Source organism: Streptomyces rugosispiralis, from assembly GCF_024505145.1.
Taxonomy (GTDB): Bacteria; Actinomycetota; Actinomycetes; order Streptomycetales; family Streptomycetaceae; genus Streptomyces; species Streptomyces rugosispiralis.
This window is the reverse complement of the sequence record NZ_JANIAA010000057.1, coordinates 1-49,680: the sequence shown is the minus strand read 5'-3', so window position 1 is coordinate 49,680 and position 49,680 is coordinate 1. Positions and strand designations below refer to the sequence as shown.

Genomic DNA, 49,680 nt, shown 5'->3' with positions numbered 1-49,680 from the left:
ACCCAGCACAACCCCACACACCACAAGGAGACCAGCCGATGACCGACCTCTACAACCACGGCACCGGCGACATCCTCACCGAACGCCACGACAACGGCGTCCTCCAGATCACGATCAATCGACCCGACCGGTACAACTCGCTCACCCTGCCGATGTTCGAGGAGATGAACCAGATCTGGGCCGACGTCGAGCGCGACGACCAGACCCGGGTCGTCGTCATCACCGGGGCCGGCAAAGCCTTCTGTACCGGGATGGATGTCGCTCAGCCCGATCCCACGCCCGAGGATGCGCTCGCGATGCTGGAGACCGAACGCAAGCGGGTCGCGACGATGTTGCGCATCGAGAAGCCGATCATCTCCGCGATCAACGGCCCCGCGGTCGGCTACGGGCTGTCGACCGCGCTTCTCGCCGACATCAGCGTCGCCGCGGACGACGCGGTGCTGATCGAAGGCCATACCAAGGTCGGTGTGACCGCCGGCGACCACGCCGCGCTCATCTGGCCGTTGCTTGTCGGCATGGCCAAGACCAAGTACTACGTGCTCACCTCCGAGAAGCTGACGGGCGCCGAGGCCGAGCGGATCGGGCTCGTGAGCCTGTCCGTTCCCCGCGAGCAGGTGCTGCCCCGCGCGCTCGAGGTCGCGTCCCAGCTGGCCCGCGGTTCCCAGCAGGCGCTCCGTTTCACCAAGCGTGCGCTCAACGCCTGGCTCACCAACGCGGTGCCCCAGCACGAGCTGTCCTCGGCGCTCGAGATCCTCGACTTCGCCGGTGCCGACTACGCCGAAGCACGCCAGGCCTTCCGGGAGAAGCGCCCCGTGGACTTCCCCTCCGCTCGCACCGCCGGCGGACCGGCGAATTGAGGGAAGGCGAGCATGAGCATTGCCTCGCACAACACAGCGCCCAGCGCTGTGCACGCGTCCGACGAAGTGGACGGCGTGGTTGTACTCACCCTGAACCACCCACCGGCGAACGCGCTCAGCAACTCGCTCGTCAGCGAGCTGACAACGACGCTGGAAACCCTCGCCGACGGCCCCGGCACCCCCGCGGTGGTCTTGACGGGAGCTGGTGAGCGCTTCTTCTGCGCGGGTGGCGACATCAAGGAAGCCATCGGCTTCGGAGCCGATTCGATGGTCGAGCGGATGGCGTCGTTTCACGCGCTGCTCTGCGCTCTGGAGGACTTTGCCCGGCCGCTGGTGTGTGCGGTCAACGGCTGGTGCGTCGGTGGCGGCATCGAAATGGCCCTGTTCGCCGACAAGGTGTACGCATCGGCTGAGGCGCGTTTCGTCTTCCCCGAGGTCAACCACGGAATGCTGCCGGCCGTGAAGGGGATCACTCGAGTGCGCGGGGTCCTGGGCGACCGTGCGGCCCGGCGCCTCCTGCTGGGCGGAGAGCCCGTCGACGCGTTCGACGCGGAGCGGATGGGCATCGTCGACCAGGTGGTCGAGCAGGGCGACCTGCTCGCGATCGCGATGGCGGACGCGCGGGCGGCAGCGGCGAAACCACCTGCCGTGTTCGCGGCGCTGAAACGGGCCCTGCACTCAGGAACTTCCAGTTGGCCGGTCGAAGAGCAGCTCCGGGTCACGGTTGCCGACGCGCGGACGGTCTTCAACGACCCTGCCGCCCGAGCCGCCCGCGAGGGATATCGTGGTTGATCGATTTCAAGGGCTGGACCCGGCCGCCTTCCGCTCGGCGTTGGCCCGCTTTCCTTCAGGCGTGACGATCGTGACGACGCGAAGCGCGTCAGGCACGCCGCACGGGTTCACCGCGAGTTCCTTCGCGGCGCTGTCGCTCGATCCGCCGCTCGTTCTGGTGTGCCTGGACCAAGGAGCGGACTGCGCTCCCGTCTTCATGGCGGCCGAGCGGTTCATCGTCAACATCGTGACACCCGCACACGCCGAGTTGGCGATCAAGTTCGCGACAAAAGGTGAAAACAAGTTCGCGTACGGAGACTTCGAATTCGACGAGAGGGGTCACCCGCTACTGCCCGACGCGGCGGCAGTCATCCGTTGCGAACTGGAGCAAGCCGTACCCGGCGGAGATCACGTGATCCTCATCGGCCGTGTACACGACGCGCGGACAGGTAGCGGCAAGCCGGTGACGTGGTACCGAGGTGACTTCCTGCACCTCGGGCAGAGTGCCGCATGAATCCCATCGGGCCCGGACTTGTCGGCTCTGGAAGAGAGGCCGTGTCATGGATCTGACCAATTTCGAGCCAACCCGGACGCTACCGGGGCTGCTGCTCGATCGCACGAACAGGGAACCCGACGCCGTCGCGCTGCGGTACTGGCGTGATGGGGTCATGCAGGCGATCACGTGGCGGACGTACCGGGATCGCGTGCAAGATCTCGCGCTCGGCCTTGTCGCGCAAGGTGTGCGGCACGGCGATCGCGTCGCGATGATGAGCGGCGCACGCCCGGAGTGGGTGTTCGCCGCGCTGGCCGTGCAGAGTGTCGGCGGCGTCGTGATCGGCGTCTATCCGACCAACTCACCTGCCGAGATCGAGCAACTCCTCGTACACAGCGAGGCCGTCGCCTTCATCGGCGAGACGACGACGGAGCTCAGCAAGGTGGCGAAGGTCGCCGCACACACACCGAAGCTGCGGCTCGTGGTCGGAATCGACGCCGCTCCGCCGGAGCTACCCGAGGTGATCAAAGGGACAACATGGGAAGCGCTGTGCGAAGAAGGAACACAGCACGCCGACGACGGCGCCGATCCGCTGTCCGAGTTGGTCGCCGGCGGCTCCCTCGACGATGCCGCCGTGCTGTTCTACACGTCGGGATCCACGGGAGCCCCGAAAGGCGTCACCCACTCGCACCGCACGCTTCAGCACTCGGTTCAGACCTTCGTCGGCCTCTACCCGCAGATCCTCCGCCACGAGCACGATGCCGTGGGCTTCCTGCCGTTGGCCCACGTGGCGCCGGCGTTGGTGTCGGTGTTCGCGCCGCTGCTCTCACGGCTGGTGGTCACATACTGCCGCATTGGTGACTACGAAGACGTGTTGCGTTCGGTGCGGCCCACGGCAGTGCTCTGGCCGCCGCGGTTCTACGAGAAGATCGCCGGCGAACTGATCGCACAGACGGAGGTCTGGCCGCGACTTCGTCGCTACGCCTATGGCGCCGCCATGTGGGCCGGCCGCAGAGTAGCCGAACGCCGTTGGTCCCATCGCCGGCCCTCGGTACCGCTGCGGATCGCGTACGCTGCCGCACTTCGTTGGATGTTCTTGCCACTGCGGGCAACCGTCGGAATGGATCGCATCCGGGTTGCCTACACCGCGTCTGCCGCGATGCCCGAAAGCGTCATCGCGATTTGGCAGATCTGGGGGCTCGATCTTCGCGAGAACTACGGTCTCACCGAGACCGCCGGGTGTCCCATCGCTCATTTCAACCATCCGTTCCCCCGTCCGGGCTTCATCGGCAGGGAATTCCCGGACCCACGGTTCCAGGTGAAGGTCGCGGACGACGGCGAAATGCTGCTCCGCGCACCGCTGCTCTTCGACGGATACTGGCGCAACCCGGCGGAGACCGAGGCGGCTTACCAGGATGGTTGGTTCCGCACCGGTGACCTGATGGAGCGCACACCCCGCGGCGACATCCGGCTCATCGGCCGGAAGAAGGACGTGATCATCACCCGAGGCGGGAAAACGATCAACCCTCAGCCCATCGAAACCCGGTTGAAGGAGAGCTCGCTGATCAACGAGGCGATCGTCGTCGGCGACGCCCGTAAGTACCTCACCGTCCTGCTCGAGCCGAGCACAACCGCGGACGCCCGGTCGGCAGAGATGCTGGCCGAACGCCTGCGAGCGGAGGTCGCTCGGGTCAACGCGGACCTCGCGCGGGTGGAGCAGTTGAAGGACTTCCGCGTTCTGCCGCGGCCCCTGGAAGTCGAGCACGGCGAGCGGACCGCGAACGGCAAGATCAAGCGCAATGCCGTCGTGAGCTCGTTCGCGGCGCTGATCGACGACATGTACGGCGCAAACGACGACGCGGCGATCGCGAACCACGTGCGCTCAAAGTCGAACTAGGTGGTTGATCGCGTGCAGATGGCGTGAACTGAGGTCGGTCCGCAGGCGTGGGAGGAGGGCGTTCAAAGCTGATGTGTGAACGAAGAACCGAACACCCTTCTGGTGACACTCCACGTGTCGATCAACGATCAGGTGGTCGTATCCCGTGCCTGCCGTGGCCGTCAGCCGCCGTCGTCCGCCATTCCTGCGCCCTGCGGCATGTCGCGGGGTGAAGCCCATGCCGATCCCTGACCTGACGCTGCAGCAGCTTCGCGCGGTCCGGACACTCGCCGCATCCGGCAGTTTCACGAAAGCGGCCGCGGTGGAGCATATCTCTCAGTCAGTCCTCAGCAGAAGGATCAAGGAAGTCGAGCGTCTCCTGCGGGTGCGGTTGTTCGACCGCACCACTCGGCAGCTCGACATCACGGCCGCGGGGCAGGCCTTTCTGCTCATGACGGGCGCCGTCCTCGACGACATGGACATGCGACTGAGCCGCTTCATGTCGTACGTAGCGGCTCAGTCCGGAACCATCGCCGTAGCCGCGCTTCCGTCGGTCGCGGCGGCTGTGCTGCCGGACATGATGCGCGGCTTCATGCTGGATCACCCCGAGGTGGAGTTCGAGATCATCGACGGGGCCGCGGACGAAGTTGTCGAACGCCTCGAAAGTGGGACTGCCGAACTCGGCTTGACCGCCCGAGGTGACCTGCCGGACGGCTTCTGCTTCGAACCACTGCTGCAGGAACAGCTCTACGGCGTCGCGCACCACAGCCATCCTTGGTCGGCGCGGAGTTCCATCTCGTGGCCGGACTTCACTGGTGAGACCGTGGTCGCAACGCGGCCCGGAACCAGCATCCGAGCCATCACCGACGCGGCGTTCAGCAAGTACTCGATCTCGGTGAGCCACCACTTCCATGCCTGCAGCGCGGCGACGATCCGCGGGCTGCTACGGGCCGGCGTGGGCGTGGCAGCTTTGCCGGCCTTGGAGTTGCGGGGTTTCGGCCTGGATGACCTCGTGGCGGTACCCGTGGATGCTCCGGGAGCAACCAGGGTCATCGGCGTGATGTACCACTGCTCTCGGAACCTCTCCCCCGTCGCGGCTCGTTTTTTGGATTTCATGCACGCGACCGAGATCGATCCCCCGCGAGGAGTCTCCCGCGTCCACGAGGGCCACACCGGCGAACCAGACACATCGAGCAACGCGGGGGCGCAGCTCGCGGAATGAGGTCGGCGGTCGCCGGTGGCACCCAGCACCCGGATCCGTCGGCCCGCATGCGCGATGACGGCGCCTCGACCGTCTGGAAAATCCTCGAGGAATCCGGCGTCGTCTACAGCGAGACCTTCCGTTCGTCGGCCTTGAGACCGCGCAGCGTCCAAAGTCCGTACAGAGCCAGCAGCGGTTTGACGAGCGTCCACTCGCCGGGGCGGTAGTCATCCGCGCGCACCAGCCTCTCCGCAAGATCGGGGCGCTGCCGCCGCAAGTACGCACGGGCCTTGAGCGCATGAGCTGGTTGGGAGGCGATCTTGATGCGGTCCACGTCCTCGAGCAGTGGGATCACGTTCGTGATGTTCTCCCATGTCGTCGCGCTTTGGTCTTCGAGGAGCACCGTGCCCTCGAACTCAAGCACGGACTGCGCGTAGTCAGCCATCAGCCGGGCCTCCGCGGCGCCGCCGCCAACCGCACCGCCGCTGAAGATCACACGGGTCCCATGCGCACCGTCGGCGGCGATGGAGCGAATTCCAGCGCGGACTCGCCATCGGTTGATCAAGTTCGCCGTCGCTTGGGGGTTCCGGTACCCCAACACCACCACGGCCTCGGAAGCGCCCCCGGCGTTCGCCACGAGAACTCGAGACCAGCGCCAGTTCAACCACTCGCCCCAAGCCAGGGCCGCAACCCCAGCCATGGCCAATCCTGCCCTTCGCCGCATGCGGCGACTCTAGGGCCTGTCTGGGGCACTTGGCACACTGGTCGGCCCCGCGCCGGCGGGCGAGTTCAGCGAAGGCCGAACCGGTCCTCCCGGTCCAAGGCGACCGGATACAGTGCGCGAGACGGCAGCCCGGTCAGGGAGGGGAAGCGTGACCGACACCAGCAACACCCGGCCCGCCGAGGGCGAGGCGCAAGCGCTGCGGCAGAGCCGACTGCGCCGCCTGATGCGCTACATCCCCCTGACCGCCCCCGTCCTGCTGTGGGCCGTGCCCTGCTGGGTGCTCCTGCACACCGGCCAGCACTGGCCGCTGCCCGTCACGCTGGTCGGCACCGCCCTGTTCGCCCTCGGTCTCATCGGTATGCCGCTCGCGATGGTGCGCGGCCACGGCCGGCGCCAGCAGGACCGGGCGGCGATCATCGGCGACACGCTGCTGGGCACCATCTGGACTCTGTTCACCTGGTCCATTCTGCTCGGCGTCCTCTTGCGGCTCGCCCTGACCGTGGCCGGCGTCGGCGAGAGCCAGGACCGGGCCCGAATCGTCACCTGGGCCGTCCTCGGCACAACCGCCGTACTGCTCGGCTGGGGGTACGCCGAGGCCCGCCGCGTGCCACGGGTGCGCCGACTCGACGTCCAACTCCCTCGGCTGGGTGCCGGGTTGGACGGCCTCCGCGTCGCCCTCATCACCGACACCCACTACGGCCCGCTCGATCGCACCCGCTGGTCGACGCGGGTATGCGAGACGGTGAACACTCTGGAAGCCGACCTGGTCTGCCACACCGGCGACATCGCGGACGGCACGGCCGAACGCCGCCGCGCCCAGGCCGCCCCACTCGGCACCGTGCGGGCCACCCGGGCCCGGGTATACGTCACCGGCAACCACGAGTACCACAGCGAGGCCCAGGGCTGGGTCGACCTGATGGACCAGTTGGGCTGGGAGCCGCTGCGCAACCGCCATCTGCTGCTCGAACGCGGAGGCGACACCCTCGTCGTCGCCGGGGTGGACGACGTCACCGCCGAGTCCTCCGGCCTGGCAGGCCACCGCGCCCACCTCGCCGGAGCCCTGAACGGCGCCGACCCCGACCTGCCCATCCTCCTCCTGGCACACCAGCCCAAGTTCATCGACCGGGCAGCGGCCGCCGGCATCGACCTCCAGCTCTCCGGCCATACCCACGGCGGCCAGATCTGGCCCTTCCACCACCTCGTCCGCATCGACCAGCCCGCCCTCGCCGGCCTCAGCCACCACGGCCCCCGCACCCTCCTCTACACCAGCCGCGGCACCGGCTTCTGGGGCCCACCCTTCCGCGTCTTCGCCCCCAGCGAGATCACCCTCCTCGTACTCCGCTCCCCGCACTCGCCCACCTCGGCGTAGCCCTCGACGGGCCGGCACATCCGCTTGGCCGGTGCGGTCGCGGAGAAGCGCGTCATTTCTCGGCCGGGGCGGGTGCTCGGGGGAGGCGTAGCTGGAAGCATGCTCCGAGGGTCCGGGGGGCGAGGGTGAGGGTGCCCCGGTGGCGGTGGGCCAGGTCGCGGGCGATGGCGAGGCCCAGGCCGGTGCCGCCGTGGTCGCGGGAGCGGGCGTCGTCGAGCCGGACGAAGCGTTCGAAGATGCGCTCGGCGTCCTCGGTGGGCACGCCCGGTCCGTCGTCGTGCACCGTGAGGACGACCCAGGCGTCCTGGTTCCGGACGGTGATCTGGATGCGGTGTGCGGCGTGGCGGGCGGCGTTGTCGATGAGGTTGCGCAGCAGCCGTTCGTATTCGTCGGGGTCTCCGTGTGCGTGTGCGGGGGCGGTGCTGTCGCAGGTGAGGGTCAACGGCCGTTCGGCGAGGGGGTATTGCTCGGTCAGCCGGGAGGCGAGGGCTGTCAGGTCGACGGTGTCGGGGCCGGCTATGGGGGTGCGGGTGTCGAGGCGGGCGAGGAGCAGCAGGTCTTCGGCGAGGGCCTGGAGGCGGCGGGTCTGCCGTGCGGCGGTGGTGGCCGTGGCGGGCCAGTCGGTGCGTTCCGGGTAGGCGAGCGCGACTTCCAGGCTGGCCAGCAGTGTGGTGAGGGGGCTGCGCAGTTCGTGGGCGGCGTCCGCGACGAAGCGGCGCTGCTGGGCGGCGGCGTTGTCGAGGCGTTGGAGGGTGGTGTTGATGGTGGTGGCCAGGGCGGTGATCTCGTGCCCCGCGGCGGGGACGGTGACGCGTTCACGGGGGTCGCTCGCGGTGACCGAGGCGGTGAGGACGCGGATCGCTTCGACCGGCCGCAGCGCGATGCGGACGGTGAAGTAGGCGGCGGCGGCGATCAGTACGAGGCTGACGAGTCCGGCCCGCAGGAGCACACGGTCGGTGATCTCGGTGATCTTCTCGGCTGTGTGCGGGAGCACCACCACATACACCCGCAGCTTGGCGTCGGCGGCGACGCCAAGAGAGGCGACTTTGTCGCTGCTCAGTTGGTCGGCGCCGATATCGGCGTACATGACCATGTAGGTCCCGCCGGCCAGTCCGAGCCGGTCCTTGATGCTGTCGTGTCGGCGCTCCGGTATGTGGAAGGGACGGATCGTCAAGAGCCCGGGATCCCTCGTCTCCGACGGGGCGGGCAGCACATGGCGGGTGCCGGGATCGAGGCCCTCCATGCCTCCGCCGTAGGTGACGGCGGAGCGCCGACCGCTCGCGACGACCTCGTACGGCAGGGTGCCGCCTGCGATGTCGGGAACGGCACCCTGGCGCAACTGTGCGCCGAGCGACCAGACCTTGCTCTCGGCTTGTTCTTCGGCGATCTGCGTGCCCTGGCGGTAGACGTCGTGGTGTACCCACCAGCCGATGCCGACCAGGATGACGGCGGCGGTCGAGGCGGCGGCCAGGGCCGCGCGGGCTCGTACCGAACGCGGCCACCAGCGGCGTCGCGGCTCAGTCGCGTTCACGGTCGTCCACCAGGCGGTAGCCGGTGCCCCGTACGGTCTGCAGGGACTGCCGGTGGAACGCGGCGTCCACCTTCTTGCGGAGGGCGCTGACGCGCGCCTCCACCAGGTTGGGATCCTGGGCTTCGTCGGGCCACGCGTGATAGAGCAGATCCGTTTTGGAGACCGCCTGGCCCGCCCGGCGGGCCAGCAGTTCCAGCACGGCGAACTCCCGGGGTGTGAGTTCCACCCGGGTCCCGGCCCGGCGGCAGACCCGGCCGGCGACATCCAGCGAGAGGTCGCCCACGGCAAGGACGGGCGGGGCGACCGTGACGGCTCGTCTGGCCAGGGCCCGCAGCCGTGCGACGAGCACCATGTAGGAGAAGGGTTTGGCCAGGTAGTCATCGGCCCCCGTGTCCAGGGCCTCTGTCTGATCCCACTCCCCGTCCTTGGCGGTGAGTACCAGGATGGGGGTCGCGTTGCCCTCCCGGCGCAGTTGGGCGCAGACCTTGTAGCCGTTGAGTCCGGGCAGCATCAAGTCCAGTACGACAAGGGCGTATTCGCCGGTCCGGGCCATCCACAGCCCCTGCCGGCCGTCATATGCGAGGTCGACGCTGTAGCCCTCGGCCGTCAGACCGGTGTGCAGGGTGTGGGCAAGGTCCACCTCGTCTTCGACCACCAGGATGCGCATGTGGTGCAGCCTCGCACAGCGCCGGCCCGCCTTCCTGATCGGCCGGTCAGGTTGGGTCAGCGACCGGTCAACAAGGTCCGGGCACGCTGGCGGAGTGTCTTCGCCACTGCTGAAAGGCCCTGCCGCCGATGTCCGTTGATGAACGTCGCCCCGCCGTGGGTTCCACAAAAGTTCCGCAGGAAATACTGAACGGACGAGACGGTTTTCATGCCGGCGAATTCGCATGGGCGCGTGCACGCTGGCGCCAGCACTACGTCCCGATTTCGGCCACCGCCCTGGCCCTGCCGCTGTATGCGGTATGGGCCGCCCTCCTGGCAACAGGCGGCGGTGATCTCGCCGCGCAATTCTCATGGGCGGATTTCGTCTCCCGACACCGCGGATCCCCCTACAACCTGGGCTGGTACGGGGGCATCCATGTCGGCAACTACAGTGTAATTGCACCGCAGTTGATGGCCTTTCTTGGTGTGCGGACCGTCACCGTGGGGGCGGGCATCATTGCCTCGTGGCTCATGGGGCGTGTGTTCGTACGCAGCGGAGTAAGCCGTCCGCTGTGGCCTGCGCTCCTGGCGGTCCTGTCGCTCTGGGCGAATGTCGCATCGGGGCGCTCGACCTTCGCACTGGGCGTGACTCTGGCACTGGTGTCCTGTCTCGGCCTGGCAGGCTCCAGCCGGCGCTTGGTCCTGGCATCGGCGTTCAGCGCCCTGGCAACTCTGGCCAGTCCCGTCGCAGGGCTGTTCCTCCTGGTTCCCGGGGCGGGGTGGCTCTTGAACCGGGATGTTGGAAGAGCTGTCGCCGTTTGTGCACCGCCTGTCGCAGTGGTCGCTTTGCAAACCTTGCTCTTTCCTTTCAGCGGCGTAATGCCCATGGCACTGGACGATATTTGGAAGCCAACCCTCTTCGGAATCGTTCTGGCGCTGCTGGCACCGCGAGAGTGGAGGACTCTACGTGTCAGTTCCGCAGTCTATGCGGCGGGTGTGGTTTTGACCGGACTGATTTCTTCGCCTGTCGGTTCCAACGTCATCCGCCTCGCTGAACTGTTCGGGCCTCCAGTGCTTCTCTGCGTGCTACTCGAGCGCGGCGTTCGAATAGTGTCGAGGGTAGCTGTCGGGCTTTCTCTCGCTCTTTCCGTGCAATGGGTGACGGCGCACACTATCCATGTGCTCAATATGTCGACGCCTGTCCCGTCATGGGCGTCCCACACGCAAGGTGTACTGAAAGCACTCGACCGTTTGCACGCGGACCGCACGCGGGTGGAGGTGGTGCCTGCCATCAATCATCGCGAAACCACCGCACTCGGCCCTCACGTGAATCTGGCACGAGGGTGGAATCGTCAGCTCGATGTAGAACGTGGGGGCCTTTTCTATGAAAGCCAGTTCACGATCGGGAAATATCGCGCATGGCTCGACAAGTGGGCGATAGGTTATGTCGTCCTGCCGGGGGGTGAGCCTGACTGGGCGGCAAAAGACGAAGCCAAGCTCGTCCGCAGCAGACCAAGCTGGCTGGAGCCGGTATGGCACGACTCCCAGTGGCAGATATATCGGGTGAAGGGTGCCAGGCCAATTATCTCAGGTGCGGATGCGTCAGTAGTCAGCAGCGACAACGCGAAAATGGAAATACAAGTTCCCAAGCCCGGCATGGTCAGGTTGCGTATCCCCTACTCCCCCTGGCTACGCACCAGCGCTGGTTGTATCGAGCGTGATGGCGACTGGATCCGTTTCAAAGTTTCCACACCAGGACCGTATGAAATCGGCAGCTCCTATGCGGTGCCTTGGCAAGGGAACTGCTGACGTGAGCGGGGAGAATGACCGGCCTGCCGCTGGACCGGCTCCTGCCCGTCCCCGGCTCCCGCGTCGTGACGGTCAGCAGCACCGGTCACCGCATCCGGGCCGCCATCCACTTCGACGACCTGCGGTGAGAGCGCTCGTACAGCCGCGTCGCCGCCTACGGCCAGGTCAGACTCGCCAACCTGATGTTCACGTACGAACTGCAGCGCCGGCTCGCATCACACGACACCACGCCCCGTCCTGGTGCTCGCTCAGAACAGTGCCAGGCCCTCGCCGCTGGTGTCCGCGACGACTGGCCGGGACTGGGCAGGGAGTCCGTCCAAGCGGTCAGGACCGGCCGCGGCGGCCACGGCAGGGGCCGTCTCGGCCAACCAGACACGAAACCGCTCGGTGGCCTCGCGGTAGCGGACTCGTGTCAGGACACGGTGCTCGCCGGAGGGACAGAAATCGACTGCGACAGTGAGCAGACAGGAACGGGGCGCGTTCTGACTGCCCGTCCAGGACACGCGCAGGACACCGCAGGGCTCGCGCCCGCCGGGGGCGCGGTGGGTCGGGCGCAGCGACCGGCAGGCTATGTGGGCGGTCCACGCGGCGAGGTGCGGCAGCGGCAGGGTGGTCCGTGCGCGGCAGCCGGGGCAGCGGTGCCAGTGGCGAAGCCAGTCGTCGGCGCCGGTGTCGAAGAGGCGTGTGTAGCGGTTCGCCACGCGGATGTCGTTGCTGTACAGGTGGTCGGGGCGCTCCTGTGTGTTGCAGGACTGGCAGACAGGGGCGCGGACGTAGCCGTGTTCGTGGCAGTGGTCGAGGACGGCGGCGGGCGCGGTGCGGCAGACGGCGCACCCCCAACCGGCCACCCTGCGGGAGGTACCGGGCTTCCTGCTGAGCACCGAGTACAGCTGGCCTTCCAGCTCTCCGTCGTACGGGCGCGGTGCGGCGGTGGGACCCTCGCAGCTCGTCGTCTGCCGACCGTCGGCGGCTCGCCGACCGTCGGCGGCTCGGGCCTCCCGGGGGCGGAAGGGCTGCTCGGTGGCGGCCGCGCCTGCCTGGCGGGTCCGCGCGGCGCGCACCCACTGCTTTTCGATGTGCTCGGCCGCGTCGAGCAGCCTGACCACGGCGCGCGGCAGCCACCACGTCCGCCGCGTCCCGTCGCGGGTCCGCTCCACGAGCATTTGTCGCCAGTCGATCCCCGCCAGATGGCACGACCGGCCGACTTCACGTCGTGCCGCCCGCTCGGGGCCGCCCGGCTCCCGCAGTTCCCCCGTGATGCGCCGCCGCCAACGCAGCGACGTCTCCTCGTCGGAGTCCTGCCTGGGCGCCGCACGAAACGGACCGATGCGGACCAGGTCCCGCCGATCCATCCCCACCGCGTTCAGTTCCGCGGCCGCCCGGCGCACCTCGGCCTCCGGAACACTCCACTGACCGCCGCTCGCCCTCACCGTCGCCACCACATGGCCGCCGAGCAGGACGTACCCCATCTGGGCATGGGCAGGAGAGCAGGTCAATGCCCCAGAAGCCGTCGGCACAGCACTGTCGGCCGTCAAATCGACCCACAGAGCGTCCGCGGCACCCAGGGTGATCAGGCCGTCCGTGCGACCGGTCATGACACGCTCTGACATACCGACAGGCTAACGGCACTCTCAACTCGGCGCCGGTCGCGGACCGGTCACCGTGTACCGCTGCCCGGCCGCCCTCTCCAGCGCCCTGGGCGACGCCGTCCGACAACACCGTCTCGCCCATAACCGCGCGCGAGGCCGCCCCCGCATCTCTGCGGAAACGGCCTTCGACCCGCGAAGACGCTGGTCGGGACGGAAGGATGTGAACCTGCGACCCCTTGACCCCGGTCGCCGCGCCGACGCGCCCGCGTTCGCGTTCGCGTTCGGTGATCATGTCGAACAGCTCCCCCCGGTCCCATAGTGCCGCCGAGGGCCCCCGGGCAGCATCTCCTCGGTGGAAGCGCGACCACTGACGGCCGAGGCGTTGCTCTGACCCAGACGCTCCGTTCGGGGGCCGGCAGCGTCCCCGGGGTGGCCGGCCGATGGCGGCGCGAGGCGGATGGCAGGTGCCGTGGTGCCCCGGGCCGCCGCGGTGAGTGGGTCAGGTGGTGGGCAGTTTCTCCGACGTGGTGGAGGGCTCCTTGGCAGCCTGTCGGCGGGTGGTGAGGGCGCTGCCGACGAAGACGGCGACCAGCGCGCAGACGATCAGGCCGATGACGGCCGCGTGGCTGACATGGACCGCGCCGCCGAGGAGGAGACCGGAGACTCCGAAGTCGGCATCGGAGAAGGTGGAGTTCTGCAGCCCGACGTCGCCGAGGTAGGGCAGGACGAGCAGCGGAAGGAATGTGATCATGAGGCCGTTGACCATGGCGCCGAGCACCGCGCCGCGTCGTCCGCCCGTCGCGTTGCCGAGGACACCGGATGCGGCGCCGGTCATGAAGTGGGCGACGATGCCGGGGATGATGATCGTTCCACCGACGGCCACGAGGATTCCCATGCCGATGAGTCCACCGACGAAGCTGGACAGGAAGCCGATCAGTACGGCGTTCGGGGCGAAGGTGAAGACGATCGGGACGTCGAGGGCGGGCCGGGCGTTGGGGACCAGCTTCTCGGAGATGCCCTTGAAGGCGGGGATGATCTCGGCGAGCACCACACGGACGCCGGCCAGGATGATGAACACCCCGGCGGCGAACTTGCCGGCCTGCATGACGGCCCACAGCAGGTACCACTGGCCGCCGCTCAGCTTGTCCTCGACGTAGCCGGGCCCGGCCACCAGGGTGACGAGCAGATAGATGACGCCCATCGAGGTGGCGATGACGACAGTGGTGTCGCGCAGGAAGCCGAGCCCCTTGGGGATCTTCAGGTCTTCCGTGGACTTCTCGGGGTTGCCGAAGAGCTTGCCGACCAGACCGCTGGTGGCTATGCCGAAGTTGCCGGTGTGGCCGAGCGCGACATTGTCGTTCTTGGTCGCCTTGCGCATCCACGGCTGGACGAGCGCGGGAGAAAGCGTGGTGATCAGGCCCTGGGCGATGGCGCCCCAGAGGACGGCCTGCCAGGAGCTGAAGCCATTGGCGATGAGGATCACAGCGATCATGGCCGCCAGGTACAGGGCGACATGCCCGGACATGTAGATGAACTTGAACCGTGTGAACCGCGCCAGGAGCACGTTCACGACCATGCCGAAGAAGAAGATCAGTGCGGCCTGGGAGCCGTAGTCGGTGAGTACCTTGCCGACGATCGCCTCGTTGTTGGGCACGACGCCCTGCACACCGAAGGCGTGCTGGAACATCTCACCGAACGGAGTCAGGGCGTCGGAAACCACTCCGGCGCCCGCCGCCAGGACGAGGAAGCCGACGAACGCCTTGGTCGTCCCCTTGATGGTGTCGGAGAGTGACTTGCGTTGCAGTAGGAGGCCCAGGAGGGCGATCAAGCCGACGATGACGGAGGGTTCGCGGAAGACATCGAGAAGGTTCTGCAGAACGGTGTTCACTGACAACACCTCTCTTCGGGCACGACGAGGCCGTGACTGCGGGGATGGGTGGGTGCCGGACGGAGCGGCGAAGGGGCGCACGGCCGGACTGGCTGGTGGTACGGCCCGTTGATCGACGCGGAGGAGAGGGGGCGCCGAGTGCTGTGGACTGGAGGCGCGAGGGGCGGCGGCCGGCCGGAGCCGGGTGCGGGCGCCGCCGCCGCGCCGGGATGCGCTGTGTGCGGACGAACGAGTGGGTCCGGGTCAGAGGAGCCCGTGCCGGGTGGCGGCGGCCTTCACCGCGTCGCGCAGTTCGTCCATGTCGATGATGCTGTTCAACACGACCACGTCGCCCAGTCCCTGGGTGGCGTCCTCCAGGTCCTTCGCGACGAAGAACACGTCGGCGCTGCCCGGTCCGGCGGAGCTGATGTCGGAGTGCTCGACGGTGACGTCCGAGAGCCCCAGCTCACCGACGATGGCCTCGATGTTCATGCGCACCATGAAACTGCTGCCGAGTCCGGTGCTGCACATGGCCAGGAACTTCATTGGGACTCCTCGAACTGAGTGATCAACTTGGCGACATCGGGCGCGGAAGGGGCGTCTCGCAGAGCTTGACGCGTGGGGGCGTCCGACAGGATGCGGGCGAGGGACGCCATGGCGCTCATATGCGCCTCGGCGTCGACCGCCGCGAAGCAGAAATAGAGGTCGACCGCGTGCTCCGGTTGGTCGAGCAACGGGGCGGGCTCGCGCAGCCGGAGCATGGAGATGGCGGTGCGTACGGCCCCGTTCTCGGGCCGCGCGTGGGCCAGGGCGATGCCGTGGCCCAGATCGATGTACGTTCCGCCGGCCGCGATCGACTCCAGCATGGCCTGGACGTAGCCGGGGGTGATGTCACCCGCGTCGAGGAGCGGCCGGGCGACCTGGGTCACGGCCTCTCGCCAGGTCAGCCTGTCCTGGGAGAAACGTATCTTCTCCTCGGTCAAAAGATCACTCAGCATGTGCACCTACGTGGTTGTTCTCAAGGCCGCCGGGAACGCCTACTCGACATCGGCGACGATGTCGAAGGAGAGTTCCGCGGTCTCGGGGAGGAATTTCGACGTGCCGTGGATGACCGGTCTGCCGCCCGGCTCGAAGACACATGAGGTGGCCAGCAGCAGCGGAGACCCCTCGGCCACGCCCAGCAGGGCCGCCTCGCGCCCGTCGCAGATGTGCAGGCCCACGACGATCTCGTTGCGGGCGAGCAGCACATCATGGTGCGCACGCAGATAGGCGTAGAGCGACGTGGAGGTGAAGTCGGTGGTCAGGACATCCGGGAACCGCTCCTCCTCCACATACGACTCGGCCAGGTGGTGCACCACTCCGTTGACCCGGCGCACCCGTTCCAGCCGGATGACCGACGCGGCCCGGCTGATGTCGAGTGCGTCCGCCAGCCGCGCCCCGGCCCGCATACGCTCCTGAGCGACCACCTCGGAGGTGACGGTGTGACCCTGGCGAGCCAGTTGCGTATGGAAGCCGGTCACCTCGTTCACGAACCGCTCGCGGTGCTTCAGGTTGTAGCGCGGGTGGGTCACGAAGGTGCCACGGCCGTGCTCCCGCACGAGGTATCCGTCCTGGACCAGCTCGTCCACGGCGCGACGCAGTGTGATGCGGCTCACTTCATACTCCGCGCACAGCACACTCTCGGCGGGCAGCTGTCCACCGACGGGCAGGTCACGGACGCGGCGCAGGAGATGGTCACGCACTTGCGCGTACTTGTGCCCCGCCATCCCTGATCTCCTCATCGAGTTCATGTGTCATCGAGACGTCATGATGACTACAGGTTGCTGAACGCGTCAATAGTCGCAACCGAAGCGAAATGCGAGCACCGGTCGGCGCCCATGCTCCGGAGCACCCGCCCGTGACTCTCCGCTGAGCTGTGAGGTTCCCCTCCCGGCGGATCCCTGGCGCCTACACGGAGATATCGACTACGTTTCCGAAGTCATCATGACGTCATGATATCTCCAAGGAGTCTCCGTGACTTTCGCAACAGAGCAGACGGCCATGCCCTCCCAAGGCCGGGCCGGGCGCGTGCTCGACGAGGCGGACGAGCGGGCCATCGCCGCAGCGCGAGCCCTGGCGGTGGACGCGGTCGAGGCAGCCGGCTCCGGCCATCCGGGCACCGCGCTGGCTCTGGCCCCCGTCGCCCACCTGCTGTTCCAGCGCCACATACGGCACGATCCCGCGAACGCCTCATGGGAGGGGCGCGACCGCTTCGTGCTCTCGTGCGGGCACGCGAGCATCCTGCAGTACACGCAGCTCTGCCTCACCGGCTACGGGCTGGAACTGGACGACCTGCGGCACTTCCGACGACTCGGATCCCTCACACCGGGCCACCCCGAGTACGGGCACACCACCGGGGTGGAAACCACAACCGGGCCGCTGGGCCAGGGGGTTGCCACCGCCGTCGGTATGGCCATGGCCCTGAAACGGGACCAGGGCCGGCTGGCGGGGGCCGACGCGACCGCGGACGGCGTTCCCGCCCGCACCGTATGGGTGCTGTGCTCCGACGGCGATCTCCAGGAAGGCATCTCCTACGAGGCCGGGGCCCTGGCTGGACGCCATCGGCTGGACAACCTGGTGGTGATCTGGGACGACAACAGCATCCAGATCGAGGGTTCCACGGGCCTGACCACCCGGGAGGACACCGTCGCCCGCTTCACCGCCCAAGGCTGGTTCGTACAGACGGTGGGTCTCGGTGCCGACGGTGACATCGACACCGACGCCCTCGACACCGCGCTGACCACCGCCCGCGCGCACACCGGCCGGCCCAGCCTCATCGCCCTGAAGTCGCAGATCGCCTTCCCCGCCCCGAACGCGACCAACACAGCCGCGTCGCACGGCGCCCCCCTGGGCATGGCCGAAGTGGCCGCGCTCAAGGCCCGGTTGGGCATCGCCGACGATCCGTTCACCGTACCGGCGGAGGTGTTGCGGCACACCAGGCGCGCGGTCTCCCGAGGGGCCGAACTGCACCGCGCCTGGGACACGGCACTCGCCGAGTGGGCGGCCGCACACCCCGAGCGTGCCCGGGCACGCGCACACGCCATCCGGCCCATCGACACCGCCGGGGCCGCGGACGCCCTCCCGTCGTTTGAGCCGGGAACCCTCGTCGCACCGCGGGACGCCTCCGGCAACGTCATCCAGTCCCTGGCCGACACGCTGCCACGGCTGTGGGGTGGTTCGGCCGACCTCGGCGACAGCAACCGCACGACCATCACCTCCGGCGGTTCGTTCCTGCCGGCCGACGAGCCGGCCGACGTCCCGGCCGACGAGCCGACCGGCGAGGGCAGCGGGCAGGGTCTCCACGGCCGCAATATCCACTGGGGCGTTCGCGAGCACGCGATGGCCGCCGCGTTGAACGGCATCTCCCTCGTCGGCTACGACACCCCGTTCGCCGGCACCTTTCTGGTGTTCAGCGACTACCAGCGGCCCTCCCTGCGGCTCGCCGCCCTCATGAGCCTCCCGGTGGTCCACATCTGGACGCATGACTCCGTGGCCCTCGGCGCGGACGGCCCCACCCATCAGCCGGTGGAACACCTCGCCGCGCTGCGGGCCATGCCGGGTCTGTCGGTGGTCCGCCCAGCCGATGCCACCGAGACCGCGGCTGCCTGGCTCAGCGCGCTCGGCCGCACCGGGCCGGTCGGACTGGTACTGGCCCGTCAGGCGCTGCCCGTACTGCCGACACCGGCCGACGAGGTGCGCGAGGGAGTGACCCGCGGTGCCTATGTGGTGGCCGACACCGACGGCGCCGTGGATGTGGTGCTCCTGGCCAGCGGCAGTGAGGTGCCACTCGCCCTGGAGGCCAGGAACGCGCTCGCCCAGCGAGACGTGGCGGCGAGGGTCGTCTCCGTTCCGTGCAAGGAATGGTTCACCGAACAGGACGCCGCGTACCGTGACGCGGTGCTCCCACCGTCCGTCCGGGCCCGTGTCGTCGTCGAGGCCGCGTGTGCCTTCGGCTGGCACGACCTGCTCGGCGAGTACGGCCGCACCGTGACCGTCGACGGCTTCGGAACCTCCGCTCCCGCGGCACAGGCGATGGCCGCGGTCGGCATGACCGAAGGCGCCGTCGTAGCGGCCGCCCTGGAATCCCTCTCCGCCGCGAGCTCCTGAACACCGTCGGCGGCCAAGGCCCGAGCCGTAAGGGCGGCCCGCCCCGCGCGCGACCACGCCGGCCACGCCCAGCAGTCCGACTCCCTCCCCCAGACAAAGGAGCACCCACGATGCCCCAGCGTGTCGTCACCATCGGTTCCCGCAGCGGGCTGCACGCCCGACCCGCGACCGCGTTCGTCCAAACCGCCGCCAAGCAGCCGGTCAAGGTGACCATCGCCCGCGACGGCCGGGACCCCGTCGACGCGCGCAGTCTGCTGTCCGTACTGGCGCTGGGAGCCGCTCACGGCGACTCGGTGGTGCTGGCCGCCGAGGGGGACGGCGCGGAGGCGGCCCTGGAGGAGTTGGCCGTCCTGCTCACCCGTGACCACGACGCCCGGCAAGAGGGATGACACCCGAGTCCGCCCCACTGCCCCCGCCCTGCGGCCGCCCGCGGCGACAGCAGGGCGGGGCACCGTCGATATCCCCCGTGCGAAGCGAGGTCATCGTGAACACGCGCCCACGCCGTGCCCTGCGTGACACCCGGCTCGTCATCTTCGACTGCGACGGAGTTCTGGTGGACACCGAACGCATAGGCCCCGCGATTGTGGCGGAGATGGCCACGGAGGTCGGCTGGCCCCTCACGCCCGCGCAGGTACGGCAACGGTTCCTCGGCAGGCCCGAATCGTATCTGTACGAGCAGGTCCGCGCCCACGCCACCGTCCCGCTCGGTCCCGACTGGCTCGGCGTCTACCGAAACCGGGTCCGCGACGCATTCGCCGCCCGACCGCACACCATGCCCGGTGTCCGGGAACTGCTGGACTTCCTCGACCTGCGCCAACTCCCCTACTGCGTCGCTTCCAGCGGCAGCCACGAGCGCATCGAACACTCCCTGACGGCCACCGGACTCATCGAACGGTTCACCGGCAAGGTGTTCAGCGCCGATGATGTCCCCCGCGGCAAACCCGCCCCGGACCTCTTCCTCCACGCGGCCCACAGCCAAGGCTGCCCCCTGCCGACTGCCTCGTCGTCGAGGACAGCCCGGCCGGCGTGGACGCCGCTCTCGCGGCAGGCATGCCCGCCGTCGGCTACAGCGGCGGTCCCACCGAACCCGGCGTCCTCTCACACGCCACGCTCGGCGTCATCCCGGACCTCACGCACCTCATGGACACCACGGCCGGCTGACGAGCCACACTCCCCCGGCGCGGCGCGCCACTCCGGCTCCGGCATCGACGAGGCCCTGTGATGGGCGAACTGCTCAACCGTGCTGCTCTGAAACGGCACCGCTTCCGAGCTGCCACATTTCGTAGTTCCCGCATTCTGCCGTGATCTCGGCCGCCGCCTGAGCCGCGGTGAAGAAGTCGTCGACCAGCGGCGAGGCGTGCGATACCGCCACCGCGAGGCACACCTGGTCGGGCGCCAGGTCCGGGACGGGCACATAGCTGACGTCCGGATGTGAGTAGAACACGGTCGCCGAACGGGCCAGGAAAGAGATGCCCCGGCCGGCCGCGACATGCTCGAGCGTCTCGTCCACCCCGCGCACCAGGTACCCGGCGTTCGGGTGCGGGCGCCTGGTGGGCTGCGTGCTCGTGTCGGCATGCCAGACCAGCGGCTCGCCGGCCAGGTCGGCCTCGGTGATCTGCTCCCGGCCGGCCAGTCGGTGGCCGGCGGGCAGCACCGCCACCCGCGGCTCGGTGTACAGCGGGGCGACGCGCAGGCCGGCCTCGTCGATGGGCAGCCGCACATAGCCGACGTCGATGCGGCCGTCGAGCAGCATCGGCGCCTGGTCGTCCCATTCGATCCGCTGCACGTCCACCAGAACGTCCGGGTGCCGGTCGCCGAACCGCCGGGGCGACCGCGATGCCTGCCCGGAAGCCGACCATGAGCCGCCGGCTGCCCCGTGCGGCCACGGTCACCCGGCGGCGGACCGCGTGCGCGGAGGCCAGCAGCGGGGTGGCGTCGGTCAGCAGTTGCCTGCCGGCGTCGGTCAGCTCCACGCCGTGGCTGTCCCTTGTCAGCAGCGGAGTGCCGAGATCCTGTTCCAGCGCGCGGATCTGCCGGCTGAGCACCGGCTGCGCGATGTGCAGCTCATCGGCGGCGCGGCCGAAGTGGAGCTTGTCGGCGACGGCGACGAAGTAGCGCAATTTGCGCAGGTCCAGATCCATGGAGCCTCCCGGTCCGGCGATGCCTTCAGGGTATCGCAGCCGCTGAAAGAGGTCTTGGACACTCGCTCATGCCAATGACAACCTCAAATAGGTACCCGATGGGGCCGCGAATTCGACACAAGAATTCGGCGTCGGGATGACCGTTGGCAACGACGGGGCGGGAATGGCTTCCTATCCGGCTCCAGAAAGCAGGCACACCAATGAGCAGCATGCGCGTTTTGGTCACTGGCGGGACCGGCCATTCCGGTTCGCACATCATCCCCGAGCTCATCGCCGCCGGACACGAGGTCACCGGCCTGGCCCGGTCGGACACGGCCGCGGCGGCGGTGTCCGCGCTCGGCGCGAAGGTGCGCCGCGGCGACCTCGAGGATCTCGACGGGCTCAAGGAGGCGGCCACGGACTCCGACGGCGTCATCCACGTCGCGCACCGGCAGGACCTGCTTCCGTCCGGCGGGATGGACGCCGTGTCCGCCGCGGAGCTCCCGCTCGTGCTCGCGTACGGCGAGGCACTCGAGGGAACCGGAAAGCCGCTGGTCGTGGCGGGAAGCATAGGCTCCCCCGGGAACAGGGGGAGCCTGGGCCGGCCGGCCACCGAGGAGGACCCGGCCCTTCCCGCCGGCGATGAGCACAAGGGCACCCTGCGGGCTCGTAACGTCGTGGAAGCCACCGTGGTCGGCCTCGCCGAGCGGGGAGTGCGGTCTTCGGTCGTGCGGATTCCCCCCATCATGCACAGCACGGCCGATGCGGGCTTCCTCCCCACGCTGATCGCGGTCGCGAAGGAGAAAGGCTTCGCCGGCTACCCCGCGGACGGCGCGAACCTGTGGGGCGCCGTGCACGTCCGCGATGCCGCCTCGGTGTTCCGCCTGGCGCTGGAGAAGGGCCCGGCCGGCAGGTACTGGCACGCGGTTGAGGACGAGGGCATCCCGCTCCGCGAGATCGCCGAGGCCATTGGCAGCCGTCTGGGCCTGCCCGCCATCAGCGTTCCCGCGGACGAGCTGATGCTGCCGGGATATTTCGGGTTCCTCACGGCTGTGGTCACGCTGGACCTCCCGGCGTCCAGCCTCATCACCCGGCAATCCCTCGGCTGGGAACCCACCCGGCCCGGCCTGCTCGCCGATCTGGACAACGGCCATTACTTCCCCGCCGGCTGACGGCAGACCCCGAATCATAATGAGCCCGGCACATCACCGATATACGGACCTTCTACAGGAAGCCGAGAATATGACGACTGTGGGATTCATCGGAAGCGGATACATCGGCGGTGCCATCGCGCGACTCGCCGTCGAGGCTGGGCACAAGGTCGTGCTGAGCAACTCGCGCGGTCCCGAAACGCTCGCGGACACGGCCGCGGAGCTGGGGCCGCGGGCGTCCGCGGCGACGAGCGGGGAGGCCGCGGCGGCCGGTGACATCGTCGTGGTCACGGTGCCGGTCAAGGCCTTCCCCGATTTGCCCGCCACGCCACTGGCCGGGAAGACGGTGATCGACACGTGCAACTACGGCCCCGAGCGCGACGGGCGCGTTCCCGAGCTCGACTGCGAGTCGCTCACCTCGAGCGAGCTGCTGCTGCGGTACATCCCGGACGCCATGCTCGTGAAGGCGTTCAACAACATCTTCTACAAGCACCTGCTGTCACTCGCCCGCCCCGAGGGGGCATCCGACCGCTCCTACCTGCCGATCGCCGGGGACTCCGCATCGGCGAAGGCGGCGGTAGCCGAATTCATCGAGTCCATCGGGTACAGCGTGGTGGACGCGGGACCGCTGGCCGACAGCTGGCGGCAGGCGACAGACACGCCGGTATGGGGAACCCCCTACGGGCCGTTCTCGAACGAGAAGGGCCAGCCAGCCGACGAGGACGCCATCCGCGCGGCACTGGCCGCCGCGACGCGGTGACCGCGAGCTGACACGGGCCACGGCATGGCCCGGCCGTGTTATCGCTCCGTCCGGCAGGCGTCGGACTCCGGCAGGCGTCGGACGGAGCCGGCCATTACAGCAATCAGGCGAAGCCGCGGGCCAGAATTGCCTTCAGGAGAGCTGCACTCCTAGCCGCACTCCTCACCTTGGGATCCGAGGGCTCAGCCGGGTGCGTACGGGAACTGATGTGGGGCCGCGGCCGACTATCCAGCCATGACAAGCAAACCCAGGCGCGCTCGAACAGCCGCCGTGTCCCGGCGCGCTGTCCTCGGGACCGGCATGGCCGCTGCGGCCGCGCTGCCACTCGCCGCGAGCGCGGCGGCAGCGTCCGCGCCGCAATCCGACATCCGCACCGTGAGGTCATCCGGGAAAGAGGAAGCCGCCATGGACATCGTGATCCCGCTCTACGACGACTACGAGCCGCTCGACGTGGTCGGACCCTACGAAGTCCTCGCCTACATGCCCGGCGCCTCCGTACGGTTCGTCGGAGCCGAGAAGGGCCCGGTGAAGGATGCGCTGGGGGCCCTGCCGACGTACGTCCCGGCCACGTACTCCGAGGTGGAGCGCTGTGACGTCCTGCTGATCCCGGGCGGGCGCAGCGTCGAGGCGATGGTGGCCGATGCCGATTTCCTCGCTTGGGTGCGCCGCGTCCACGCCCGCACCCGGTTCACCACCTCGGTCTGCACCGGGTCCCTGGTGCTGGGCGCCGCGGGCCTGCTGAAGGGCCTGACCGCCACCACCCACTGGAGCGGGGCGGAAGCGCTGGCGTCGTACGGCGCCGTCTACACCCCCCAACGTACGGTCCGACAGGGCAAGGTCATCACCTCGGCCGGCGTTTCCTCCGGTATCGACATGGCCCTCACTCTGGCCGCCTCGCTGACCGACGAGGTGACCGCCCAGGCGATTCAGCTGTGGATCGAGTACGACCCGCAGCCCCCCTTCGACTCCGGCTCGCTGGCCAAGGCATCTGACGCGGTGCGGAAGCGGGTCTTCGAACTGGGGAAGGAGCCGCCCCACAACGGCTGAGAGCACACTGCCGCGGCCGGGTGCGCACACGACATCAGGAGCCGTCCTGAACGCCCCGTTCACCGGGTTGTGTCGGCGGCAGCCCCGCAAGTCGGTCACGGCGCCCGGGTGGAAACGCACAGCCACGGCGAGGTAGCTGTCCCGGGGATGACTGCCTTGATGCCGCGTTTGCGCGGGCGGGCGCGGTTGCCGCAGGACGGGTAGGCCTTGTCCCCGGCGACCGCACCCGGGCGGACGCGGGGGTGTACGACGGGCCCGCGGACCCGCGTCCTCGCCGGCACGGAGTTGCTCGCTGCGGTGCGGGCGGCGCGCTCCCGCACCCCCCGCGGTGCGCCTGAGACATCGACACCAGGATCGACGACGTCACATACTGACCCTCGTCGAAATCTGACAACGGGGCCCTCCGCGTCCGGGCCTTCCAGGAAGGCGACTTCTGCCGCAATCACGATGAGGAATCGCAGTGAACGCACCTACGTCGCCGGCCGTTTGGGTGACCGGCGAGACCGTCGACGGCCGGTACCGGGTGATCGGCGAGCTTGGCCGGGGCGGGATGGGCGTCGTGCACCGGGTACAGCATCTGGCCTGGGGCATCGACATGGCGGTGAAGAGTTCGCGGCCCGAGCTGTTCCGGAGCCCCGGCGATCAGGAGCTGTTCGTCAGGGAGGCCGAGGCGTGGGTGTCCCTCGGGCTCCATCCGAACGTCTGCGCCTGCCATTACGTGCGGGTGATCGACGGTGTCCCCCGTGTGTTCGCCGAGTACGTCGACGGCGGCAGCCTGGCCGAGTGGATCGGCGACGGGCGGCTCCACGCCGGGGACGCGCGGCAGGCCCTCGCCCGTGTTCTCGACACGGCGGTCCAAGCGGCCCGTGGGCTCGAGCACGCCCATGGCAGAGACCTGGTGCACCAGGACGTGAAACCGGCCAACATTCTGCTCGACGGCACGGGCACCGCGAAGATCACCGACTTCGGTCTCGCCCGGTCCAAGGCCACCACGGCCCCGGCAGACCTCCACGTGGCGCCGTACGCAAGCGTGTTGGTGCCGTTCGGCGGCATGACGGTCGGCTACGCGTCCCCGGAGCAGCTCGCGGGCGAGCCCGTCGGGCGGCGCAGCGACGTCTACAGTTTCGCGGTCTCGGTCCTGGAGATGTTCACCGGCGGTGTGCATTGGGCGGCTGGTTCGGTCGCCGGTCTCGCACTGGAGGATTACCTGGCCGACCCCTCGAATCCGGTCGCGGCGCCGCCGGAGGTCGCCCACCTGCTCCGGCGCTGCCTGCGGCAGCACCCGGCCCAGCGGCCGGCCTCGATGGCGGACATCGCGGATGTACTGACCGGGATCTACGAGCAGGCGACCGGCTCGGCGTATCCGCGCCCCCCGTCGCAGGCCGCCGATCTGCGGGCCGACGAGCTCAACAACCGTGGCCTGTCGCTCCTCGACCTGGACCGGGCCGCCGACGCCGAGCGCGCCTTCGACCAGGCGCTCGCGGTCGACCCGCACCACGTCGGGGCCGTGTACAACGGTGGCCTGTTCCGGTGGCGTACGGGGGCGATCACCGATGGGGAACTCGCCGCCCGGTTGGAGGCGATCCCACGTGGGTCCGGCGCGTCCTCCTGGCAGGTGCGGCTGTTTCTGGCCCGGGTCCATCTCGAACGCGGCGACCTCGCGGCGGCACACGACCTGCTCGACGCCCTCGCGCGCGAACGGCCCGACGACCCCGGCGTACGGGCGGCGCTGCGGGTGGCGGCCTCCGGAACCGTGGCCGATGCCCGCCACACCGGCACCCGCGAGTTTCGCGAGCCGTTCGCGGTGCCGACCGCGCCGGTGAAACTGCTCGCCCGGCACGAGGTGATGGGCTACCTGCCGATCCGGTTCACTCCCGACGGACGCCTCGCGCTGAGCGGCCACTGGGACGGCGTGCTCCGGCTGTGGGACACGGCGACCCGCGCACAGCGGTTGGCGGTCAGGGGCCACCGCACGCAGGTGCTCGGCGTCGACCTCACCCCCGACGGCTCGTACGCACTGTCCACGAGCCGCGACGGCACGGTGCAGTTCTGGGATCTCGGGGCAGGCGAATGTACCCGCGTCATCCGCTCCGCCGCACGCGCCACGGGGTGCCCGGTCAGGTTGAGCGCCGACGGACGCATCGGTGTGTGGCAGGGCGTGGACGGGCGCGTCCAGGTCTGGGAACCGCCCCGCAACTGCAGGAACGCCCGAGTCGACGGGGTCCGTTCGGCGACGTTGCGCAGATACGCCTCGACCAACCGCACCAGATGGTCCAGGCCGTTCCCCTCGTACTCCGGGATGTCGAACCTCTGCCCCGCGTCGACCACTGCTTCCAGGAGTCGTTCACGACTGCCGAACTGGTGATACACGATCCCCCGGCTGTACCCCGCGGCTTCCCCCACCTGAGCGAGGGTGACGCCGCGTGAGCCATTGCGAGCGATAAGGGCCACCGCGGCCTCCAGCACACGCCGCTCGGTCTCGGCACGTCGCTGTTCCTGCGTCCGTCGGCGCGGGGTGTCCGTCACTTTCGGGTCTCCTGGGGGCTCGGCCGTCGTTCTGGATGGCGGACGCAGTACCGCAGTGGCACGTGTCATGAGCACCGGGTGGTTCGATCGCCGAGGTGGCTACGGGTGGGGACCCTACTCGCCGGATCGAGTGGGACGCGCTCGGAGCACCTTCACGCAAGATAGAACATCCGGTATTGACACAGGCTCCCACCACCGGCCACACACGTTCTCGCGGCCTCCCCCGTGCGCCTGGAGCCTGTCCGGATCAAACGCCGACCAGCCGTCGCAGGCCTCATCGACGAGGAGGCACCGCGCATCACGCGGCGCCTCCCGGCGGATCCCGATCGGATCAGGCGCTGACCAGGAGCCAGCCCCCGAGGCCACTGCACATGCTCGCGTTATAGGCATCGGTGCGGAAGCCGGCCGGCGCGGCCACACCAGGGCAGATGTACTGGCCGACGCGGGCCTGTTGCTGGAACCACGAGCCGATATTGCCACAGGCATTGCTTATGTGGCCGGTGAGCACGTAACCGGAGGGGATCGGCGAGCCCGCGCAGACCCACTGGCCATCACGGGCCGTCTCCAGGAACCAGGTGTCGATGTTGCTGTTGCAGCCATTGGCCGTGTGGAGAGTGATCACATAGCCGGCAGGGATCGGCGAGGTGGCACACACCCAGATCCCGTTCTGCACGGGCTGGATGTACCAGGCACCCGCACCGTTGCACCCGTTCGCGGCGCGGAGGGTGACCACATAGCCATCCGGTATGGGCGTGCCGGGGCAGACCCATCCGGGGGACGCCTGAGTGGTGGCAGCGCCCTGCGCCGTCTGGGGCGCCGCACTGGCCGTACCGACGGCCGTGCCGGTGAGGACGGCCGCCAGCAGCGCGACCACGCCCACCGCGGCGGCGAGCCGGCTCCGGGCCGCCACCGCCAAAAGTCGTCTCAACAGTTGACCAAACTTGATCTTCACTTCACACCAGTCCAATCGACGGATCTACGAAGCGCCGCATAGGGAGGCAACCGCCGTATGGGCGAGACGCTAGCGAGAAGTGCGCGTGATCACTTCGTCTGCCGAGGCCAAGTTCGCGGTACCGCTTCGCCCATCGAGGACAGCTCAGGCTCTGCGGCAAGGTACGCGCGGGCACCGACCGCCAGCGGTACGGCCCCCACAACTCCCCGACCGCGGTGGACGCCGCGGGGCTCGCCTTGCAGGTTCGATCGCGGGACAACTACCCATGTCCGCGACGAGGTGTGCTGTTGGAAGGCAGCCGCTCGGGCGCACTGCGCTGTTGGTGTACCCAGCCGGCGAGCTGAGCGCGGGACCGGAAGCCCAGTTTCGCCAGGACACGCTCGATATGCCCTTCCGCGGTGCGTTGTGCGATGACCAGCTTGGTGGCGATCTCCCTGTTGCTCATGCCGAGGGCGGCCAACTCGGCCACCTCCCGCTCTCGCCGGGTCAGCGCTTGAGGGATGCTCCGACCGTGCCGCTCGGCTGACCGCCTGGTCGACGAAGTACCGGCCACTTGATCATCGACGACGTAGTCCAGTGCGTTCACCAGGGACAGATTCGCCGTACCCCGGAGGGCCCGTTGGAACGCCTTGGTGCCCAGCTCTCCGCGCACGTCCCGCTCGTACCGCTCGTGGGCTTCGGCCATGAAGGGCGCGGTGTGCAGGGATGCGCCAATCGATGCCCACAAGGACCGGACCACGCCGAAGAGCCCTGCCGCACGCTCCGGCATGCCGGTCTGGGCCGCGCTCCAGGCCGCGAGATCCACGCACATGGCGATATCCCACCAGTCGTTGAAGGGGCGGAGCAGCCCGACGGCGTTCCGGGCCAGTGTCCCCGCCGTCGAGAATTCGTCCCTGTGCCAGCACAGCAGCGCCCTGGTGAAGAGATTGAACCCCCTCAGCCACGACTCACCATGCTTCGAGATGACCGCTTCGCACTCATCACACAGGGCGGCGGCACGGGGAAGATCTCCGACGAACGCAAGGGCGAGTGCCAGCTTCGTCGTGCACTCGGTAGTGCCCCCGATGTCGCCGAGCTCGCGCAAAGCGGTCGCGGCTTGCTCGAACAGCGCGGCGGCCTGGGCGATGTCGCCGTTCCAGGTGGCGGCCACCGCGCGGTGGTGGCATACCCAGGCCAGAGTGGACCGGTCCCCCATGCGTGCGGCAAGGGTCTGGGCCTCATCGAGGATCCCCAGTATGTCTTCCGCGGTCCCTTGCAGAATTCCCAGATAGGCGTGGGTCGCCAGAGCCGAGGCACGGATCGCGGACGCCGCCCCGTTGGCCCTGTCGGCTTCCAGCAGGCGGGAGAGCCAGTCTCGGCCCTCGCCCAAAGAGCCACAGGAGATCCAGTAATGACGCGGAGCCACCGCCAGGGCCAGACCCGCTGTCGCCTCACCGGGAGTCTGCAGACAGAACTCCAGTGCCACGCGGAGATTGGGGTGGTCGCCACGCAGCCGCGCGAACCATGCCTCCTGCTCGGGCCCGAACCACTGGGCTTCGGCCCGCGCGGTGAGGCCGAGATAGTGGTCTCGGTGGCGGCGGCGGAAACGGGTCAAGGCGCCGGCTCCGGACAATCGCTCTTGGCCGTACTCGCGAAGGGTTTCAAGCATCCGGTAGCGGGCCCGCCCAGAGTGCTCGGAACGGCTCAGAACCGACTTCTCCACCAGGCCGTTCACCACCTCGACCAGCGTGTCCGCAGCCAGGCCCTCGCCGGCGCACACGGCTTCCGCGGCGCACAGATCGAAGTCTCCGGAGAAGACAGACGCACGCGCCCAAAGCGCCTGTTCCTGCTCCGTGCACAGCTCGTAGCTCCAGTCGACGAGGCCGCGCAACGTCCGCTGGCGTGGCAAGGCGGCGCGGCTGCCCAGCCGCAACAGACTGAAACGGTCCTCCAGGCGGGAGAGGATCTCCTGCACCGTCAGCGTGCGCATCCAGGCCGCGGCGAGTTCGATCGCCAGTGGAATCCCTTCCAGTGCGTGCACCAGACGCGTCACCGCCTCGGCGTTCTCGCGGCCCACCTGGAAGCCGGGAGCAATGGCCGCGGCACGCTGTTCGAACAGGACGACAGCCGGGTACCGCAACAGGTCGCTCGCCGAAGTGCGGCGGCCAGGGACAGGGGTGGGCAACGGCGGCACCGAGAAGGTCTGTTCCCCGGTGATCCCCAGTACCTGCCGACTGGTCACCAGGATGCGCACCGCCGGTGCGGCCCGCAGCAGCGTGTCCACCGTGGCGACACACGCATCGACAAGGTGCTCGCAGTTGTCCAGGACGAGCAGTAGCCGTTTGTCACGGAGATGGTCCACGACCATGTCGAGCGCCGCGTGTCCCGGCCTGTCGGGGAGCCTCAAACAGGCGGCAATGTTCCAGAGGACCAGCTCCCCCTCACGGACAGTCGCGAGCTCCACCACGTGCACCCCGTCGGGGAACATGTGGCCAACCTTGGCAGCGGTATCCAGAGCCAACCGGGTTTTGCCCACGCCCCCGACTCCGGTCAGGGTCACCAGGCGCGACAGTGAGAGTCGCCGTCTGACCAGAGTCGTCTCACGGCGACGACCGATCAAAGGGGTGAGATCAGCGGGCACCCCGGTCACCTCCATAACGTCGTCAACCCTGGCTGGTTCCGCAAGCCTGGCAATATATCCGAGCCCGGAACTTGCGGTGCCGGCTACGGCTTTGGGACACGTGTGGATCCCCCCTCGAATGTCACCGGCCATACGTGGGCGAGCCGAGCCCGGAGTCACCAATTCCTTGAAGGACGCGACTGGACTGCGTGCCGTCGAGGATCAGACGTCCGGCACGTCGCCGACGCCGCATGACGCGGACACGGGTAGTTGTCCCCTGATCGAGCCCGCCGTGCATGCGAAAGACTCAGCACGGCAGCGCACGCACGGGCCCGGCACACGGGCCGGCCTCAGACGAGGTCCGAGTGGTCGAAAGGGCGATATCGGTGGCGCTCAGCGATGAGGGCGACGAGGCCGGGTACGAGACCTCCCTGCCGGTGTCGGCCCGGCAACAGGCGGGGTTACGGGAACTCGCCGAGCAGATCCGCCCCCGCCTCGACTCGCTGGTGGCGCGGATGGTTCTGACATACAAGGCGCAGATCCCGCAGTACGCGGCCATCACGGATCCCTTGGTGCTGGCGGACATGAAGGCCGTATCACTCGCCGGCATACGGTGCTGGATCGAAGCACTCGATCTGTCCCGGCCCATAGACGAGGACCTGCTGCTTCCTGTACTGGAGGCGAGGAGGCGGCGGGCGCTGCAGGGCGTGGGCAGGGAGGCCATGCTGCGCGCCTACCGGATCGCCACCCACACGGTGTGGCAGGAGATCCTCGAATTGCCGGTCGATCAGGAACTGGTGGCTCCGTTGTCGAGGCGCATGCTCGAGTTCGTGGACCGGCTGACCACCGCGACCGAGGAGGCGCACACCACCGAGGCTCTCCAGGCCAGTCGGGTACCGGCGGCAGGCCGCTCCGCTCTGTTCGAAGCGATCCTGGCCGACCAGCACCGGGAACAGCACCATCACGCGGACGTGCTGGAGTCGGACCACTGTGTGGTGGTGCTCGACGTGCTGCCGAGCACCACCAGGCTGTCCCTGGACGAGCTGGCCGCAGGGCTCGTCCGGGAGGCGTGGGCGACGTACTGGACCACTCGTCACCGCAGTGTCCTGGCCGCCTGCCCGGTGCACCAGGGGGGACGACGCCAGCTTTTGCACCGGCTGGAGCGCTTCGCGCACACCCGCGCTCCTCTGGGTGTCGCAGTGGGCGGGGTCGCGAGAGGGACGACGCAGATACGCCAGAGCCATCGCGAGGCGCTCCAGGCCCTGCGCATCGGGGGGCGGCTGGACAAGGCTGCCACCCGCGTATGTGACTACCAGGAACTCGCGCCCCTGGCGGCACTGGTCGCCGACCCCGAGCAGGCACGCCGCTTCGTACAAGGCTGTATGGAATCGCTCGGTCGCCTGGCCGAGCGAGCGTGGGTACTGCCCACGCTGGCGTCCTATCTGCGGCACCGGGGCAGGCTCAAGGCGGTTGCCGCGGATCTCGGCGTGCATCACAGTACGGTCAAGTACCGGGTAAACGAACTGCGCCCGTTCCTTGAGTCTCACGTCGATGACGGCGATCAGGCGGGCGCCGTCCTGCTGGCGATCCGGGCCCACGACTACCTCACCGCGGAGCGCGACCCCGTCCTCGGCGGAGGAACCCGTACCGATGGCTCGGCTTCGGCCGACGAGGTGCACACGCGCACCGCTGGTTGAGGTCGCGCCGGTACCGCCCGCGTTCCACGTTGTGGTGATGGTCAGCCGTCTCCGGGATCCGCAGGGCGTCCACCGCCGCCCGAGCGGACGCGACCGCACCCTGCGGAAGGGCCGCGCTCATCACCGGAACCTCGGTGCCGGGCCTGTTGCGGCTGACCGGCAGGAGAGCGCCGCGGCCCTGGCCAAACTCCGCCACGTCGTCGAGCAGACCTTCGCCCCGCTCCACCAGTTCAAGCGCCTGGCCGTGCGCCGGGAGCGCCGCCTCGAACTTCACGACGCCTGCGGCTCATGGGGCGGCAGCCTCATCTGGCGACGACGATTCGAGAAGGCCGGATCGTGATCACGTTACGGCCTCATGGGATGACCGCAGTGTTCCCAGGTGATCCATAGTGTCTCCGAGTGACCGGACGGCAGCGGTCTTTCGGGTGCGCCGGAGGGAAACGACAGACGCAACGACTCCCATGGCGGTGATTCTTTGCCCTCGCGCATAGCCCTCGTCGGTGCCGGCCGAATGGGGACACCTCTGTGTGGACGCTTCGCCTCGGCGGGCCACACGGTGACCGTTTCCGATCTGCGTCCCGAACGGGAAGAGGCGGTGCGCTCGTTGGGCGCGAACTGGGCGCCCTCCGTCACGACCGCCGCAGCCGGGGCGGATGTACTGGTCACCGTGGTTCCTGGCCCCGAGGAGGCCGCGGCAGCTCTTCCGGACGCCGTGTTCGCCGCCCTGGCCCCTGGGGCGGTGTGGATCGACATGACGAGCAACGCCCCCGCGGCCGCGCGGGAACTGCGGGAACGAGCCGGTGCCCACGGCGTCGATGCCCTCGAAGCGCCCATGGGCGGCAGTCCGGACGACGCCGAACACGGGCGCCTGCGGCTGTTCGTGGGCAGTTCCGCCGAAGTCCTCGACCGGTGCGGGCCGCTGTTGGAGGCGGTGGCGACATCGGACCGGATCCGCCACATGGGCGGCCCGGGAACCGGCTACACGACGAAACTCCTCATCAACCTCCTCTGGTTCGGCCAGGCCACGGCAACCGCCGAGGCCCTGCTGCTCGGACGCCGAGCGGGCATCGACCTCGCCGCCCTGCACGACACGCTGGCCGACAGCGCGGCGGGGAGCGACTTCATCCGCCGGGACCTGCCGGCTCTGTTCGCCGGGGACTACCTGCGCTCCTACGGCCTCGACCGCATCCACGACCAGCTCGAGGTCATCACCGATGAGGCCCGAGACCTCGGCACCCCATACGCGATGGCCGACACGGTGTTGCGCATCCACCGGCCGGCCCTGGAGCGCTTCGGACCCATGGACGGCGAACTCCTCGCCGTAGCCCTCTTGGAGGAGGCCGCCGGTACCCTGCTGCGCCCCTGACCGGTCCGGGCCGCTCGTCGGCGGTACGGAAGGCCGTGGACGGCACCCGTCCGGGGTGCCGGGTGCCGGTGCGCACAGGGTCCTCGTGCAGGGCGAAGAGCCGGGCCGCGTTGACGGCGTGCAGACTGAGCTGGACGTCCATCATGGAGATGTCGAAGTGGTGGCCTCGGCCGGTGGAACCGCGACCCGCCAGGCCGGTGAGGGCGGCGAGCCGAAGCTCATCGATCTCCCGGTGACCGCGCGCCTGGCCGCCGTCCGCGACGGTGAGCTGGACCTGGCGCCGGTACGAGGCGCGATCGCCTCATCGGCGATGACGGTGGTGCGCGCTTGGTGGCGGTGCGTCGCTTGTCGTGGCAGTGTCCGGCCGTCGCCAGGTGATGACGGCTCCACCTGGAGGCCGGAGCGACGATCTCAGTGCCTGATCAATGTGGCGGTGGTGGCCCCCTGCTCTGGGGCGGCAAGGTGCCATGAGCCTTCGGGTGTCAGCCGCGGTGCGGGGCGCGAGGGAGCGGCTTCCGCAACCTCAGAACGGGCCGGCGGGAAGCTGAGCGGCTGCCCAGCCATAGCACCTGGGACCCTCGGCACCATCGCCGCACGAGAGCCGCCCCCGCCCCCGGCACTCCCGAGAGCGACACACTCTCCGCTCAACGCCCGCGCCTCGACCCTCGACCGCGACGATGGCGACGGCGACGGCGAGCTGTAACGGGAGTACTAGCCGCGCCTGACTGGCGCTGCTATAACCGACACACGGATTGAATCGTTTTAGCCGCTCTGTTGGCGACACCTGGCCGATGCCCCTTGCGAAAGGTCCTCAACGTGTGCGGACGCAGCAGACTCACATCTGCCCGAGGTGTGCTCGCGCCGGTTGGTGTCGCTGCGCTCCTCCTGGCCACGGCGCTGGTCACCGGCAGCCCGACTGCCGTCGCCGACAGCGGACTCCACATCGGTGGCGCCACCGTCGATGGTCGGGCCGAACCGCTCGGGGTCGACGCCGCTCGCCCTCTGCTGGGGTGGAAGCTGAACTCCGAGTCGCGCAACGCCATGCAATCGGCCTACCAGATCCTGGTCGCCACCTCCGCCGAACGGCTGGCGCACAACCAGGGCAACGTCTGGGACAGCGGCAGACAACGCTCCGACGAGTCCGTGGGGGTGCCCTACGGCGGTCAGCAGCTCAGCCCTCGCACGCGCTACCACTGGAAGGTTCGCGTCTGGGACGAGCGCGGCAGAGCGTCGGCGTGGAGTGCCCCCTCCTTCTGGGAGACGGCGCTGCGTGCGCCCGAGGACTGGGAGGGTGCGCGGTGGATCGGCCCATCCGATCCACAGGCCGGGGCTCCGCTGCTGCGCAAGGAGTTCGCCCTGGACAAGGAGGTGGCCGGCGCGCGGGCGTATGTGGCCGGTCTCGGCTTCCACGAGCTGCGCCTCAACGGCGCGAAGGTCGGCGACCGCGTCCTCGCACCCGCGAACACGCCCTACGACCGGCGGGTGCTGTACGACACGTACGACGTGACGAAGGCGCTGCGCAAGGGTGGCAACACCGTGGGACTGTGGCTGGGCCACGGCTACGGGGAGAACTTCAGCCGGTACGGCTTCCGTTGGAATGGCCGACGGCAGGCGATCGCGCTGCTCGACGTCACCTTCACCGACGGTACCCGGCGTCGCCTCACCACCGACCCGTCCTGGAAGTGGTCCATCGGGCCGATCACCGCGGACGATCTGTACGACGGTGAGTCCTACGACGCCCGGAAGGAACAGGACGGCTGGGACGAGTCCGGCTTCGACGACCGTTCCTGGGAAAGCGTGTCGATGGTCGACGCACCGCAGGGCTCACTGCGGTCCAACACCATGCCGCCGGTCCGGGTGATGGACACCCTGAAACCGCGGAAGGTGACCGAGCTCCGACCGGGCACCTACGTCTACGACTTCGGCCAGAACATCGCCGGCTGGGCGCACCTGAGTGCCAAGGGTGCGGCCGGCACGCGCATCGCCCTGCGTACGGCCGAGGAGCTCAACGCCGACGGCACGCTGGACACCGCCACCAATCGGGATGCCGCGGCGACCGACACCTTCACCCTCGCGGGGACGGGCCGTCGCGAGAACTATGAGCCGCGCTTCACCTACCACGGCTTCCGCTACCTGGAGGTCACCGGTCTCCCCGGGCCGGCAGGCCTCGGGGACGTGCGCGCACGTGTCGTCCACGCGGATGTGCCGTCGACCGGCACCTTCAGCTCCTCCAGCGAGGTTCTCAACCGCATCTGGCACAACAACCGCTGGAGCGTCCTCAACAACTCCATGAGCACGCCCACCGATACCCCGGTCCGCGACGAGCGCACTCCTCCTGCCATGGACGTCCAGGCCTACCGGGACGCCGCGACGCGCGAATTCGGCATGGGGGGCTTCTACGCGAAGTATCTGGGGGACCTGCCGCCGGGCACCGCGCTGCCCTCCGACGACGTCAAGGCGCAGTACCCCGACATGGCCGGCGGTCAGGTCTCCTTGGCCTGGACCCTGTACGAGCAATACCGCGACCGGAACGCGCTGGAGACGGCCTATCCGGACATGAAACGGTTCGTGGACCGCAATGCCGCCGAGGCCCCCGGGCTCATCTGGCCCGCGGACAAGGGCTTCGGCGACTGGTGCCCGCCCGATCACGGGCCGCAGGCCAACGACGGCATGGGCAGCCCCTCCGCCGGGGACTGCTTCAGTGAGGTCTCCCTGGTCAACACCGCCCTCTCCTACCAGCAGGCCGAGGCCACGGCGAAGGCCGCGGAAGTCCTCGGGCACCAGCAGGACGCGCGCCACTTCGCGTCCCTGGCAGGCCGCGTCAAGGACGCGTTCAACGCGTACTTCCTCAACGAAGCCGGTGATACGTACGGCAGCGGACGCCAGGTGACCAGCGTGCTCCCGCTGGCGTTCGGGCTGGTGCCCGCCGGCAAGGTCGACGACGTCGGCGACCAACTCGCCCGAACCATCGTCGAGCGCGACGGCGGCCACCTGGACACCGGCATCTTCGGCACCCGTTACCTGGTCGACGCGCTGGCCCGCACCGGGAGGATCGACCTGGCGATGACCGCGCTCCACCAACGCACCTATCCCGGCTTCGGCTTCCAGCTCACCCACGGCGCCACGACCACCTGGGAGCAGTGGCTCTACCGCTCCTCGATGGAAACCCATGACCACGCCATGTTCGCCGGTATCAACACCTCCTTCTACACCGTTCTCGCGGGGATCAGGCCCACCGAGCCCGGCTACCGCGACATCACGGTCGCGCCGCAGATCCCCGCCTCCCTGGACCAGGTGTCCGCCGCGCAGGAGACGGTGCGTGGCCGCGTCGCCAGCGGTTGGAAGAAGACACGGGACACCTTGCGGCTGACCGTCACCATCCCGGCCAACAGCCGCGCGGTGGTACGGGTACCTCTGTCCGACGGGGACCACCGCGTCCAAGCCCCCACCGAAGCCAGGAAGACACAGGTCAGCGACCAGGCGGTCGCGTACCGAGTCGGCTCCGGGACCTGGGTGTTCACTGTCCGGGCCCGTTGACGTCCCGCACACGATGTCAAAGTTCTCCCGTCCCGTCGGCCGGGCCTCACCGACGCCTACTGGCTACTGGCTGGTGGCCCGCGGCGGCCTGCCGTCGCCCTGTGTGCGCCGCGGCGAGTCCGCGGCGCACACGAGGCCGTGCCCCGGCCCGGTAGCCCGGACCGGCTACCTCCTCGGTCCCGCGACGGCGTAGGCCATGGTGCCGCCGATCGTGAGTACCAGGGCCGTCCACGTACCCGCCGCCGTGCCGGATGGCAGCATCATCCAGGACGCCACCTGCGTCGGCACACTCGTCGGAGGCGGGGCGACGAACGAGAACGAGAGCCAGGCGAACGGCAGCGTCCACGCGTACTGCCCCCCGGACACCGCCGCACCGACGGCGGCGAGCCCCATCAAGCCCGTGCTGTCCCGCACCACGAACGCGGCGGTGGCCAGGTCCTTCCCCGTCGCCCGCACCGCCAGCAGCACCACGGCGACGACCGCGCCGGCGAGCAACACGTGCACCGCCCGGCGGGGCGCCCAGCGGATCGCGGCTGTCCGGTCCAGCGCGAGGTCCTGCCCGCCGAGCCCGGTCGAGAACGCCATCGCCCCCACGGCGAGGCCGAGCGCGGGCAGCCGCGGATCACCCGGTCCCCCGCTGCCGTCCCGGGCGAGTGCCCACACCGTCACCGTGCTGATCACCACCGCGGCCAGTGACGCGGGTACCTGACGCGAGCGCGCGTACAGCGTCAGCCATCTCACCGGTACGCACCGCCGGTCAGCGCGTCGAGTGCGTCTCCCTCGCAGGAGAGCGCGGCGGCGCGCATCGCGTTGATCCGCTGGAGCTGCCTGGCCCGTGGCAGCACTTTGAGGTCCTTCCACACCGCACGGGCCTGGGTGCCGACCTCACGTCGCGGGTTCGGTGACCCCTGACCGGGCATCGACTTGAGGTCGCCGAGGACCCAGCCCACCGCGACGGTCCGCGCGATGTCCTCTCCTCCCGTGCCGCTCCAGCCGACGGGGGAGCACCCCGGCACCATGCCTTTGGCGATCAAAGCCCAGGTCAGCTCCTCGCCCTTCGCGGCGGCGATGATGTCGTCGTCGAAGTCGATGAGCACGGTGTCGCGGGACCACCGCGGCGTGGAACCCTCCGGCAGTACGGCGGTGTTCTCCCGGACCGAGACCGGCGCCTGGCTTCCCAGGGCGCCGCGCAGCAGGCGCAGCGCCTCTTTGCCGTGACTCGCGAGGCCGGTGAGTCGTGCCTGGTGCGTCTTGGTCACGCATACCGGGCCATCGCACACCGACTCCGCGGCGGCCTTGTCGAGGACATACATCCGGCGCGGGTCGGAGGGCAGGACGAGCAGGGCGACGGCCGCGCCCGCCAGGACGGGCGTCAGGGCGAGCAGCCGGGTGCGCGGGGTCGCGGCGACCAGCAGCGCGAAGCCTGTCGCGGCCAGGCCGAGCAGCCAGATCGTCTGCCCGAGGTGCACGGAGGCGGAGAGCGTGACGAGCGCGTCGCGCACCTCTTCCACCGCCGGTGACAGCAGCGAGACCCGGTTCGGCTCCGTGCTCGGGACCCCTGTCGCCGTGTCCGTCTCGGTCCGGCCCAGCGACATGTGCATGACGGCCGTGAACGCGAAGGCGCCCATGGCCAGCAGCGGCGGGGTGAGCGCGGACGGCAGGGCGCGCCCGGCCCCCATGCCCAGCACGGCTCCCGCGACCAGTGAGAGAGCCCCCACCAGCGAGATCGGCAGCCATCCGAGGTGGGTGTACTCGGCGTTGGCGAGCACCTGGACCGCGCCCACGAGGACGAGCAGCGCGAACGCCGAGGCCAGGGTGAACGCCATCGTGCCCGCCAGCGTGGCGGCGCGGTGCCAGGCGGGACGCGAGGTGGTCGTCAGCAGCTCGGATATCTTCGAGCGGTGGTCCCGCAGGCCCTGCAACGCGCCGAGCCCCACGGCCAGCGGCCACAGGTAGAACAGCAGGCTGCGGGTCCACAGGGCCAGGGACGTCCACTGGGCCGTCCACGCCGTAGTGCCCCTCCACCATGCGGCGTCCATCAGGTACAGGAACGCCAGCGCGCTCGTCAGGACCACGGCGCCGGCCCAGGGGGCGACGGAGCGCTTCAGCTCGGTTCGCAGGACACGCGTATTCACCAGGCGCCCCTTCCCCGGCCGGGGCCCAGCAGCAGTGCCGCGTAGCCGCGCTCCAGCGGGCTGTCGCCCACGTGCTCGGGGTCGCCCGCCCCGGCCAGGTCCTCCGGGGTGCCCTGGAAGACCAGCCGGCCCTCGGCGAAGAGCACCACGTCGGTGCAGGCGGCGGCCACGTCCTCCACGAGGTGGGTCGAGACGACCACACAGGTGTCCTTGCCCAATTCCTGCAGCAGTTCGCGAAAGCGCAGCCGTTGCGCCGGGTCCAGGCCGGCCGTGGGCTCGTCCAGCAGCAGGATCGACGGGTCGTTGACGATGGCCTGGGCGATGCCCACCCGCCGTACCATGCCGCCGGACAGGGTCTTCATCCGCTTGTCGGCACGGTCGGCCAGGCCCACCCGCTCCACGGCGTGCTGCACCGCCGCGGGGATGTCCGCCTTGGGCACCTCCTTCAGCCACGCCATGTACTCGACGAACTCGCGGACCGTGAAGCGCTTGTAGTAGCCGAATTCCTGCGGCAGGTAGCCGATCCGTCGGCGCAGCGCACGGTGCTCGCCTCTGCCGCCCGCGGACTCGCCGAGCAGTTCCAGGTTGCCCTCGGCGGGGCGCAGTACGGTGGCCAGAGCCCGGATGAGGGTGCTCTTGCCCGCCCCGTTGGGGCCGAGGAGGCCGTGTACGCCGGTGCCCAGCGACAGGTCGAGCCCGTCGACGGCCATGTGGTTTCTGCCGACCCTGACCTTCAGCCCGGTGGCCCGGATCTCCCAGGCGTAGGGCGTCGGTGCGATGTCGGCCGCGCTCACCGCGGGCATCATGGGGTGTTCCTTTCTCATGGTCAACGATGGGCTCCCAGCACGGAATACGCGCCCCTGCGAGCGATCACGACACCGATGCCGAGCGCGAGGATCAGCCCCCACACAGGCAGACCGTCCGTCGCCAGGGCGAAGGTCGTACGGCCGGCGGCCAGGGTCGGTGCCACGATCACAACGGCCCATCCGGCCACCAGCCAGGCGGCGGCACGGGTCACACCGACGACACCGCCGAGCGCCAGGGTCGTCGAGGTGAAGGCCAGGCAGGGCAGCAGCCATTGCGCGGCCGTCACCCCCGTCACCCATCCGCCCAGCAGCAACGCGGGGACGACCACGGCGAGCACGGACGCGGTACGCCGCAGCACCAGGTACAGTCCCGCCCTCGGCGCGGAGGCCGTCAGCTCGTACGCCGGGTCCAGACCGCGCGACCACGACGCCGCGACGCCGAGCACGGGCAGGACCGGGGAGAACAGCAGCACCAGCGACACCTCGCCGGAGCCGGTGTCGGCCAGGTCGAGCAGCAGCGCGAGCAGCGTCACCCCCACGACCATGGCCAGCCACGGCACCATCACGGGCGTCATCCACTTCGACAGCCGCGCCGACCAGCGCCGTCGACGCGGTACCGGGGCGGTGCCGACGAGTTGGGGTTCGAGGTCGGACCACACCGTGCCGACCAGCGCCGCGACGGCGGGCGCCTGCGCCGCGACGGAGGCCGACAGCCGGTCGCGGCACACCCGGCACATCTCCAGATGGGCCTCCAGGGCCCACACCTCGTCGGCGGCGAGGTCCGTGTCGCCGCGCGCGTAACCGTCGATGATCCGAATCGACGCGTGTTCCACACTCATGCCAGTGCCTTCCGCATCTCGATCCGGGCCCGGCGGGCACGGGTCTTGACCGTGCCCTCGGGCAATCCCAGCAGGACAGAGGTCTCCCGGACGGACAGCCCGTCGAGCACCATGGCCTGCAGTACCTGTCTGAGCTCCGGCGCGAGGCGCCGCAGCGCGTCCCCGACCTCACCGCCGACGGTCGCCGCGAGCGCCTCCTCCTCGGCGGCGGGCGCCATGGACCGCGGGGCGGCCGTGGGCGGCGGCTCCGCGTGGTGGGCCCTGCGCCGGAACGCGTCGACGAGCCGACGCGCCGCGATCGTCCACAGCCAGCCGACGGCGGATCCCCCAGCCGCGGCCCCGATGAACGCACCCGCCGCGCGCCACACCGCCAGATACGTCTCCTGCATGACCTCGGCGACGATCTGCTCGTCCGCACAGCGGCGGCGCAGCCGCACCGCCATCCACGGCGACGTACGCCGGTACAGCTCCTCGAACGCGGCACGGTCGCCTCTGGCCACCAGCCGGACGAGATGCTCCTCGTCCAGTTCGCCCGATGTCTTCCTGACTGATCTCACACCCGCAAGACGCCAGACACGAACGCCAGGTTTTCCCCCGGGTGTGATGCCCGTCACATACGAGGTCTCCGGAAGCCCCGCCCTGTTGGACGCTGCCGCCGCCTTGGCGGCATCCTCCACGAATACATGCATGACGCGTGACCTGCACGAATGAGGTATTCGACAAGCGCAGGGTTGATGTCGGCCGATCCGCAATACCGCTCGATCCTGGAGGGATTCGCCGAGTCGGTCTCGTCGGCCGATTTCCAGGCGGGCGATTTCCAGGCGGCCGATTTTTCGTTTTGCAAGTGACGGTTTCGCGCTCTTGCGCCGTTAGTGGCTGTTGGTGATCTTGTTGATTTATCAGAACGGTCTTCAATTCCCGAAAGGGGAACATAGTCATGTCCACGTGCCCCACAAACCTGGACGCCGACAAAACCACCAATGCTGACAGTCGTCTGATGGTCACTCTGTACGCCCTTGCGGCAGCCCGGGAAAGCGTCTCCCGCAACGAACTCCTGCAACTTGCGGCCGCCTCGCCCGACGAGGCCGGACAGGCGATCGACAGGCTGCTCCAGCTCAAGGTGCTCACCGGCAAGCCCGGCGACCCCGTTCGCCTCGTACCCGTGGCGCCGGCCACCGCCTTCACCCAACTTCTCTTGCCGGCGATCCGGGAACTGCGCGAACGGCAGACGACGATCAACGAAGTGAGCGCGCAACTGGTGGATCTGCTTCCCGTCTACGAGAAAAGCGTCATGAAAGACGTAAGGGAACACTCATTGCACCGACTCGACAATGTGGATGCCGTCCGCCTGACCGTGTCCGAACTCTCGGCCCGCGCCACCAGGGAGATCCTCGTCTCTCAACCTGGCGGTCCTCGCCCCGACCCCGTCCTCAAGGAGGCAACGGACCGTGCCGTAGGCGTGCTTGAGCGTGGTGTAAGCACGCGTACGCTCCATCAGTACACGGCGCAGTTTCATCAGCCCACCGTCGACCACGTCTCGCTGCTTGTCGAGCACGGCGCCGAAGTCCGCGTTGTTACACAAGTGTTCATGCAGCTCATCGTCTTCGATCGCGAAGTCGCCCTCGTCGAGCTGGTTGGAAACCCCAAAGGCGCGTTGCTCATACGTGATCCGAGCGTGGTCCACTTCCTGATCGGCGCCTTCGAGCGGGCTTGGGAAAAAGCCCTGCCATTCCCGCTCGCCTATGAGCGGGAACAGATGCTGTTCAGCTCGGAGGAGATGAAGACGGCGATCGTGGAACTGCTCATCGAGGGCTACGACGACAAGGTTGTCGCCAAGCGTCTCGGTATCTCCCTACGCACCTTCCAGCGACACCTGGCCGCAGTTCTGCGCCGCATCGGCGCCCACAACCGGCTCCACGCCGGCTACCTGCTACGCGATCTCGGCATCCTCCACGAAAAGCGCGCCCAACAGTAAATTCGGCGATTCGCACGGTAGTTGCCAGTGAGCGTCGACCAGGTCGCGATGGCTTACGGTGCCACCGCGATCGTTCACCCAACTTACCGCTGAACCAGCGATCACATTCGACAACGAGCGCAACGAGCGCAACAAGGCCGGGCCACGCCCGGCCTTGTTGTATTTACGTCGAGGACGGAGCACCGATTGGTGCTGGATTACACCCTTTGCCCCATGGCGGGCTTACGCCAGTCGCACTCACGATCACTTGCGGCCGCGACAGGTGCCTCATTGTTCAAGCAGGATCGCGGTGCGCCGGACGGTATGCCCGGTGACCAACTTCGCTCATAAGTGAGAGCTGGACGCCCGCCCACACCGCTCGGTTTCGAACAGGGAAAGGGATTCGAATTGAGTGTCGGCAAGTTCACGCCCTACAATGGCAAAACAATTCAACGCGCCCCGCAATGGGGACGGGTGCCTGGGGAACTCCGCGAGGCCGTCACTGTGGTCTCCCAAGTTCTCCCGTTCCGCACCAATCAGTACGTGCTCGACGAACTCATCAACTGGGACAACATCCCGGACGACCCCATCTTCCGGCTGAACTTCCCCCACCGGGCCATGCTGGACGACACCGACTACGCCACCCTGCGGGATGTCATCGCCGCTGGCGACACGGGACAGATCGCGCTTCACACGGGGAAGCTCCGCGCGCGGATGAACCCCCACCCGGCCGGCCAGCAAACCCACAACATACCCGAGTTGGGCGGCGAGGAAGTGCCAGGGATGCAGCACAAATACTCCCAGACAGTGCTGTTATTCCCCAAACACGGGCAGACCTGCCACGCCTACTGCACGTTCTGCTTCCGCTGGCCGCAGTTCGTCGGCGACGGCGAACTCGCCTTCGCCGCCGAGGACGCCCAGGGCCTGACCGCCTACCTCGCTCGCCACCGGGAGGTCACCGACGTCCTGATCACCGGCGGCGACCCGCTGATCATGCGGACGAAGACTCTCGCCCGCTATATCGAACCGCTCCTGGCACCGGAGTTCGAACACATCCAGAACATCCGGATCGGCACCAAATCGGTCGCCTACTGGCCCCAGAGGTTCGTCACCGACCGGGATGCCGACGAACTCATCCGGCTGTTCGAGCGGGTCGTCACCGCTGGTAAGCACCTGGCGATCATGGGCCACTACAACCACCCCGCCGAGCTGCGCCCCGACATCGCGCAGACCGCCCTGAAGCGGATCATCGCCACAGGTGCGAACACGCGCCTCCAGTCGCCGGTGCTGAGGCACATCAACGACAACGCCGAGGCGTGGCGGGAGCTGTGGACGACCGGGGTGCGGCTGGGCGCCATCCCGTACTACATGTTCGTCGAACGCGACACCGGCGCCCGCGCCTACTTCGAGATTCCCCTGGTGAGGGCGTACGAGATCTTCCGCGACGCATACCAGCGGGTCTCCGGCCTCGCCCGCACCGTGCGCGGCCCGTCGATGAGCGCGTTTCCGGGCAAGGTTCTCATCGACGGCACCCCCACCATCCGCGGCGAGAAGGTGTTCGCCCTTCAGCTCCTTCAGGGGCGTCATGCGGACTGGGCGCGCCGGCCGTTCTACGCGAAGTACGATCCGGACGCGACCTGGTTCGACCAGCTCATCCCTGCGTTCGGGGCGGAGAAGTTCTTCTTCGAGGACGAACTGGCGCTCCCGGCGCCCGAGGCTCGCGAACTGACGGTGGTGGGCGCATGAACCGGCCGCCGACCCACGAACTTCTCGCGCTCAGGTTCGGGACTCAGACGGGGCGACTCGCGCGAGAGAACTTCCTGTTCGCCGACGACCCCTGCGCCACCGACACTCCGGCCGGCTTCGACTTCTACATCTGGGTCATCCGAGGTCAGGATCAGGTGATCGTCGTCGATACCGGGTTCACCGCGCACACGGGTGCGCGGCGCGGCCGCGAGCAACTTCACGACCCCGTCGAGGCCCTGACCGGTCTCGGCACGGATCCCACCGACGTGTCGCATCTGCTGATCACGCACATGCACTGGGACCACGCCGGTCACCTCGCCGCCTTCCCCACGGCTCGCGTTCATCTCCAGGAACCGGAACTCGCGTTCTGCACCGGCCGCGCCATGCGCCATGCCGCACCCCGCCGCCCCTTCGAGGCGGAGGATGTGAACGCGGCGATGCGGCTGCTGTTCGACGAGCGCCTCACCCTGCACCAGGGCCCGGCTACGATTGTGCCCGGCGTCGAGGTGCACCCGGCCCCTGGACATACCCCCGGCCTTCAAGTGGTACGCGTTCACACGAAGCGCGGCTGGGTCGTGTTGGCGAGCGATTCGTCGCATCTGTGGGCAAACATCCGTCGCCGGGCCCCGTTCCCGATCCTCGACCACCTCGCCTCCATGGTCGAGGCGTACGAGACCGTCGAAGCTCTGGCGGACGGCGTCGACCACATCATCCCCGGTCATGATCCTCAAGTCGCCACCCGCTTCCCCCAGGTGGAGGACGACCCCCGCTGGGTGCGGTTGCACGAGGAACCCACAGCCCCGTACACCGACCCGGCGGCGCTGGAACTGCGCGAGCGGGTGATCTCGTGAGGGCTGTTCAGGTCACGATCATCGGGCTGGGGCCGCGCGGCCTCGGCATCCTCCAGCACATCGCCCGGCGAGCCCAGCAGTTCCCCGAGGGCGTTGAGCTGGACGTCCACCTTGTCGACCCCGGCGACACCGGGCAGGGGGCACACTCCAGCCGGCAGCCCGACCATCTGCTCACCAACACGCTCGCCAGCCAGCTCACCATGTTCCCCGGCGGTGGCGGCCCGTCGTTCACCGATTGGGCCCAGCAGGTTGGCTACCGCCGCTTCGCGGGTGGCTACTACCGCACGGGCGAGGCAGGCGGGGAGCCGATCGGGCCACACGACTACCTGCCGCGCAGCTTGCTCGGCGAGTATCTCTCCTTCGCGTCCGACCACACCCTCAGCTCGCTGCCCACGAGCGTGCGAGTGGTGCACCACCGGGCTCGCGCCATCGACATGGAGGAGCTCTCCCCGTCCGGCAGGTACGTGGTGCGGACCGAGAACGGCTACGAGATTCCCTCCGATTTCGTGTTCCTCGCCACCGGGCACTCCCGGCGCACCCCCAGTGACGAGGACATCCGGTTCGAGAATTTCGTCAGCGAACACCAGGGCCGCAATGACCGCCTCGCCTACCTGGCGGACTGCTATCCGGTCGACAAGCTTGGGCGCATCGCTCCCGGGGCCACGGTGGCCGTGCAGGGTTTCGGGCTGACCGCCCACGACGTCATCGCTCACCTCACCATCGGCAGGGGCGGACGTTTCGAGGGCGACGGCCACGACATGCGCTACATACCGTGCGGGCGCGAGCCGAGCATCCTGTTGTTCTCCCGTCAGTGCCTGCCCGCCGCCGCACGCGGCATCAACCAGAAGGGCCTCGCCGGCGCCTACCAGCCGCACTTCTTAACCCTCGAGGCCATACGCGGTTTACGTGAGCACGCGAGGCGGAAGCGCGGCAGCGCGCAGCTCGACTTCGAGGCGGCAGCCGTGCCGCTACTACGTCGGGAAATGGGCTACGTTTACCGCTCCACGCTGGAGCAACGTCATATCCGGCCCGACCGGTACGAATTCACAGCGGCCGATCAGGCCGCCGTCGACGCCATCGTCGACCCGCTGGCCGGCAAGAGCTTCAGGGATCTGGACGCCTTCCGCGCCTTCTTCACGGCGTTCGTCACCGAGGACCTGGAGCACGCCGAGGAAGGCAACCTGACGAGCCCTGTCAAAGCCGCCACCGACGCCATCCGGGACATCCGCGCCAGCCTGCGCGAGGCCGTCGAATTCTCCGGCCTGACACCGGATTCGCATCGGGTGTTCAACACCCGCTGGGTGCCGCTCATGAACAGGATCTCGTTCGGGCCACCCCGCCGCCGCAACTACGAACTTCTCGCCCTGATGAACGCTGGTGTGGTCGATCTGGCCGGCGGACCGGGCTGCCGTATCATCCCCGACCCCGAGACGGCCCGGTTCACCGTTGAAACCGAATTCACCAACGGCCCTGCCGTCCGGTACGCCGACGCATTGGTGGCGGCGCGCCTGGACTTGTTCCACCCCGAGACGGACAGTTCCCCGCTGACCGCCCGCCTGCTGGCCCGCGGTTTGATCCGTCCCTACAGCAACGGCTCCTACGAGCCGGGCGGTGTGGACATCACGCCCAGCGGCCGCGTCATCTCCAGGGACGGGACGCCGCTCACAGGTGTATGGGCTGTCGGATACCCCGTCGAAGGGCCCCGGTACTACACGTACTACCTGCCCAGGGACGGTCAGAAGTCGCGATTCACGGACGAGGCGAACGCCGCCGTGTGCGACATGTGGCAGCGACTCACGATCCTCGAGGAGGATGATTCCCGTGCCGATCGGCAGCGGCAGTCAGTTTCCATACCCTGACTTCAAAAAGCGCTACGACACCCCGCTGCCCGAGCCGGTGGTGTGGCGGTGGGCGGACACCTCCGGCCGGCTCAGCGACACGGAGCAGCCCGAACGCGGCACGCTCGCCCTGTCCCTGCCGAACGGCAGCGCCGAAATCATCCGTGATGTCGCCGTCGCCTATCAGGTCATCCCCGCTGGGAAGAACACCACCCCGCACGCGCATACCTGGTATCACCTGTTCGTCGTGCAAGCCGGCACCGGCACCGTCACCTTCCACGACACCAGCGAGACAACCGATCTGGGCCTCGGGGACCTTCTGCTCGTCCCGGCCTGGTCGCTGCACCACTTCGACAACCCCACGAGCCAGAACCTCGTCCTGCTGAACCTGATGAACATCCCGCTGTTGGCCGAGCTGGGGAACCTGGCCTCCAGGCAATCGGAGCCCGGCGCGTGACCGCGCAAGAGGTCGGCGAGGCGGCGCCCGCCGAGCGAGCCGCCCACTCAGCGGGCTCGTACAAGTGGGTCGTGCTCGCCGTCGCCGTCACCGCGCTGACTTCCGGCTCGATCGTCTACTCCGGCGTCAGCGTCCTGCTGCCGTTCTGGAAGAACACCTACCACCTGTCCGCGGCCACCGCCGCTCTCGCAGCCACGGCGATCCAGGCGGGGCCGATCGCCTCGATGCTGATCATCGGGCGGGCCATCGACCGCTACGGAGAGCGCTGGGTCGTCTCTCTTACGATGATCGCCATGGGCGTCACGGCGTTCATCGCCGCGGCCGCGGGTCGCAGTTACCCTGTGCTGCTGCTGTTCATCCTGGTGATGGGCGCCTTCTACGGATCCATTCTGCCTGGCGGGCAGCGAGCCATCACCCGGTGGTTCGAACCCGGCCTACGAGGTATGGCCACCGGTATACGCCAAGCCGGTCTGCCGATCGGCGCCTCCATCGCCGGGGCGATCCTGCCCGCCGTCGCCCTGCACCGCGGCTGGACCGCAGCCATGGTCGTCCAGGGAGCGGCCGGCATCCTCGGGGGCGTGGTCTTCGCCACCTGCTACCGCCAGACGGGTGACGCCACGACGAGTGCGCGAAAGACGCCGGTGAACCTGCGCCGTTTGATCCTCGGCCTCGTGCGCGACAGGGCCGTCCGCTCGCTTCTCATCGCCGGACTCGCCCTGGCCGCGTTCCAGTACGTGTTCTCCGTGCAGATCCTGATCTTCCTCAACGATCACCTACGCATCCCGATCGTCACGGCCGGCTTCATGTACTCGGTGGCCCAGGCTGCCGGGATCGCCGGCCGGATCGGTCTCGCCTGGATCAGTGACCGTCTCTGGCCCGGCATGCGGATGCGCTCGCTGAAGTGGCTTCTCGCCTTCTCCGCGATCCCGCTCACCGCACTCAGCGTGTTGACCCCCGGCTCGCCCCGCGTGCTCGCTTACACGCTCTGCACGCTGCTGGGCCTGCTCAGCGTCGGCTGGTACCCGCTCTACCTCGTACAGATCACCGACATCGCCCCCCAGCATGCGGTCGCCTCCACGATCAGCTTCGCGATCACCCTGAATCAGATCATCGCCGCCACCATGCCACCGTTGTTCGGCGCGCTCGTCGGCGCCACCGGCTACCCGGTCGGCTGGCTCTTCCTGGTGGTCATTCTGATTCTGACGGCTGCCCAACTGCACCGCACCCAGGCCGCCCCGAACCCCATCGCATCGCAGACCTCCTGAAGGGACCCACACGCGCATGCTCAAGCGCATTGACCACATCGGTGTCGTGGTCCACGACCTGCTCCGCGCGAAGAAATTCCTTGAAAGCCTCGGTCTCAACCTCGAGTTCGAACGCGAGCTGCCCGAACGCGAGGTAAAAGCCGCGTTCTACCGGGTGGGTGACGGGGCTCGTATCGAGCTCATCGAGCCCACCACCAGCGAGGCCCGTCGACGCCGTCTCGGCGACCGCGTCGGCGACAAGGCTCGCATCGAGCACATCGCAGTCGAGGTCGACGACAGCATCACCGAGATCATGCAGACGCTTCGTGGCATCGGCGTCGAATTCGTCGCTCCTCAGCCCGTGGCGATCGACGGCAACCTCAATGCCTTTTCCCGGCCCGACACCTCGGAGGGGATTCAGTTCCAGCTCGTCGAGCGCGACGCCGCAACGCCCTGACGCACCTGCCGCGGTGTCCACATCTTGAGCGGAAAGCGAAGACTCCGTCTGAACTGGGATGACAGAGCCTGCATAAGGCTACTTCTGTTCCAGCGAGAAGGCAGTTTCCGCGTGTGCCGTTCGGAAACCCATCGCGGCCGCTCGGAGCGGGGCCGGCGTCAGCACCGCTGATTTCGCTCCTTTGACCTGGCCGTTGCCCTCGACCTTTCGCGACGGCCCGTCGGATTGTCCGGCGGGCCGTTTCGGCTGTCCGGCCTGACCGCGGGGTGACGCCTTCCCAGGTACGAAGCATATCCGCGCACCGGCGTCCAGATGCGGTCCATGCCCGCCTCTTTACGGTCGGCAGCCGGTCGTCCATGGAGTCTTGCCTCCCCCGCTGAGCGGGTGCCCCAAGCGCCTGGCCATCGTTGAGCACGGCATCGCGTGAACACCCCCAGCGTCCCGGCCAGTTGCTCCGTGCCCACGGAGGTTCCAAACAGGGCCACCAGGGCGACCATGCTCGGAATTCCGGACATCGTTCCCGCCTTGAGACGGGAGTAGCCCAAGCCAGGGGCTGGGCCGCGATACCGAGGAGCGCCTTGTCGCCGTAGTCGATCAGGTAGAGAAGCATGAGGATCGATGTCAGTCCCCATGCCTTTGAGCGCGACGCGATCGCCGGGGCGGTTGTGACGCGTGTGGGTGCGGTGGCCTGGACGGGGGGCATGTCGTCGACTCCCTTAG

At 68.7% G+C, this 49,680-nt stretch carries 40 protein-coding genes and 5 pseudogenes; 26 read left to right on the top strand and 19 right to left on the bottom strand.

Annotation, left to right across the window (positions count from 1 at the left end; genetic code table 11):
* From NP777_RS43385 to NP777_RS43365, 5 genes are all read left to right on the top strand, one after another.
* On the top strand, nucleotides 1-857 hold an 857-nt coding region (locus NP777_RS43385; protein ID WP_256655709.1), incomplete at its 5' end, for an enoyl-CoA hydratase/isomerase family protein.
* 12 nt (nucleotides 858-869) lie between these two features.
* Nucleotides 870-1,649 carry an enoyl-CoA hydratase/isomerase family protein gene (locus NP777_RS43380; RefSeq protein ID WP_256655708.1) on the top strand — a complete coding sequence of 260 codons (780 nt, stop codon included), beginning with the start codon at nucleotides 870-872 and terminating at the stop codon, nucleotides 1,647-1,649.
* Complete coding sequence (locus NP777_RS43375; RefSeq protein ID WP_256655707.1) at nucleotides 1,642-2,142, top strand: flavin reductase family protein; 501 nt, start codon at nucleotides 1,642-1,644, stop codon at nucleotides 2,140-2,142. The genes NP777_RS43380 and NP777_RS43375 overlap by 8 nt, the downstream gene beginning before the upstream one ends.
* A gap of 46 nt (nucleotides 2,143-2,188) precedes the next feature.
* A complete protein-coding gene (locus tag NP777_RS43370; RefSeq protein WP_256655706.1) occupies nucleotides 2,189-4,018 on the top strand; it encodes an AMP-dependent synthetase/ligase in 1,830 nt (609 codons plus the stop codon).
* A 217-nt stretch (nucleotides 4,019-4,235) separates the two neighbouring features.
* Entirely contained in the window at nucleotides 4,236-5,219 is a 984-nt protein-coding gene (locus NP777_RS43365; protein ID WP_256655705.1) for a LysR family transcriptional regulator, read from the top strand.
* A gap of 103 nt (nucleotides 5,220-5,322) precedes the next feature.
* Here NP777_RS43365 and NP777_RS43360 read toward each other — a convergent pair whose 3' ends face one another.
* The gene (locus tag NP777_RS43360; RefSeq protein ID WP_256655704.1) at nucleotides 5,323-5,922 is read right to left on the bottom strand and encodes a YdcF family protein; all 600 of its coding nucleotides are present in this window, start codon (nucleotides 5,920-5,922) and stop codon (nucleotides 5,323-5,325) included.
* A gap of 148 nt (nucleotides 5,923-6,070) precedes the next feature.
* On the opposite strand from NP777_RS43360, the gene NP777_RS43355 reads away from it, so the two are divergent.
* Nucleotides 6,071-7,291 carry a metallophosphoesterase gene (locus tag NP777_RS43355; protein WP_256655703.1) on the top strand — a complete coding sequence of 407 codons (1,221 nt, stop codon included), beginning with the start codon at nucleotides 6,071-6,073 and terminating at the stop codon, nucleotides 7,289-7,291.
* A 52-nt stretch (nucleotides 7,292-7,343) separates the two neighbouring features.
* Here NP777_RS43355 and NP777_RS43350 read toward each other — a convergent pair whose 3' ends face one another.
* Nucleotides 7,344-8,822, bottom strand: a complete 1,479-nt coding sequence (locus NP777_RS43350) for a sensor histidine kinase (RefSeq protein WP_256655702.1) — start codon at nucleotides 8,820-8,822, stop codon at nucleotides 7,344-7,346.
* On the bottom strand, nucleotides 8,809-9,489 hold the full coding sequence (locus NP777_RS43345; RefSeq protein ID WP_256655701.1) for a response regulator transcription factor: 681 nt from the start codon (nucleotides 9,487-9,489) through the stop codon (nucleotides 8,809-8,811). Before NP777_RS43345 ends, NP777_RS43350 begins: the two co-directional genes overlap by 14 nt.
* 128 nt (nucleotides 9,490-9,617) lie before the next feature.
* Here NP777_RS43345 and NP777_RS43340 point away from each other — a divergent pair, with 128 nt between their 5' ends.
* Entirely contained in the window at nucleotides 9,618-11,276 is a 1,659-nt protein-coding gene (locus NP777_RS43340; RefSeq protein WP_256655700.1) for a glycosyltransferase family 87 protein, read from the top strand.
* A 14-nt stretch (nucleotides 11,277-11,290) separates the two neighbouring features.
* Nucleotides 11,291-11,506, top strand: a pseudogene (locus NP777_RS43335) (short-chain dehydrogenase); the annotation flags it as partial.
* 18 nt (nucleotides 11,507-11,524) lie between these two features.
* Here the strand turns inward: NP777_RS43335 and NP777_RS43330 are convergent.
* The 5 genes from NP777_RS43330 to NP777_RS43310 all read right to left on the bottom strand — a co-directional run bounded on the left by NP777_RS43330 (nucleotide 11,525) and on the right by NP777_RS43310 (nucleotide 16,498).
* Nucleotides 11,525-12,886 (bottom strand): endonuclease domain-containing protein, encoded by a 1,362-nt coding sequence (locus NP777_RS43330; protein WP_256655699.1) that lies wholly within the window; start codon nucleotides 12,884-12,886, stop codon nucleotides 11,525-11,527.
* A gap of 478 nt (nucleotides 12,887-13,364) precedes the next feature.
* Complete coding sequence (locus NP777_RS43325) at nucleotides 13,365-14,753, bottom strand: PTS ascorbate transporter subunit IIC (RefSeq protein WP_256655698.1); 1,389 nt, start codon at nucleotides 14,751-14,753, stop codon at nucleotides 13,365-13,367.
* Between the two features lie 243 nt (nucleotides 14,754-14,996).
* Nucleotides 14,997-15,278 carry a PTS sugar transporter subunit IIB gene (locus NP777_RS43320; protein WP_256655697.1) on the bottom strand — a complete coding sequence of 94 codons (282 nt, stop codon included), beginning with the start codon at nucleotides 15,276-15,278 and terminating at the stop codon, nucleotides 14,997-14,999.
* Nucleotides 15,275-15,730, bottom strand: coding sequence for a PTS sugar transporter subunit IIA (locus NP777_RS43315; protein WP_256655696.1), 456 nt, complete (start codon nucleotides 15,728-15,730; stop codon nucleotides 15,275-15,277). Before NP777_RS43315 ends, NP777_RS43320 begins: the two co-directional genes overlap by 4 nt.
* A gap of 39 nt (nucleotides 15,731-15,769) precedes the next feature.
* Nucleotides 15,770-16,498: a GntR family transcriptional regulator gene (locus tag NP777_RS43310; protein WP_256655695.1), complete on the bottom strand. Its 729-nt coding sequence runs from the start codon at nucleotides 16,496-16,498 to the stop codon at nucleotides 15,770-15,772.
* Nucleotides 16,499-16,772: 274 nt separating this feature from the next.
* On the opposite strand from NP777_RS43310, the gene NP777_RS43305 reads away from it, so the two are divergent.
* From NP777_RS43305 to NP777_RS48885, 3 genes are all read left to right on the top strand, one after another.
* Nucleotides 16,773-18,878, top strand: coding sequence for a transketolase family protein (locus tag NP777_RS43305; protein WP_256655711.1), 2,106 nt, complete (start codon nucleotides 16,773-16,775; stop codon nucleotides 18,876-18,878).
* Between the two features lie 110 nt (nucleotides 18,879-18,988).
* The gene (locus tag NP777_RS43300; RefSeq protein WP_256655694.1) at nucleotides 18,989-19,267 is read left to right on the top strand and encodes an HPr family phosphocarrier protein; all 279 of its coding nucleotides are present in this window, start codon (nucleotides 18,989-18,991) and stop codon (nucleotides 19,265-19,267) included.
* Nucleotides 19,268-19,362: 95 nt separating this feature from the next.
* The gene (locus NP777_RS48885; protein WP_449343563.1) at nucleotides 19,363-20,100 is read left to right on the top strand and encodes an HAD hydrolase-like protein; all 738 of its coding nucleotides are present in this window, start codon (nucleotides 19,363-19,365) and stop codon (nucleotides 20,098-20,100) included.
* A 12-nt stretch (nucleotides 20,101-20,112) separates the two neighbouring features.
* On the opposite strand, the pseudogene NP777_RS43285 reads toward NP777_RS48885, so the two are convergent.
* Nucleotides 20,113-21,019 (bottom strand): annotated as a pseudogene (locus NP777_RS43285) (LysR family transcriptional regulator).
* Between the two features lie 209 nt (nucleotides 21,020-21,228).
* Here NP777_RS43285 and NP777_RS43280 point away from each other — a divergent pair.
* The 3 genes from NP777_RS43280 (at nucleotide 21,229) to NP777_RS43270 (ending at nucleotide 23,956) form a co-directional block, all read left to right on the top strand.
* Nucleotides 21,229-22,170: an SDR family oxidoreductase gene (locus NP777_RS43280; RefSeq protein ID WP_256655693.1), complete on the top strand. Its 942-nt coding sequence runs from the start codon at nucleotides 21,229-21,231 to the stop codon at nucleotides 22,168-22,170.
* Nucleotides 22,171-22,240: 70 nt separating this feature from the next.
* Nucleotides 22,241-22,909 carry an NADPH-dependent F420 reductase gene (locus tag NP777_RS43275; RefSeq protein WP_256655692.1) on the top strand — a complete coding sequence of 223 codons (669 nt, stop codon included), beginning with the start codon at nucleotides 22,241-22,243 and terminating at the stop codon, nucleotides 22,907-22,909.
* 405 nt (nucleotides 22,910-23,314) lie between these two features.
* Nucleotides 23,315-23,956, top strand: coding sequence for a DJ-1/PfpI family protein (locus tag NP777_RS43270; protein WP_256655691.1), 642 nt, complete (start codon nucleotides 23,315-23,317; stop codon nucleotides 23,954-23,956).
* 143 nt (nucleotides 23,957-24,099) lie between these two features.
* On the opposite strand, the pseudogene NP777_RS43265 reads toward NP777_RS43270, so the two are convergent.
* Nucleotides 24,100-24,237 (bottom strand): annotated as a pseudogene (locus NP777_RS43265) (IS5 family transposase); the annotation flags it as partial.
* 179 nt (nucleotides 24,238-24,416) lie between these two features.
* On the opposite strand from NP777_RS43265, the gene NP777_RS48335 reads away from it, so the two are divergent.
* Nucleotides 24,417-26,321, top strand: a complete 1,905-nt coding sequence (locus tag NP777_RS48335; protein WP_256655690.1) for a protein kinase domain-containing protein — start codon at nucleotides 24,417-24,419, stop codon at nucleotides 26,319-26,321.
* Nucleotides 26,322-26,341: 20 nt separating this feature from the next.
* On the opposite strand, the pseudogene NP777_RS48765 reads toward NP777_RS48335, so the two are convergent.
* The 3 genes and pseudogenes from NP777_RS48765 to NP777_RS43250 form a co-directional block, all read right to left on the bottom strand.
* Nucleotides 26,342-26,551 (bottom strand): annotated as a pseudogene (locus NP777_RS48765) (hypothetical protein); the annotation flags it as partial.
* A 262-nt stretch (nucleotides 26,552-26,813) separates the two neighbouring features.
* Complete coding sequence (locus NP777_RS43255; RefSeq protein ID WP_256655689.1) at nucleotides 26,814-27,410, bottom strand: hypothetical protein; 597 nt, start codon at nucleotides 27,408-27,410, stop codon at nucleotides 26,814-26,816.
* Between the two features lie 283 nt (nucleotides 27,411-27,693).
* Nucleotides 27,694-29,973: an ATP-binding protein gene (locus tag NP777_RS43250; protein ID WP_256655688.1), complete on the bottom strand. Its 2,280-nt coding sequence runs from the start codon at nucleotides 29,971-29,973 to the stop codon at nucleotides 27,694-27,696.
* Nucleotides 29,974-30,419: 446 nt separating this feature from the next.
* Between NP777_RS43250 and NP777_RS43245 the strand changes: the two genes are divergently transcribed.
* The 3 genes and pseudogenes from NP777_RS43245 to NP777_RS43235 form a co-directional block, all read left to right on the top strand.
* Nucleotides 30,420-31,730 (top strand): PucR family transcriptional regulator, encoded by a 1,311-nt coding sequence (locus NP777_RS43245; protein WP_256655687.1) that lies wholly within the window; start codon nucleotides 30,420-30,422, stop codon nucleotides 31,728-31,730.
* A gap of 37 nt (nucleotides 31,731-31,767) precedes the next feature.
* Nucleotides 31,768-32,070, top strand: a complete 303-nt coding sequence (locus NP777_RS48760; RefSeq protein WP_391858688.1) for a hypothetical protein — start codon at nucleotides 31,768-31,770, stop codon at nucleotides 32,068-32,070.
* A 129-nt stretch (nucleotides 32,071-32,199) separates the two neighbouring features.
* Nucleotides 32,200-33,021: pseudogene (locus NP777_RS43235) on the top strand (NAD(P)-dependent oxidoreductase); the annotation flags it as partial.
* Here NP777_RS43235 and NP777_RS48755 read toward each other — a convergent pair.
* Nucleotides 32,939-33,322, bottom strand: coding sequence for a CoA transferase (locus tag NP777_RS48755; protein WP_391858689.1), 384 nt, complete (start codon nucleotides 33,320-33,322; stop codon nucleotides 32,939-32,941). The pseudogene NP777_RS43235 and the gene NP777_RS48755 sit on opposite strands and share 83 nt — an antisense overlap.
* Before the next feature lie 590 nt (nucleotides 33,323-33,912).
* Here NP777_RS48755 and NP777_RS43230 point away from each other — a divergent pair.
* Nucleotides 33,913-36,633, top strand: a complete 2,721-nt coding sequence (locus NP777_RS43230) for a family 78 glycoside hydrolase catalytic domain (RefSeq protein ID WP_449343562.1) — start codon at nucleotides 33,913-33,915, stop codon at nucleotides 36,631-36,633.
* Nucleotides 36,634-36,798: 165 nt separating this feature from the next.
* Here NP777_RS43230 and NP777_RS43225 read toward each other — a convergent pair whose 3' ends face one another.
* Genes NP777_RS43225 through NP777_RS43205 form a run of 5 tightly spaced genes read right to left on the bottom strand, consistent with a single transcriptional unit; the run spans nucleotide 36,799 to nucleotide 40,970 of the window.
* Nucleotides 36,799-37,374, bottom strand: coding sequence for a hypothetical protein (locus NP777_RS43225; RefSeq protein WP_256655684.1), 576 nt, complete (start codon nucleotides 37,372-37,374; stop codon nucleotides 36,799-36,801).
* Entirely contained in the window at nucleotides 37,371-38,768 is a 1,398-nt protein-coding gene (locus NP777_RS43220; RefSeq protein WP_256655683.1) for a hypothetical protein, read from the bottom strand. The genes NP777_RS43225 and NP777_RS43220 overlap by 4 nt, the downstream gene beginning before the upstream one ends.
* Complete coding sequence (locus tag NP777_RS43215; protein ID WP_256655682.1) at nucleotides 38,765-39,574, bottom strand: ABC transporter ATP-binding protein; 810 nt, start codon at nucleotides 39,572-39,574, stop codon at nucleotides 38,765-38,767. The genes NP777_RS43220 and NP777_RS43215 overlap by 4 nt, the downstream gene beginning before the upstream one ends.
* Nucleotides 39,575-39,594: 20 nt before the next feature.
* Entirely contained in the window at nucleotides 39,595-40,413 is an 819-nt protein-coding gene (locus tag NP777_RS43210; protein ID WP_256655681.1) for a zf-HC2 domain-containing protein, read from the bottom strand.
* Nucleotides 40,410-40,970 (bottom strand): RNA polymerase sigma factor, encoded by a 561-nt coding sequence (locus NP777_RS43205; protein ID WP_256655680.1) that lies wholly within the window; start codon nucleotides 40,968-40,970, stop codon nucleotides 40,410-40,412. The genes NP777_RS43210 and NP777_RS43205 overlap by 4 nt, the downstream gene beginning before the upstream one ends.
* Nucleotides 40,971-41,410: 440 nt before the next feature.
* Here NP777_RS43205 and NP777_RS43200 point away from each other — a divergent pair, with 440 nt between their 5' ends.
* From NP777_RS43200 to NP777_RS43170, 7 genes are all read left to right on the top strand, one after another.
* Nucleotides 41,411-42,388, top strand: a complete 978-nt coding sequence (locus NP777_RS43200) for a helix-turn-helix domain-containing protein (protein ID WP_256655679.1) — start codon at nucleotides 41,411-41,413, stop codon at nucleotides 42,386-42,388.
* A gap of 453 nt (nucleotides 42,389-42,841) precedes the next feature.
* The gene (locus tag NP777_RS43195; RefSeq protein ID WP_256655678.1) at nucleotides 42,842-44,113 is read left to right on the top strand and encodes a KamA family radical SAM protein; all 1,272 of its coding nucleotides are present in this window, start codon (nucleotides 42,842-42,844) and stop codon (nucleotides 44,111-44,113) included.
* On the top strand, nucleotides 44,110-44,964 hold the full coding sequence (locus NP777_RS43190; RefSeq protein WP_256655677.1) for an N-acyl homoserine lactonase family protein: 855 nt from the start codon (nucleotides 44,110-44,112) through the stop codon (nucleotides 44,962-44,964). Before NP777_RS43195 ends, NP777_RS43190 begins: the two co-directional genes overlap by 4 nt.
* Nucleotides 44,961-46,823, top strand: coding sequence for an FAD/NAD(P)-binding protein (locus tag NP777_RS43185; RefSeq protein WP_256655676.1), 1,863 nt, complete (start codon nucleotides 44,961-44,963; stop codon nucleotides 46,821-46,823). Before NP777_RS43190 ends, NP777_RS43185 begins: the two co-directional genes overlap by 4 nt.
* Complete coding sequence (locus NP777_RS43180) at nucleotides 46,786-47,259, top strand: cupin domain-containing protein (protein WP_256655675.1); 474 nt, start codon at nucleotides 46,786-46,788, stop codon at nucleotides 47,257-47,259. The genes NP777_RS43185 and NP777_RS43180 overlap by 38 nt, the downstream gene beginning before the upstream one ends.
* Nucleotides 47,260-47,330: 71 nt before the next feature.
* Nucleotides 47,331-48,524, top strand: a complete 1,194-nt coding sequence (locus NP777_RS43175) for an MFS transporter (RefSeq protein ID WP_256655674.1) — start codon at nucleotides 47,331-47,333, stop codon at nucleotides 48,522-48,524.
* Nucleotides 48,525-48,540: 16 nt separating this feature from the next.
* A complete protein-coding gene (locus NP777_RS43170; protein ID WP_256655673.1) occupies nucleotides 48,541-48,960 on the top strand; it encodes a VOC family protein in 420 nt (139 codons plus the stop codon).
* The last annotated feature ends 720 nt before the right edge of the window (nucleotides 48,961-49,680 follow it).

Bases quoted from the DNA above. Each gene is read 5' to 3' on its own strand.
- NP777_RS43360 (WP_256655704.1), bottom strand. From the start codon at position 5,922: ATGCGGCGAAGGGCAGGATTGGCCATGGCTGGGGTTGCGGCCCTGGCT.
- NP777_RS43190 (WP_256655677.1), top strand. From the start codon at position 44,110: ATGAACCGGCCGCCGACCCACGAACTTCTCGCGCTCAGGTTCGGGACT.
- NP777_RS43280 (WP_256655693.1), top strand. From the start codon at position 21,229: ATGCGCGTTTTGGTCACTGGCGGGACCGGCCATTCCGGTTCGCACATC.
- NP777_RS43310 (WP_256655695.1), bottom strand. From the start codon at position 16,498: ATGGCGGGGCACAAGTACGCGCAAGTGCGTGACCATCTCCTGCGCCGC.
- NP777_RS43210 (WP_256655681.1), bottom strand. From the start codon at position 40,413: ATGAGTGTGGAACACGCGTCGATTCGGATCATCGACGGTTACGCGCGC.
- NP777_RS43340 (WP_256655700.1), top strand. From the start codon at position 9,618: ATGTCCGTTGATGAACGTCGCCCCGCCGTGGGTTCCACAAAAGTTCCG.
- NP777_RS43345 (WP_256655701.1), bottom strand. From the start codon at position 9,489: ATGCGCATCCTGGTGGTCGAAGACGAGGTGGACCTTGCCCACACCCTG.
- NP777_RS43380 (WP_256655708.1), top strand. From the start codon at position 870: ATGAGCATTGCCTCGCACAACACAGCGCCCAGCGCTGTGCACGCGTCC.
- NP777_RS43330 (WP_256655699.1), bottom strand. From the start codon at position 12,886: ATGTCAGAGCGTGTCATGACCGGTCGCACGGACGGCCTGATCACCCTG.
- NP777_RS43320 (WP_256655697.1), bottom strand. From the start codon at position 15,278: ATGAAGTTCCTGGCCATGTGCAGCACCGGACTCGGCAGCAGTTTCATG.
- NP777_RS43275 (WP_256655692.1), top strand. From the start codon at position 22,241: ATGACGACTGTGGGATTCATCGGAAGCGGATACATCGGCGGTGCCATC.
- NP777_RS43305 (WP_256655711.1), top strand. From the start codon at position 16,773: ATGCCCTCCCAAGGCCGGGCCGGGCGCGTGCTCGACGAGGCGGACGAG.
- NP777_RS43200 (WP_256655679.1), top strand. From the start codon at position 41,411: ATGGTCACTCTGTACGCCCTTGCGGCAGCCCGGGAAAGCGTCTCCCGC.
- NP777_RS43370 (WP_256655706.1), top strand. From the start codon at position 2,189: ATGGATCTGACCAATTTCGAGCCAACCCGGACGCTACCGGGGCTGCTG.
- NP777_RS43315 (WP_256655696.1), bottom strand. From the start codon at position 15,730: ATGCTGAGTGATCTTTTGACCGAGGAGAAGATACGTTTCTCCCAGGAC.
- NP777_RS43365 (WP_256655705.1), top strand. From the start codon at position 4,236: ATGCCGATCCCTGACCTGACGCTGCAGCAGCTTCGCGCGGTCCGGACA.
- NP777_RS43300 (WP_256655694.1), top strand. From the start codon at position 18,989: ATGCCCCAGCGTGTCGTCACCATCGGTTCCCGCAGCGGGCTGCACGCC.
- NP777_RS48760 (WP_391858688.1), top strand. From the start codon at position 31,768: ATGGTCAGCCGTCTCCGGGATCCGCAGGGCGTCCACCGCCGCCCGAGC.
- NP777_RS43170 (WP_256655673.1), top strand. From the start codon at position 48,541: ATGCTCAAGCGCATTGACCACATCGGTGTCGTGGTCCACGACCTGCTC.
- NP777_RS43270 (WP_256655691.1), top strand. From the start codon at position 23,315: ATGGACATCGTGATCCCGCTCTACGACGACTACGAGCCGCTCGACGTG.
- NP777_RS43215 (WP_256655682.1), bottom strand. From the start codon at position 39,574: ATGATGCCCGCGGTGAGCGCGGCCGACATCGCACCGACGCCCTACGCC.